45 protein-coding genes, 1 tRNA gene and 2 rRNA genes (2 of these 48 cut by a window edge) are annotated in these 57,671 nt (G+C 64.2%); 32 read left to right on the top strand and 16 right to left on the bottom strand.

Annotated features, from left to right (window positions below; translation table 11 throughout):
- The 5 genes in view from FJ430_RS08560 to FJ430_RS08540 are tightly spaced (each overlapping or abutting the next) and all read left to right on the top strand, a layout consistent with a single transcriptional unit that may run on beyond the window.
- Positions 1–214, top strand: the end of a protein-coding gene (locus tag FJ430_RS08560) for an ABC transporter permease (protein ID WP_140709519.1). It extends 773 nt beyond the left edge of the window; only the last 214 of its 987 coding nucleotides appear in the window; its start codon lies beyond the left edge, outside the window; its stop codon occupies positions 212–214.
- Positions 211–1,041: an ABC transporter permease gene (locus FJ430_RS08555; protein WP_140709517.1), complete on the top strand. Its 831-nt coding sequence runs from the start codon at positions 211–213 to the stop codon at positions 1,039–1,041. The genes FJ430_RS08560 and FJ430_RS08555 overlap by 4 nt, the downstream gene beginning before the upstream one ends.
- Complete coding sequence (locus FJ430_RS08550; RefSeq protein ID WP_181175546.1) at positions 1,038–2,045, top strand: ABC transporter ATP-binding protein; 1,008 nt, start codon at positions 1,038–1,040, stop codon at positions 2,043–2,045. Before FJ430_RS08555 ends, FJ430_RS08550 begins: the two co-directional genes overlap by 4 nt.
- Entirely contained in the window at positions 2,042–2,827 is a 786-nt protein-coding gene (locus FJ430_RS08545) for an ABC transporter ATP-binding protein (protein ID WP_140709515.1), read from the top strand. Before FJ430_RS08550 ends, FJ430_RS08545 begins: the two co-directional genes overlap by 4 nt.
- On the top strand, positions 2,824–3,330 hold the full coding sequence (locus FJ430_RS08540) for an L-2-amino-thiazoline-4-carboxylic acid hydrolase (protein ID WP_140709513.1): 507 nt from the start codon (positions 2,824–2,826) through the stop codon (positions 3,328–3,330). The genes FJ430_RS08545 and FJ430_RS08540 overlap by 4 nt, the downstream gene beginning before the upstream one ends.
- A 111-nt stretch (positions 3,331–3,441) precedes the next feature.
- On the opposite strand, the gene FJ430_RS08535 is transcribed toward FJ430_RS08540, so the two are convergent.
- The 8 genes from FJ430_RS08535 to FJ430_RS08500 all read right to left on the bottom strand — a co-directional run bounded on the left by FJ430_RS08535 (position 3,442) and on the right by FJ430_RS08500 (position 12,160).
- On the bottom strand, positions 3,442–4,230 hold the full coding sequence (locus tag FJ430_RS08535) for a DeoR/GlpR family DNA-binding transcription regulator (protein ID WP_226892118.1): 789 nt from the start codon (positions 4,228–4,230) through the stop codon (positions 3,442–3,444).
- A 65-nt stretch (positions 4,231–4,295) separates the two neighbouring features.
- Positions 4,296–5,594 (bottom strand): NAD(P)/FAD-dependent oxidoreductase, encoded by a 1,299-nt coding sequence (locus FJ430_RS08530; RefSeq protein ID WP_140709511.1) that lies wholly within the window; start codon positions 5,592–5,594, stop codon positions 4,296–4,298.
- Between the two features lie 2 nt (positions 5,595–5,596).
- Positions 5,597–6,967, bottom strand: a complete 1,371-nt coding sequence (locus FJ430_RS08525) for a glutamine synthetase family protein (protein WP_140709509.1) — start codon at positions 6,965–6,967, stop codon at positions 5,597–5,599.
- Positions 6,968–7,353: 386 nt separating this feature from the next.
- A complete protein-coding gene (locus FJ430_RS08520) occupies positions 7,354–8,115 on the bottom strand; it encodes an SDR family NAD(P)-dependent oxidoreductase (RefSeq protein WP_140709507.1) in 762 nt (253 codons plus the stop codon).
- Between the two features lie 11 nt (positions 8,116–8,126).
- The gene (locus FJ430_RS08515; protein WP_140709505.1) at positions 8,127–8,939 is read right to left on the bottom strand and encodes an ABC transporter permease; all 813 of its coding nucleotides are present in this window, start codon (positions 8,937–8,939) and stop codon (positions 8,127–8,129) included.
- A complete protein-coding gene (locus FJ430_RS08510; protein WP_181175545.1) occupies positions 8,939–9,832 on the bottom strand; it encodes an ABC transporter permease in 894 nt (297 codons plus the stop codon). The genes FJ430_RS08515 and FJ430_RS08510 overlap by 1 nt, the downstream gene beginning before the upstream one ends.
- Positions 9,833–9,879: 47 nt before the next feature.
- Positions 9,880–11,043 carry an ABC transporter substrate-binding protein gene (locus tag FJ430_RS08505; RefSeq protein ID WP_140644660.1) on the bottom strand — a complete coding sequence of 388 codons (1,164 nt, stop codon included), beginning with the start codon at positions 11,041–11,043 and terminating at the stop codon, positions 9,880–9,882.
- Complete coding sequence (locus tag FJ430_RS08500) at positions 11,024–12,160, bottom strand: ABC transporter ATP-binding protein (RefSeq protein WP_140709500.1); 1,137 nt, start codon at positions 12,158–12,160, stop codon at positions 11,024–11,026. The genes FJ430_RS08505 and FJ430_RS08500 overlap by 20 nt, the downstream gene beginning before the upstream one ends.
- Before the next feature lie 118 nt (positions 12,161–12,278).
- On the opposite strand from FJ430_RS08500, the gene FJ430_RS08495 reads away from it, so the two are divergent.
- From FJ430_RS08495 to FJ430_RS08485, 3 genes are all read left to right on the top strand, one after another.
- On the top strand, positions 12,279–13,091 hold the full coding sequence (locus FJ430_RS08495; RefSeq protein ID WP_226892117.1) for a helix-turn-helix transcriptional regulator: 813 nt from the start codon (positions 12,279–12,281) through the stop codon (positions 13,089–13,091).
- Positions 13,092–13,220: 129 nt separating this feature from the next.
- The gene (locus FJ430_RS08490) at positions 13,221–13,919 is read left to right on the top strand and encodes a GntR family transcriptional regulator (protein ID WP_140709496.1); all 699 of its coding nucleotides are present in this window, start codon (positions 13,221–13,223) and stop codon (positions 13,917–13,919) included.
- Between the two features lie 233 nt (positions 13,920–14,152).
- On the top strand, positions 14,153–15,508 hold the full coding sequence (locus FJ430_RS08485; protein WP_140709494.1) for a glutamine synthetase family protein: 1,356 nt from the start codon (positions 14,153–14,155) through the stop codon (positions 15,506–15,508).
- Between the two features lie 180 nt (positions 15,509–15,688).
- On the opposite strand, the gene FJ430_RS08480 is transcribed toward FJ430_RS08485, so the two are convergent.
- Entirely contained in the window at positions 15,689–16,906 is a 1,218-nt protein-coding gene (locus FJ430_RS08480; RefSeq protein ID WP_140709492.1) for an NAD(P)/FAD-dependent oxidoreductase, read from the bottom strand.
- A gap of 8 nt (positions 16,907–16,914) precedes the next feature.
- Entirely contained in the window at positions 16,915–17,679 is a 765-nt protein-coding gene (locus tag FJ430_RS08475) for an HpcH/HpaI aldolase family protein (RefSeq protein ID WP_140709490.1), read from the bottom strand.
- A 110-nt stretch (positions 17,680–17,789) separates the two neighbouring features.
- On the opposite strand from FJ430_RS08475, the gene FJ430_RS08470 reads away from it, so the two are divergent.
- The 18 genes from FJ430_RS08470 to FJ430_RS08385 all read left to right on the top strand — a co-directional run bounded on the left by FJ430_RS08470 (position 17,790) and on the right by FJ430_RS08385 (position 37,597).
- Positions 17,790–18,680: a 2-hydroxy-3-oxopropionate reductase gene (locus FJ430_RS08470; RefSeq protein ID WP_140709488.1), complete on the top strand. Its 891-nt coding sequence runs from the start codon at positions 17,790–17,792 to the stop codon at positions 18,678–18,680.
- A 2-nt stretch (positions 18,681–18,682) separates the two neighbouring features.
- Entirely contained in the window at positions 18,683–19,495 is an 813-nt protein-coding gene (locus tag FJ430_RS08465; RefSeq protein WP_140709486.1) for a shikimate dehydrogenase family protein, read from the top strand.
- Positions 19,488–20,294, top strand: coding sequence for an SDR family NAD(P)-dependent oxidoreductase (locus FJ430_RS08460; protein ID WP_140709484.1), 807 nt, complete (start codon positions 19,488–19,490; stop codon positions 20,292–20,294). The genes FJ430_RS08465 and FJ430_RS08460 overlap by 8 nt, the downstream gene beginning before the upstream one ends.
- A gap of 10 nt (positions 20,295–20,304) precedes the next feature.
- Positions 20,305–20,652, top strand: coding sequence for a RidA family protein (locus FJ430_RS08455; protein WP_140696701.1), 348 nt, complete (start codon positions 20,305–20,307; stop codon positions 20,650–20,652).
- Between the two features lie 151 nt (positions 20,653–20,803).
- Positions 20,804–21,592: a FadR/GntR family transcriptional regulator gene (locus FJ430_RS08450; protein WP_140709482.1), complete on the top strand. Its 789-nt coding sequence runs from the start codon at positions 20,804–20,806 to the stop codon at positions 21,590–21,592.
- A 295-nt stretch (positions 21,593–21,887) separates the two neighbouring features.
- On the top strand, positions 21,888–22,598 hold the full coding sequence (locus tag FJ430_RS08445) for an SDR family oxidoreductase (RefSeq protein WP_140654351.1): 711 nt from the start codon (positions 21,888–21,890) through the stop codon (positions 22,596–22,598).
- 11 nt (positions 22,599–22,609) lie between these two features.
- Entirely contained in the window at positions 22,610–23,359 is a 750-nt protein-coding gene (locus FJ430_RS08440) for an SDR family NAD(P)-dependent oxidoreductase (RefSeq protein WP_140654349.1), read from the top strand.
- A gap of 78 nt (positions 23,360–23,437) precedes the next feature.
- On the top strand, positions 23,438–24,385 hold the full coding sequence (locus FJ430_RS08435) for a LysR substrate-binding domain-containing protein (RefSeq protein WP_140644673.1): 948 nt from the start codon (positions 23,438–23,440) through the stop codon (positions 24,383–24,385).
- Between the two features lie 88 nt (positions 24,386–24,473).
- Positions 24,474–25,508, top strand: coding sequence for an amino acid ABC transporter substrate-binding protein (locus FJ430_RS08430; protein ID WP_140654345.1), 1,035 nt, complete (start codon positions 24,474–24,476; stop codon positions 25,506–25,508).
- Between the two features lie 102 nt (positions 25,509–25,610).
- Positions 25,611–26,774 (top strand): ABC transporter permease subunit, encoded by a 1,164-nt coding sequence (locus FJ430_RS08425; RefSeq protein WP_140709480.1) that lies wholly within the window; start codon positions 25,611–25,613, stop codon positions 26,772–26,774.
- Between the two features lie 9 nt (positions 26,775–26,783).
- Positions 26,784–27,857 (top strand): amino acid ABC transporter permease, encoded by a 1,074-nt coding sequence (locus tag FJ430_RS08420; RefSeq protein ID WP_226892116.1) that lies wholly within the window; start codon positions 26,784–26,786, stop codon positions 27,855–27,857.
- Between the two features lie 13 nt (positions 27,858–27,870).
- Complete coding sequence (locus FJ430_RS08415) at positions 27,871–28,626, top strand: amino acid ABC transporter ATP-binding protein (RefSeq protein WP_140709475.1); 756 nt, start codon at positions 27,871–27,873, stop codon at positions 28,624–28,626.
- Positions 28,627–28,678: 52 nt separating this feature from the next.
- Positions 28,679–30,082: an FAD-binding oxidoreductase gene (locus FJ430_RS08410; RefSeq protein ID WP_140709473.1), complete on the top strand. Its 1,404-nt coding sequence runs from the start codon at positions 28,679–28,681 to the stop codon at positions 30,080–30,082.
- Positions 30,083–30,202: 120 nt separating this feature from the next.
- Positions 30,203–31,873, top strand: a complete 1,671-nt coding sequence (locus FJ430_RS08405) for a thiamine pyrophosphate-binding protein (protein ID WP_140709471.1) — start codon at positions 30,203–30,205, stop codon at positions 31,871–31,873.
- Entirely contained in the window at positions 31,870–33,966 is a 2,097-nt protein-coding gene (locus tag FJ430_RS08400) for a hydantoinase/oxoprolinase family protein (protein ID WP_140709469.1), read from the top strand. Before FJ430_RS08405 ends, FJ430_RS08400 begins: the two co-directional genes overlap by 4 nt.
- Positions 33,963–35,579: a hydantoinase B/oxoprolinase family protein gene (locus FJ430_RS08395; protein ID WP_140709467.1), complete on the top strand. Its 1,617-nt coding sequence runs from the start codon at positions 33,963–33,965 to the stop codon at positions 35,577–35,579. The genes FJ430_RS08400 and FJ430_RS08395 overlap by 4 nt, the downstream gene beginning before the upstream one ends.
- Positions 35,579–36,781: a pyridoxal phosphate-dependent aminotransferase gene (locus tag FJ430_RS08390; RefSeq protein ID WP_140709465.1), complete on the top strand. Its 1,203-nt coding sequence runs from the start codon at positions 35,579–35,581 to the stop codon at positions 36,779–36,781. The genes FJ430_RS08395 and FJ430_RS08390 overlap by 1 nt, the downstream gene beginning before the upstream one ends.
- Before the next feature lie 3 nt (positions 36,782–36,784).
- Positions 36,785–37,597: an NAD-dependent epimerase/dehydratase family protein gene (locus FJ430_RS08385; protein ID WP_140709463.1), complete on the top strand. Its 813-nt coding sequence runs from the start codon at positions 36,785–36,787 to the stop codon at positions 37,595–37,597.
- Positions 37,598–38,261: 664 nt separating this feature from the next.
- Here the strand turns inward: FJ430_RS08385 and FJ430_RS08380 are convergent.
- The gene (locus FJ430_RS08380; protein WP_226892115.1) at positions 38,262–38,798 is read right to left on the bottom strand and encodes an invasion associated locus B family protein; all 537 of its coding nucleotides are present in this window, start codon (positions 38,796–38,798) and stop codon (positions 38,262–38,264) included.
- A gap of 286 nt (positions 38,799–39,084) precedes the next feature.
- Here FJ430_RS08380 and FJ430_RS08375 point away from each other — a divergent pair, with 286 nt between their 5' ends.
- The 5 genes from FJ430_RS08375 (at position 39,085) to FJ430_RS08355 (ending at position 52,738) form a co-directional block, all read left to right on the top strand.
- Positions 39,085–50,514 (top strand): hypothetical protein, encoded by an 11,430-nt coding sequence (locus tag FJ430_RS08375; RefSeq protein WP_226892114.1) that lies wholly within the window; start codon positions 39,085–39,087, stop codon positions 50,512–50,514.
- Between the two features lie 155 nt (positions 50,515–50,669).
- Entirely contained in the window at positions 50,670–51,170 is a 501-nt protein-coding gene (locus tag FJ430_RS08370) for a phage tail protein (protein ID WP_140644684.1), read from the top strand.
- Positions 51,171–51,182: 12 nt separating this feature from the next.
- The gene (locus FJ430_RS08365) at positions 51,183–51,686 is read left to right on the top strand and encodes a phage tail protein (RefSeq protein ID WP_140644685.1); all 504 of its coding nucleotides are present in this window, start codon (positions 51,183–51,185) and stop codon (positions 51,684–51,686) included.
- 10 nt (positions 51,687–51,696) lie between these two features.
- On the top strand, positions 51,697–52,218 hold the full coding sequence (locus FJ430_RS08360) for a phage tail protein (RefSeq protein ID WP_140644686.1): 522 nt from the start codon (positions 51,697–51,699) through the stop codon (positions 52,216–52,218).
- A 7-nt stretch (positions 52,219–52,225) separates the two neighbouring features.
- The gene (locus FJ430_RS08355; protein WP_140709459.1) at positions 52,226–52,738 is read left to right on the top strand and encodes a GNAT family N-acetyltransferase; all 513 of its coding nucleotides are present in this window, start codon (positions 52,226–52,228) and stop codon (positions 52,736–52,738) included.
- Between the two features lie 12 nt (positions 52,739–52,750).
- Here the strand turns inward: FJ430_RS08355 and FJ430_RS08350 are convergent, their stop codons facing one another.
- A complete protein-coding gene (locus FJ430_RS08350; RefSeq protein ID WP_140654320.1) occupies positions 52,751–53,329 on the bottom strand; it encodes a 2OG-Fe(II) oxygenase in 579 nt (192 codons plus the stop codon).
- A gap of 12 nt (positions 53,330–53,341) precedes the next feature.
- A complete protein-coding gene (locus tag FJ430_RS08345; protein WP_140644689.1) occupies positions 53,342–53,617 on the bottom strand; it encodes a DUF6916 family protein in 276 nt (91 codons plus the stop codon).
- 154 nt (positions 53,618–53,771) lie between these two features.
- On the opposite strand from FJ430_RS08345, the gene FJ430_RS08340 reads away from it, so the two are divergent.
- Positions 53,772–54,572 (top strand): SapC family protein, encoded by an 801-nt coding sequence (locus tag FJ430_RS08340; RefSeq protein ID WP_140709457.1) that lies wholly within the window; start codon positions 53,772–53,774, stop codon positions 54,570–54,572.
- A 398-nt stretch (positions 54,573–54,970) separates the two neighbouring features.
- Here the strand turns inward: FJ430_RS08340 and FJ430_RS08335 are convergent.
- From FJ430_RS08335 to FJ430_RS08325, 3 genes are all read right to left on the bottom strand, one after another.
- Positions 54,971–55,047, bottom strand: a tRNA-Met gene (locus tag FJ430_RS08335).
- 215 nt (positions 55,048–55,262) lie between these two features.
- A 5S ribosomal RNA gene (gene rrf / locus FJ430_RS08330) occupies positions 55,263–55,377 on the bottom strand.
- Between the two features lie 89 nt (positions 55,378–55,466).
- Positions 55,467–57,671 (bottom strand): 23S ribosomal RNA (locus FJ430_RS08325); it runs 595 nt beyond the window's last position.

Here is a 57,671-nt window from a genome sequence, read left to right as displayed (position 1 = left end):
ACAGATGCTCGGCGGCAGCGTCGTCATCGAAAGCGTCTTTGCCGTGCCGGGCCTCGGCCGCCTGGCGCAGGAAGCCGTCGCCGGGCGCGACACGCCGCTGCTGCTCGGCATCATCCTGGTCAGCGCCGTCCTCGTCATCGTCATCAATCTCCTGGTCGACCTCGCCTACGCTTTCCTCGATCCGCGCGTCGGCGCCGGCGAGGCCAGCGCATGAACCGCCTGCGTCGTTTCTTGCGCACGCCGGAAGCATTCGCCGGCGCAATCATCCTGGCCCTGCTCATCGTGATGGCGTTGGCGGCGCCGCTGCTGTTTCCCGGCGACCCGCAGGCGATCGCCGGGCCGGCACTGCTGCCGCCGTTCCAGGACTGGTCGCTGCCGCTCGGCACCGACCGGCTCGGTCGCGACGTGCTGGCCGAGCTGTTCCATGGCGCCCGCACCTCGCTGGCGGTCGGCCTGGCGGCGGCCGCCGCGGCGCTCCTGATCGGCGCGGTGATCGGCACTTTGGCCGGCTTTGCCGGAGGGCTCGTCGACGAAATGCTGATGCGCGTCACCGACGCCTTCCAGACAGTGCCGAGCTTCCTGCTGGCGCTCGCCTTCGTCAGCATTGTCGGCCCCTCGCTCGGCGTCGTCGTCGCGGCGATCGCGCTCGGCGCCTGGACCGGACCGGCGCGGGTGGCACGCGCGGAAGTCCTGTCGATCCGCGAGCGCGACTATGTCGCCGGCGCCCGCGTCATCGGCATGCATCCGCTCGAAATCGCCTTTCGCGAGGTGCTGCCCAATGCCCTGCCGCCGGTGCTGGCGCTGTCCTCGGTGATCGTCGCGGCGGCGATCCTCACCGAAGCGGCGCTCTCCTTCCTCGGCCTCGGCGACCCCAACCGCGTCACCTGGGGCGGCATGATCGCCGAGGGCCGCACGGTGCTGCGAACCGCGCCGTTTTTGTCGATCGTTCCCGGCGTGGCGCTCGTGCTGACGGTGCTCGGTGTCTACCTCGCCGGCGAAGGCGTGGTGGAAAGCACCGCCGTGCGCAGGAGCCTGTCGTGACCGCGCTGCTTTCGATACGCGATCTGGTGGTTGGTTACCGACGCGATGGTGTTGAGGTGGCAGCGTTGAAAGGCGTCAGCCTGGAGATCGCCGCCGGAGAGCGCCTGGCGATCATCGGCGAAAGCGGGTCCGGCAAGAGCACGCTGGCGCTGGCGATTGCGGGATTGCTGCCGAGGTCGGCCAAGATCGAAGGTTCGATTGAGTGGCAGAAACCTCGATCGTCCCGTTCCTTCGCGCCCCCCTCTGTCCTGCCGGACATCTCCCCCACAAGGGGGGAGATCAGCAGTTCCGTCGCCGGCTCTCCTTTTGCAACGCCGGCCATTGGCGAAAGCAGACGCGACAGTTCAATTTCCCCCCTTGTGGGGGAGATGTCCGGCAGGACAGAGGGGGGCGCGACAGAACGCGACCTATCCACGATTGGCGAAAACCAGGCACCCCACCTCGGCCGTGACATCGGCTTCGTCTTCCAGGACCCCTCCTCAAGCCTCGATCCGGTGATGCCGGTCGGCAGGCAGATCGCCGAGGTCGCCCGCACCCATCTCGACCTGACCTGGCCTGACGCCTTCGCCAAGGCCAAGACCCTGGTCGAACGCGTCCGTCTCCCCGATCCGGACTCGGCCCTCCACGCCTATCCCCACCAGCTTTCCGGCGGCCAGAAGCAGCGCGTGGCCATCGCCGCGGCAATTGCCGCCGGCCCCAGACTGTTGATCGCCGACGAAGCGACCAGCGCGCTCGACACCATCGTCCAGGCCGAGATCGTTACCCTGATCCGCCGCCTTGTCGCCGAGGACGGCATGACGCTGCTTTTCATCAGCCACGACATCGCGCTCGCCGCCTCGCTTGCCGATCGTATCGCGGTACTGCGCCACGGCGAACCGATCGAGCTCGGCGAGACGGACCAGATCATCAATGCGCCGCGCCATGCCTATACGCGGTCCCTGCTCGATGCCCATCTTGGCCTCGACGCCAAGCCTTTGCTTGGCCGGCAAGGCGCCTCGGCATGACCGTGCTTGCCGTCTCCAGTCTCGCCAAGCGCTACCATCGTGGCGGCAGGCCTTTCGCGGCGGTCGACGACGTGTCCTTCGAGATCGAGGCGGCGGAAACCCTGGCGCTGGCAGGTCCCTCCGGCAGCGGCAAATCGACGATCGCCAGGCTGGTGCTGCGTCTGATCGAGCCCGATGCCGGCCGCATCGACTTCGAAGGCCCGGATTTCCTCGCGCTGTCGGGCGCCGCGCTGCGCGCGCGCCGCGCCCGCCTGCAAATGGTGTTCCAGGATCCGCTCGCCGCCTTCAATCCGCGCGCCACGGTGGCGCGCGTGCTGGACGATCCCCTGCGCGTTCACAACATCGCCTCGCGCGCGGAACGCCCGCACCGGATCGCGGCGCTGCTCGAGCGCGTCGGCCTCGATTCAGGCCTTGCCCAACGCGCCATCCACGAGATTTCCGGCGGCCAGCGCCAGCGCGTGGCGATCGCCCGCGCCATCGCCACGCGACCGTCGCTGATCGTCCTCGATGAGGCGGTGTCGGCCCTCGACGTATCGGTGCGCGGGCAGATCCTGGAACTGCTGCTCGACCTGCAACGGCAGGAACGGATCGCCTATCTGTTCATTTCCCATGACCTCGGCGTCATCCGTGCCGTGGCGCACCGCGTCATCATCCTCGATGCCGGCAGGGTCGCCGAGAGCGGCGATGCCCGCGCCGTCATCGCCAACCCGCAATCGGCGATCGGCAAGGCGCTGGTGGCGGCGACGCCGAAGCTTGTAAGAACCAATCAGGACTCACCATGACCGATCCCGAATCCGCCAGAGCCGAAAAGTTGTCGGGCGAGCTCGACTCCGCCTTCCGCAACCGCGCCGACCTCTACCGCCTCTTCCTCGACGAACTGACCGCCGAGCTCGGCGCCGAGAGGGCCGAGGCGGTGATGATCCGCAGCATCGAGAAGCGCGGCCGGGAGGTCGCGGCGGCGGCCTTCGCCGGCTTCGGCCCCAATGACGCGCCGGCGATCGGCGAAGCGTTTCTCGCCGTCAGCCCGGATGGCGGGCGCATGTATCCCACCGATGTCGAGCGAGGGCAGGACCACATTGCCTTCAAGGTGAAGCGCTGCCCGCTGAAGGATGCCTGGGTCGAGGCCGGCGTCGGCGAGGAGAAACTCGCCACGCTCTGCCGCATCGCCGGCGCCTTCGACCGCGGCCTGTTCGAGGCGACCGGCGTGCGCTTCGCCAATGTCACCTGGACACCGGGCCATGGCCCCGGCTGCTGCCACATCGCGCTGACCAATCGAGACGCTTAGCCACGAAATTAAAGCATGTCTCCCGAAAGTGGGAACCGGTTTCGGAACAAAGACATGCGTAAAATCAAAGCCCTAGGCGCACGGAGCGGATCTGAAAGATCGCGACGCGCTTTAGCTCTCGGCAAAGACGTGCAGCTCGCCGCCTGCCTCGTCGATCGCGGCGCGCAGTGCCGCCGTCGGCTCGCTGTCGGTGACGACGTCGGAAATCTCGCTCAGCGCGCACACGCGTTCGAGGCCGCTGCGGCCGAACTTGTCGTTGGTGACGACCAGCATCGTCGACAACGATCGTCCTATCATCGCGCGCTTCACCGCCGCGGCGCCCGAAATCATGTCGCTCGGGCCTTCGGCATTCAGCGCCGAGGCGCCGATGATGGCGACGTCGGCATTGTAGCGGTGCACGAATTCGACCGTGTCCTCGCCGAGCACCGCGGCCTCGCGGCTGTCATAGGTGCCTGGGCAAAGGATGACGCGAAAGGTCGGATTGGCGCCGGCCACCGAGGCGGCGCCGACGGAGTTGGTGATGATCGTCAGATCCCTGCCGAGCTGCGACAGGCTGCGCGCGACCTCGTAGGTGGTCGATCCGCCATCGATCATCACGATGCGGCCTCGCTCGATCAGTCCGGCGGCGCCGCGTCCGACGCGAGCCCGCTCCTCGACCATGGTAAGGCCGCGTTCGGCGATCACCGGTTCCGACGTCACCAGCGAAATGGTGGCGCCGCCATAGGTGCGGTTGATGAGCCCCGCCTCGCCGAGCTCGATCAGGTCGCGGCGGATGGTTTCGCCGGCGACGCCGATCCGGCGCGCAAGCTTCGAGATGCGGATCGAGGCCGAGCGCCGCACCTCCGACAGGATCAGCTCATGTCGCTCTTTCTTCGTCAGCCGGCCCGGCTCGATATTCATCGCCCTTCCCTCTCAAGGCCCCCGGCGCGGAGACATTAGCCACGCCGGGGACAGGAAAGCCAGCGTCAGTGTCTGAGCCGATCGCGCATCGCATACCACAGCATGCCGAGCACATAGAGCGGACCGCGCAGCGCCGTTCCGCCCGGGAACGGCAGCGGCGTCAGCGTCGAGAACAGATCGAGCCGCGAGGCATCGCCCGTGATCGCTTCCGCCAGAAGCTTGCCCGACAGCGTCGACAGGATGACGCCCTTGCCGGAATAGCCATGCGCGAAATAGACCTCGCCATAATGCCCGACATGCGGCAGGCGCGAGGTCGTCACCGACACCAGCCCACCCCAGGCATGGTCGATGCGGCAGCCCTGGAGCTGCGGAAAGGTCTTTTCCATATGCGGCCGCACGAAGCCGGCGATGTCGGCCGGCGGCGACGGCGTGTAGCGCTCGCCACCGCCGAACAGCAGGCGGCCATCGGCCGACATGCGGTAGTAGTTGACGACGAACAGCGTATCCGAGACGGCGACATTCGCCGGGATGACATTGCGCTCGCCCAAGGGCTCGGTGGCGACGATATAGTTGCCGACCGGCATGATGCGGCCGTTGACGCGCGGCTCCAATCCCTTGAGCAGCGCATCGCCGGCCAGCACCACATGCCTGGCGCGAACCGAACCCTTGTTGGTGAACACCCGGATGGATGGTTCACGCTCCAGCCGGACGGCAACCGAGTTCTCGTGGATGACGACACCGGCAGTTGAAGCGGCGCGGGCAAGCCCCAGCGTGTAGTTCAGCGGATGCATATGGCCGCCGAGCCTTTCGTAGACCGCGCCCTGATAGGGCGTATCCACCATCTGACGCGCCTGCGAAGCCGACAGGATCTCGACATCGGTGAAGTTCATCACCTTGGCGAGGCATTCAGCCTCTTGCGCGAAGTCGCGCACATCCGAAGCGCTGACGGCGCCGACCAGATGGCCGGTCTGGCGCAGATCGCAGTCGATGCCGTGACGTTCGATGATGTCGAGCACCAGCCCGCGCGCCTCGAAGGCGAGGTCGAACAGCGCCTTTGCCCGTTCCGGCCCAAAGCTCTTGACCAGGCCCCTGGCGCCCTTGCGCAAGCCCGGGATCATCTGGCCGCCATTGCGGCCCGAGGCGCCCCAGCCGATCTTGCCGCCCTCGAGCAGCACCACTTTAAGACCACGCTCGGCCGCATGCAGCGCCGCCGAAAGGCCGGTGCAGCCGCCGCCGACCACCACCAGATCGGCCTCGACATCGCCGGCAAGTGCGGGATGGTCGGGCGCCGGATTGGCGGTGGCGACATAATAGGACTTGCCGATATCGAGACCGGAATTGAAACCTGTCGAACGCGAAGCCATGGTCACACCTTGAGCAGCAGATGGTCGCGTTCCCAGGACGTCACGACGCTCTGGAACAGGTCGAGCTCGACGCTCTTCACGCGCAGATAGGTCTGGAAGAAATCCTCGCCGAGCAGCGCCCGCACGGGCTCGCAGGCCGCGAAGCGGTCGAGCGCCTCCTCCATCGTCTTTGGCAGTGTGCTCTTGCTTTTATAGGCATTGCCAAAGGCCTCTTCCGAGCGCGTAAGCTTCTCCTCGATGCCGAGATAGCCGGCGATCAGCGAGCCGGCCATGGCGAGGTAGGGATTGGCGTCCGCCCCCGGCAGCCGGTTTTCGATCCGCCGCGCGGCGCGCCCGCCCATCGGCACGCGCAGACCGCAGGAGCGGTTGTCGTGCGACCATTCGATGTTGGCGGGAGCGCTGTGGTTCGGCCGGATGCGCCGGTAGGAGTTCACGTTGGGCGCGAACAGCGGCATGATTTCGGGGATGTATTTCTGCAGGCCGCCGATGAACTGCGCGAACATCCCGGTGTCCTCGCCGTCTTCGCCAGCGAACAAGGGCTCGCCCGCTTCGTCGACGATCGACATGTGCAGATGCATCGAGCTGCCGGCCTGCGCGGCGATCGGCTTGGCCATGAAGGTGGCGTGCATGCCATTCGCCTGCGCCGCCTGGCGCGCCAGGCGTTTGAACAACAGCACCTTGTCGGCAAGCACCAGCGGATCGCCATGCAGGAGATTGATCTCGAGCTGCGCCGTGCCGGATTCGTGGATCAGCGTGTCGAGCGGCAGACCTGCGACGGCGGCATGTTCGTAGATCCGTCGCGTCACCGCTTCGAACTCCTCCATCGCCTGCATGTCGTAAGGGTGCTGCACGCTTTCCGGCCGACCGTTGCGTCCCGTCGGCGCGGTGATCGGGCGATCCGGATCGGGGTTCGGCGCCGTGAGATAGAATTCGAGCTCCGGCGCCATCACCGCGCGCCAGCCACGCCGGCGGTAAAGGTCGAGCACGGACCTCAGCACATGGCGCGGCGAGGCCATCCACGGCCGGTCGTCCATATGGAAGGTGTCGGCAAAGACATAGGCCTTTCCAGCGCTGCCGGGCGCGACGCACAGCGTGGACGTGTCCGGCACCATGCGCATGTCGGGGTCCGAATAGGCAAAGCCCTCGTCGATGGAGCCGGAATAGCGGCCGTCGATGGCGACCAGGAAGGCGCTGCTCGGCAGATAGAGCGCGCGGTCCTCGAGCGATTTGAGGAATTTCGCGACCGGCAAGGTCTTGCCGCGCAGCACGCCGTTGACGTCGGGCACGAAGCATTCGACTTCGTTGATCGCATGCGTCTTCAGCCAGCCTTGCGTGTCCGCGCCGGGGAATGAGGTGTTCAGATTGTCAGGCATTGGTCATGTCCGTACGAAGGAGAGATCGCTTCGGCGGGCATGTCCGTTCCGGGTGGGGCGTTATCTGAGCTGCGTTATCCGAGAACGGACGCCCGCCTGATGACCGGCCGAAAGGCCGGGTGCGGAGCGCCCTGCACGCCCTCGGTCCAGCCGTCGCGAACGACATGCGAGCCGACCTTGGTCTCCTCCGCGCGCTGCAGGTTCTCGTGACGGCAGCAGCGCATGATCAGCGATACCCCGAGCGCGCAAACGAAATACCGCAGGCAAAAATCGGATGCCTTTCGCGGTATTGCTGTTTTGCAGCTTGCATGACCGGTCTCACTAAAGGTGGAATTATGGTTTGACCGATCATCGCCGCCCGCGCAAGCCCGCTTTGCTGGGCCAGATCAGCCGATGCTCTCGCCGCCATCGACGACCAGCGCCTGCCCGGTCATGAAAGACGAGCGGTCGGAGACGAGGAACAGGATCGCTTCGGCGATCTCCTCCGCGTTCGCCCAGCGCCCCATCGGGATCTTGGTGCGGACATAGTTTTCGATCGCGTCGCGGCCGCCCATCTGGGCGATAAACGGCTCGTTGAACGGCGTGTCGACCCAGCCCGGGCAGAGCGCGTTGATGCGCACATTGTGCCTGGCGTAGTCGAGCGACATCTGCCTGGTCATCGCCACCACGGCGTGCTTTGAGGTGGCATAGGCGATCATCTCGCGGTCGTAGAAGACACCGGAATTGGACGCCGTGTTGAGGATGACGCCGCCACCTTGGGCAATCATCGCCGGCATGACGGTCTTCGCCGCCAGGAATTGCGCCCGCACATTGATGCGCCATGAGGCGTCCATGCCGTCGGTGCCGACTTCCGTCAGCGTGCCGCCGACCTGGATGCCGGCATGGCTGTGCAGGATATCGATCCGGCCATGCTTGACGAGCGTTCCCTGGATGAGCTCTTCGACGGCCGTGTCGTTGCCGACATCGGTGGCGACAGCCTCGGCGCGGCCGCCGGCGTCGCGGATGCCGGAGGCGGTGGCTTCGCCCGCCGCCGGATCGCGGTCCGCGATCACCACGAGCGCCCCTTCCCTAGCCATGATCATCGCCCCGGCGCGCCCGATGCCCGACCCCGCGCCCGTCACCACGGCAATACGGTCTTTCAGGATCATGGATTGGTCTTTCAAGGCGATGGCTTTCGACGGCCAAGCTGCCATTGCGCAAGCAGCACGAGCAGGACGGATGCGCAGAGCACGATCGTCGCGATGGCGTTGATCTCCGGCGTCACGCCGCGCCGGATCGAGGCGAAGACATAGATCGGCAGCGTGGTCTGCGCGCCGGCGACGAAGAAGGCAATGATGAAGTCGTCGAAGGAGAAGGTGAAGGCGAGCAGGAAGCCGGCGATCACCGCCGGCATGATCTGCGGGAGCACGATCGATCGGAACGTCGTCAGCGGCGTGGCATAGAGATCGCTCGAGGCCTCGACCAGATTGCGGTCGAGGCTGCTGAGCCGCGTGCCGACGATCATCGTCACCAGCGCCATCGAGAACAATCCGTGCGCGGCGATGATCGAGCCGTAGCCGAGCGAGAGGCGCGGCGGCTGGTCGGTCGGCCACAGCGAAGCGAGGAACGGATTGAGGACGGCGAAGAGCTGCACCAGCGCCACCAGCGTCGAGATGCCGATGACGACGCCCGGAACGACGATCGCGGCGCCCAGCAGCGCGTCGAACAGCGCCCGCGTCCGCGCGCCGACGCGCTGCAGCCCGAGCGCCGCGGCCGTGCCGCAGAAGGCCGCGAGCAGCGCGCTCGTCGTGGCGATGAACAGGCTGTTCTTCAGCGCTTCGACCAGGAAGGGATTGGACAGCGCCTTGCCGTACCATTGCACCGAGAAGCCGGTGAACTCGCTGGCATGATGCCCGGCATTGAAGGAGAACAGCACGACCAGCGCGATCGGCAGATAGAGGAAGGCAAAGACGGCAAAGACGAAGGTGCGCATCAGATCAGGTCCACCCGGCGTGCGCCCGAGAGCCGGGTCGAGATGCGATTGGCGACGATCAGCACCACGACCGAGACCAGCACCAGCGTGATGGCGATAGCCGATCCGAACGGCCAGTTGCGCGATTGCAGGAAGAGATCGACCAGCGCGTTGCCGATGAAGAACACCTTGCCGCCGCCGAGCAGCGTCGGGATCAGGTACTCACCGAGCAGCAGGATCATCACCAGCGAGAAGCCGGTCATGACGCCGGGCAGCGACAGCCTCAGCGTCACACCGAGGAAGGTCGACAGCGGCGTCGCACCCAGATCGGCGGAAGCCTCCAGCAGCCGGCGGTCGAGCCGCTCCAGGCTGACATAGATCGGCAGGATCATCAGCGGCAGGTAGCCGTAGACGATGCCGAGCAGAACAGCACCCGGCGTGTTGATCAGCCGCAGGTCCTCGATGCCGACATAGGCGAGCAAAGCCGGGATACCGCGCCCGCCGAGGATGTACATCCAGGCATAGGTGCGCATCAGAAGGCTGGTCCAGAACGGGATGACGATCAGCGCGAGCAGGATCAATCGCCAGCGATCCGGTGCCCGCAGCGCCAGATAGTAGGCGACGGGATAGGCGACAAGCAGGCAGGCGAGCGCTCCGGCGGGGGCCAGCACCATCGTGTTCCAGAACGCGGTCGCCCGCGCCGGCAGGTTGGCGTATTGCGCGAAAGTCAGCGCTGCCTGGTAGCCGCCTTCGGGCGCTCGCTCGCCGACGCTGAAGATGGCGATGGCGACGAACGGCAGCACCAGGAAGACGACCAGCCACAGCGCCGCCGGAGCAAGCAGCAGCGCCGTCATGAGGTTTTTGCGAAAGAGACTGCCGCGCATCGATAAAGCCGGTTGGGAGCCGGCGGACATTCGTCCGCCGGTCGCATTGTCTGGTTCGGGTTTGTGGCCGTTCCCGCTCAAGCCGACTTGAAGCGCGCCATCAGCTCGGCGCGGCCCGGATCGGTGAGCGTCGCGGCGGCGCCGAACTCCAGTGGCTTCAACAGGTCGGCGGCCGGATAGAGGATCGGGTTGTCCAGCACTTCCTTCGGCAGCAGCGCGTTGACGCGCGCGTCGGTCGAGGGCGCGCCATTGGCCAGATGCTCCTTCACCGCGACCTTCGGGTTCATCAGGTAGTTGAGCAGCGCGTAGCCGGCCGGCTTGTTCGGCGCATCCTTCGGAATCGCGTAGAAATCGGTCCAGATCTCGCCGCCTTCCTTGCCGAGCACATAGGCGATTTCGGGGATGTCGCGATGGAGCTGCGCCCCGTCATTGGTCCAGCACATCGTCATCCAGGCATCGCCGGCGCGCATTCCCGGCTGATAGTCACTCGACACCGCGAACAGATGCGGCTTGACCTTGAGCAGCAGTTCCTCCGCCTTGGCGAGCTCGTCCTGCTTCAGCGAATTGAAGGAATAGCCGTAATATTTCAGCGCATTGCCGATCGTGGTCAGCTGATAGTCGTGCACCATCGTGCGGCCGTCGCCTTCGGCCATCGCCGTGTCCCAGAATTCCTTCCAGCTCGACATCGGCTTGGTGAGCTTCTTGGTGTTCACGGCAAAACCGGTCGTGCCCCAGTTCTTCGGCACGGCGTAGGTCGTCCCGTCGATCGTGCCCTCGGCGGTGAAGCGTGCATCTTCCGACTTGCCATCGAAATTGCCGAGCTTGGCCATGTCGAGGGCTTCGATGATGCCGAGCTTCTTGTAGGTCGAGATGGTGTAGTTGGTCGGCACGAACAGGCTCCAGCCCGAGCCGCCGGCCTGCAGCTTGGCCAGCATCTCCTCATTGGAGCCGAAGACGTTGACCTCGACGGCGACGCCCGTATCGGCCTTGAAATTCTCGAAGGTCTGCGGGTCGTGGTAGTTCGGCCAAGTGGCGATCGACATGCGGTCGCCGAGGTCCTCAGCGGCAAAAGCTGGCGTCGGCATGATGCCGAGCTCGCGCGCCATCACCGCGGTCGCGACGCCGAGGCCGGTGAGGCCGAGGAAATCGCGCCGGCTGATCGAGCCGCGCTTCAGGCGCATCAACTGGTCGACGAATTTATCGGGGCTTATCGGCAGTCCGTCACGATAGGATTTCGGCATGTTGGTCTTCCCTCTGGTTGGTCCCGTTATTGTTGGCGTGCGGAAACGCCAGCGGCGCTCCGGCGGCAAAGCCGATGGCGACGGGTTCGCCCGGCTTGAAGAGATTGCCCTGGCCGATCACGTGATCGGCCTTGGCGAGCAGCGATCCGATACCCTGGACCTCGATCGCGTATTCCGCCGTCGAACCCAGGAATATGCGGTTGCGGACGATGCCTTTCAGGCTGCCGCCTCCGGGCGCTGAGAGGCTGAGCGATTCCGGCCGCAGGCTGACGGATACGGCCTCGCCCCGGCTGAGCGGCAACCGCTTGCGCGCCGAAATCACAGTGCCGTCGGCGAGCGCGACATCGACGAGATCGCCGGAGAGACCGGCCACCTTGCCGCTCAAGAGATTGGTCTTGCCGACGAAATCCGCCACGAACAGATCCGCCGGCTCATCATAGATTTCGCTTGGCTGTCCGATCTGGACGACGCGGCCGCCATTCATGACGCAGACGAAGTCGCTCATCGACAGCGCTTCCTCCTGGTCGTGGGTGACCAGCACGAAAGTGATGCCGATCTCGCGCTGCAGGTTTTGCAGCTCGATCTGCATGTCGGTGCGCAGCTTCTTGTCGAGCGCCGCCAGCGGCTCGTCGAGCAGCAGCACCGCCGGCTTGTTGACCAGGGCGCGGGCGAGCGCCACGCGCTGCTGCTGGCCGCCGGAAAGCTCGTGGATCTTGCGGCGTCCGTAGCCGGCGAGCTGCACCATGGCCAGTGCCTCGCCGGCCCTGGAGGAGATATCGCGCGACGACAGCCTGGGTCTCGCCTGGTGCAGCCCGTAGGAAATGTTCTCCTCGACATCGAGATGCGGGAACAGCGCATATTGCTGGAACACCATGTTGACCGGCCGCCGGTAGGGCGGCGTGCCGGCCATGTCGCGGCCGCGGATCAGCACCTGGCCTTCGCTCGGCTGCTCGAAGCCGCCGATCATGCGAAGGCAGGTCGTCTTGCCGCAGCCTGAGGGGCCGAGCAGCGCGACGAAGGCGGAAGGCGGGATGGCAAGGTCGATGCCGCTGACCGCGGTGACCGCGCCATAGCGCTTGGTGACCGCGCGAAATTCGATATCGGGCACTGCAGTCAAGCCACGGGCTCCAGCGACAGCGTGAGGCAATGCCCTGACGCTAGCAGAGGCAATGCCGCCTAGTATATACCTCGCAGGTGGTATATTTAGCCAATTTTATCGTTTAGAGGGGTATGAATTGGCCGCTTCCCGCAGTGACGACTACAACGCCTTGGCCACAGTCATCGCCGCGTCGCGCGAGACCGGCGGCGACCATTTCGGCAAGGCTATCGTCGGCTGGCTGCGCGGGCACGTCCGTTTCGACCACTGCGTGATCTTCGGCTATCGCGGCGCCGCGAGGCCGCCGCTCCTGTTCGAGACCTTCTCGCCGGCCGAAAGCCACATCTTCGTCGCGCTCTATCAGGAAGGACCCTATCTGCTCGACCCCTTCCATCACGCCGCCGTCGAGCGCAAGGAAGGCTTTTGGCGCATGCGCGAGCTTGCGCCCGACCGCTTCTATGCCAGCGAATATTACCGGTCCTATTACAGCCAGACCCGCCTTGCCGAGGAAGTCGGCTTCTTCGTGCCGCTGGCCGGCAAGGACGCGCTGGTGCTGTCGCTGATGCGGCTGCGCGCCACCGGGCCGTTCGGAACGGCGGATGCCAGGCTGCTGCGTGACATGGCGCCGGCGGTGATCGGCTTCTGCAGGCAGCACTGGCCGTCCCTGCCTGCCGAAGAGGTCTCGACCCAGCCCTCCGGCGAGACCATCGCAACGGCCAACGAACTCGATCGCGCGCATATCTGGAAGAGCCTGTCGCTGACCTCACGTGAAAAACAGGTCGTCGATCTGGTGCTTCAGGGCCATTCCACGGAATCGATCGCCAGGGCGCTCAGGATCGTGCCGGGGACCGTCAAGGTCCACCGCCGCAACATCTATCGCAAGCTCAAGATCAAGTCGCAGGCGGGTCTCTTCGCGCGCTTCGTCGAGATCATCGACGCGCGGATCGGATAGCAACGCCGGCCGCCCTTGCCGCGGTTCGCGTTGAGCGTCTATCGTGCGGCCGAAACGACCGGCCAGCTATCCCGGCGGCGGATCAGCTGACGAAACAGATCTCAGGACGGATGAAGCAGCGTATCGCCAATGGCCGACAAATCGCAATTCGGACTGACCGCTGTCGATACCGTTCCCCTGCATGAGAAAGTCTATCTGGAGCTCGTGCGCGCCTTGATGTCGGGGCAACTCCAGCCTGGCCAGAAGCTGACCTCGCGCAAGCTCGCCAAGGAGCTCGGCACCAGCGACATGCCGGTGCGCAGCGCCTTCATGCGGCTGCAGGCGCTGAGAGCCCTGAGCCCGATGCCGAACGGCAGCGTCGAGGTGCCGCTGATTTCGGCCGACCGCTTCCAGCAACTGACCGCGGTGCGCACGATCCTGGAAGGCACGGCCACCGAGCTCGCGACGAAACTCATCAACGGCAACAATCTGCGCGCGATCCGGCGCCACTGCGCCGAGCTTACCGAAGCCGCCCGCGGCGGCGGGATCGATAACTATCTGCGCAAGAACTATGACTTCAAATTCTCGATCTACCGCCATTGCGGCAACGAGCAGATGCTCTTCCTGATCGAGACGGTATGGATGCAGGTCGGCCCCTTCCTGCGAAACCTGCACATCGGCTTCGAGGATGACCTGGCCGGCATTCTCGGCATCGACCATCACGAGGAGGTCGTGGCGGCGATCGAGGCCGGCGACGGCGAAAGGGCGCGCGCCGCGATCGTGCGCGATATCGCCGAGGGCGCGGCCCACATCCTCGGCCAGGTGAAATTTCCGGAACTGCGCCACTGACGGGCAAGCCGGTCTCGAATTCGGCTTGGCTTTCGTCAATCGGGTCGCTATGTTGCGATCGCAGATCGCACAATTTGGACCCGAAATGCCGCCCGATATCCCAGCTAGTGACTTGAAAAAATGAAGGGAAACCACTCGGCAGCAGCCGTGTTGGCCTTCACGAACTCACAAGCTGAAAATTGGATATCGTAGCCGACAGGGCTACAGCACCCAGAGAAAAAAGGGGCTGGAAATTGAGCGATGCGATTGCGGACGTTTTGAAGTGGCTGGACGGCAGGAAGGACATCCAGAGCCTGCGGGCGGCGGTGTGCGACCTGAACGGCATCATGCGCGGCAAGCGCATTCCGGTCGAGCAGGCGCGCAAGGCGCTCGAAGGCAAGCTGCGCATGCCCTATTCGGCCATCGGGCTCGACATATGGGGAGAGGACATCGAAGGCAACGCCCAGGTGTTCTCGACCGGCGACGCCGACGGGCTTTGCCATTGGACGGGACGCGGCATACTGCCCGTCAACTGGACGGCGCACCCGACGGCGCTGTTGCCGGTCTGGCTGGCGGACGACAGCGGCGCACCCTACCTCGGCGATCCGCGCCGCGCGCTGGCACGCATCCTCGACCGCTACGCCGCCCTCGGCCTGACGCCCGTTACCGCGACCGAACTCGAATTCTACCTTGTCGATCCGACGTCGCAGCGGCCTGTCGGACCGGTTTCGCCGGTAACCGGGCGGCGTCTCGATTCCGACGCGGCGCTTTCGATCGACGAGGTCGACGATTTCGAAGCCTTCATCCACGATATCTACGAAGCCTGCCGCATGCAGGACATTCCGGTCGACACCGCGATCGCCGAGAACGGCGTCGGCCAGTTCGAGATCAATCTCAACCACGTGCCCGACGCCCTGCGCGCCGCGGACGACGCCGTGCTCTTCAAGCGCACCGTCAAGGGCATTGCCCGCAAACATGGCTTCGCCGCCTGCTTCATGGCCAAGCCCTATGGCGAACGCGCCGGAAACGGCTTCCATGTCCATTTCAGCGTCCTCGACAGGCAAGGCCGCAACATCTTCGACGACGGCTCGGATCAGGGCTCCGACACCATGCGCCACGCGGTTGGCGGCCTGCTTGCCGCGATGGCTCAAAGCACGCTGGTGTTCGCGCCGCATTTCAATTCCTACCGCCGGCTGCGGCCGCGTTCCTATGCGCCGACCGCCGTCGCCTGGGGTTATGAAAACCGCATGGTGGCGATCCGCATTCCGGGCGGCCCGTCGGCCGCGCGGCGCATCGAGCATCGCGTCTCCGGCGCCGACGCCAATCCCTATCTGGTGCTGGCGGCAATCCTCGGCGCGGCGTTGATCGGCATCGAGCGCCAGCTCTCGCCCGGCGAGCCGACCGGCGGCGAGGGCCAGGGGCTGACACTCGCCAAGCTGCCGCCCGACTGGGCCTCGGCGATCGCCGCCTTCGAGACCGGTCCGCGCGTTGCCGAGATCTTCCCGGATGTGCTGCGCGACGCCTTCATCGCCTGCAAGCGCCAGGAGCTGAACACTTTCGCGCTCAACGTCAGCGACTTCGAGATAGAGACCTATCTCGAAAGTGTTTGAGGTGCGTGGGTCACCGCCGCAATCCTGAACTACCGGGCCAGGCGCCTGGCCGCGCGGATTATCTGATGGCGTCCCTCTGTAACGACCTTGCATTGGCAGCGAACGCCTCGCTCAGGCGTGCTGCAATTCGTTCCCTGTCTGTCTGCCCGTAGATTTGCGATATCCGGCAATCTGATGGTTCTAGATCACCGCTTCCTCGAGGAACGGTTCGTTGCGCGCGATCCTTTCGTAGCAGAATGACGAAAGGTCCAGCGTCTGGAACGCGCCGTGGACGATCAGCTCCGACACCGCACGGCCGACCGCCGGCGACTGCTGCAGCCCGTGCCCCGAAAAGCCGTTGGCGAACATGAAGTTCTTCACTTGCGGGTGGAAGCCGACAATGCCGTTGTGGTCGAGCATGTTGTATTCGTAATGGCCGGTCCAGCTCGTCTGCACCTTCAGCGCGTCGAAGGCCGGGATGCGGTGCCAGAGCGCCGGCCAGATATGGTCGTCGAACTCCTCGAAATGCATTTCGAAGTCGTCGTAGCTGGCCGGCCCGTCGCCCTGCGGCGTGTTGCCGGTGAGGAAAAGCTCGCCCTCCGGCCGCACGAATGTGCCTGAAAGGTCGATGACATTGGGCATGCGGCCCGGGATCGCATTGGCGCTGGCGAACACGAAGCTGTAGCGCTTGTAAGGCGCGACCGGAATGGACAGCCCGGCCATGGCGGCGACCTGCTGGGCTCGCGGACCTGCCGCGTTGACCAGCGTTCCGCAAGCGACCGTCTCGCCCGTCGAGAGCCGCACCGAGACGACCCGCCCGTCAACGACGTCCAGCGCCGTCACGGCATTGTCGATATATTCGACACCGCTGCCCCGAGCGGCGCGGCGAAAGCCGTTCAACATGCCCATGGAGTCGAACCAGCCCTCTTCGCGAGCGCCCCACGAACCGCCGCCGAGATCGTCGACATTCAGCCATGGAAAACGTTCCTTCAAGGCGCCCGGTTCGAGGAAGACGGTATGGGCGCCGAGGCTGCGCTGCAGTTCGACCCGTTCACGCGCCGCCTCCACACCCTCGGGCGAGCAGCAATAGAGATACCCGTGCTCCTTGAAGCCGAGATCGGGCGCCGGCTCGTTCGTGTAGAACGGGGCCATCCGCTCCTGGAAACCACGGATGATCTCGATGCCGAACTGGCTGATCTTCACATTGATCGGATTGGAATATTGCTGGCGGATCGCGCTGGTGGAAAGCGCGGTCGAGGAGAATTCGTAGCTTGAGTCGCGCTCGACCACGAGGATCGAAGCGCCGCTGCCCAGCGCCTGGCTCAGCCAATAGGCCGTCGACGAGCCGACGACCGCGCCGCCGACGATGACGATGTCATAGGCGTTGCGCGACGGTGCTTTGTAAGGGGGGATTGCCATGATTATTCCTACCGATTGAACGAGGCGACCAGGGCGTCCGAACCCCGCGCCAGCAGGCCGAGATCGGAACCGACCGCCACCATGGTGAAGCCGTCGGCGAGGTAGCGGTCCGCATCGGCCTTCACGGGAGCCAGGATGCCGCTGGCCTTGTCTGCCGAGGCGGCGGCCTTGCGTACCGACGATATCGCCTCCTGCACAGGCCCGGCGCCAGGATTGCCCATCGCGCCCATATTGGTGGAGAGGTCGCCCGGCCCGACGAACAGAACGTCCACACCGTCCACCGCCGCGATTTCGGCGGCGTTCGCCACACCGGCCTCGTCCTCGATCTGCACGGCAAGCAATTGCTGCTCGCGCGCCTTGGCGTGGTAGCCGGCGATGCGACCGAAAGCATTGGCGCGGTGGCCGACCGAGAAACCGCGGAAGCCGCCCGGCGCATAGGTCATCGCCGCGACGATTGCGCGTGCCTGGTCCGCCGTCCGCACATTCGGGATCATCAGGCTGCGGGCGCCGACATCTAGCACCTGTTTCATCAGATTGGGATCGTCGGATGGCAGGCGCACCACGGCTTCGCAAGGAAACGCCGCCACGACCTGCAGCTGCGCCATGATGCCGCGCAGGTCGTTCGGGCTGTGCTCGCCGTCGATCAGCAGCCAGCCCGCCCCGGAGCCCGCGACGACTTCGGTGGTGAGCGCCGAGGCCAGGGAGCACCAGATGCCGATATGAGCCCGGCCGGCCTGTACGGCCGCCTTCAGCGAATTAATGCGCTCCTGCATGTGCGATCGGTCTCCAGTCGTGAAGAAGGTGCATTGAAATTTGTATGATGTCCTATATCATATGCCTAGCTTGAGCTGCAAGGCGCTCCGGCGCCGCATGGGAGTTGCGTATGAAAATCGGCTTCATCGGACTTGGCGTCATGGGCGCGCCGATGGCCCGGCATCTCGCCGATGCCGGGCATGAGATCGTCACCGTCCTCAATCGCTCTCCCCTGCCGGAGGCCCTCGACGCATCGGTGGTTGCCTCTCCCGCCGAGGTGGCGCGGGCGTCCGAGTTCGTCATCACCATGTTGCCCGACACGCCCGACGTCGAGCGCGTCCTGTTCGGGCAGAACGGCGTGCTGGAAGGAATTTCGGCCGGCAAGCTGGTCATCGACATGAGCTCGATCAGTCCAATCGCCACGGCCGGCTTCGCCGCGAAGATAAGGCAGGCAGGCGCAGGCTATCTCGATGCGCCGGTCTCCGGCGGCGAGGTCGGTGCCAAGGCGGCCAGCCTCACCATCATGGTCGGCGGGCCGGCCGCCGAGTTCGAGCGCGCGCTGCCGATCTTCGAGAGGCTCGGCAAGAACATCACCTTGATCGGGCAAAACAACGGCGCCGGCCAGACCTGCAAGATCGCCAACCAGATCATCGTCGCGCTCAACATCGAGGCGGTCGCCGAGGCGCTGGTCTTCGCCAGCAAGGCCGGTTGCGATCCGGCCAAGGTGCGCGGCGCGCTGATGGGTGGCTTCGCCTCGTCACGGGTCCTGGAGGTACATGGCGAACGCATGATCGCCCGCAGCTTCGCGCCGGGTTTTCGTATCCGGCTGCATCAGAAGGATCTCAATCTTGCGCTGGAAAGCGCCCGCGCGCTCGGCGTTGCCTTGCCGGGCACCGCAACGGCACAACAGCTGATGAATGCCTGTTCGGCCCGGCCGGGCGGCGCGGAGGCTGACCATTCTTCACTCGTTCGAGCCCTCGAAATCCTCAGTCATCACGAACTCTCAAACGGAAAGGAATAACGATGCGCGGAACCGGCAAGGCCGATGTCTTCGTCATGCTGGCCCATCCCGTAGGCCATGCGAAAAGCCCCGGCATCTTCAACGATATCTTCGAGCAGAAGGGGCTCGACAGCCTGATGGTGCCGCTGAGTTGCCGCCCGGAGGATTTCGACACGTTCTGGGCCGGCATCACGGCGGCCGAGAACATCCGGGGCGTGATCATCTCGGTGCCGTACAAGGTTCCGGTCTTCCACAAATGCGCCGCCGCCCATGATCGCGCTTCGCGCGTGCAGAGCGCGAATTCCGTGCGCCGGCAGGCGGACGGCACCTGGTATGCCGACAATTTCGACGGCGTCGGCTTCATCGAAGGACTGAAGGCCGGCGGACACCGGATCGCAGGCAAGCGCATCCTGCAGGTCGGCGCCGGCGGCGCGGGCGCCTCGCTGACTTACTGCCTTGCCGAAGAAGGCGCTGCGGAAATCCGTCTGGCCGACATCGACAAGGAACGCGCGCAAAAACTCGCTTTGCTGGTCGGCAAGGCTTTCCCCAACTGCCGCATCGAGGTCGGAGGACCCGATCCGTCCGGCATGGATATGGCGATCAACGCCACGCCGTCCGGGCTGAAGGCCAGTGATCCATTGCCGATGGACGTCAGCAGGCTGACGCCGCAGATGACGGTCGTCGACATCATCATGGAGCCAGCCGAAACGGCGCTACTGAAGGCGGCGAAGGAGATCGGCTGCCGCATCCAGCCGGGACGCCCGATGATGGATTTCCAGGTCGAGGCCATGGCCGAATTCTTCGACATCGAGCGCAAGGATCGCCGCAATGGCTGACGCACCGACCGCCGTCGTCATTGGCGGCACGTCCGGCATAGGCCGCGCGATCGCCGAGCGCTTCGCCGGGGCCGGCTATCAGGTTGTCGTCGCCGGCCGCGATGCTGTTCGAGGCAAGGAAGCCGCCGACGCTTGCGAGAGTGCCGGCGCGCTGCGCGCTCTTTTCGTGCAAACCGATGTCGGCGACTCGGCCTCGGTCGAAGCCCTGGCCGCGGGTGTCGCAAGCGCCTTCGGCACGCCGCATGTCGTGGTCAACTGCGCCGGTATCCTGCAGAGCGGCAAGCACGTCCTCGACCAGGATCTCGACGAAGACGAGCGGATGTGGCGCATCAACTATCGCGGCACGCTGCTCGGCTGCCAGGTGTTCGGCCGGTTGATGTCGGCCGCCGGGCGCGGCGCGATCCTCAATGTCGGCTCACTTGCCTCTTTCGCGCCACTGTCGCTGCCGGCCTACACGCCGGGCAAGCATGCTGTCCTGGCGCTGACGCAAATGCTGGCCGCCGAGCTCGGCCCGCATGGTGTTCGCGTCAATGCCGTGGCGCCCGGCTACACGCTGTCGGACGGGCTGAAGGCAAAGATCGCCAAGGGCGAGCGCAACCCGCAAGCCATCCAGGCTACGACTGCGCTGCGCCGCTTCGTCGAGCCGCGCGACGTCGCCGAGGCTGCCTTGTTCCTCTGCTCCGACCGCGCCGCGTCGATCACCGGCGTCACGCTTCCGGTCGATGCCGGCTGGCTCGTGCAGGCGCCATACGCGCAGTACCTGCAAGGCAACCCCATCCGGCAGACGCCGGCAATCTGAGAGAGAACAAGTGAGCGACATTCAGCGCTTCGACTTCGACACCCGCATCCATCACGGCGTCATCCACAATGGGACGCTCTACCTCACCGGCCAGGTCGCTCGGCCCGGCCAATCGGCGGCCGACCAGATGCGCGAGGTGCTCGGCAAGATCGACGCGCTGCTTGCCAAGGCAGGCACGGACAAGACGCGCATCCTCCACGTCCAGATGTGGCTGGACGACGTGCGCGATTTCGACGAGGTCAACACGGTCTGGGACGCCTGGATGCCGAAGGAGCATGCGCCGGCGCGATCCTCCGGCGAAGGCCGGATGGCCAAGCCCGGCATGCTGGTCGAACTGATCGTCACCGCGGCGGTTTGAATGGTCCTGCCGGTTCGGGCATCATCCCCGAATCTGGGTCGAGCGTTTCAGCTTTTCACGGAAACGCCGAACCGCTCTATCTCTTTGTTTCTACGCAATCCGGACGGAAAACCGCTACACGCTTTTCCTGGAATTGCTCTAGGGGAGACTGATGACGAAGCGCAAGCCGCTGTCCACCGTCGTGGCGGAGAGCCTGTCCGAAAAGATCCGCTCCGGATCGCTGCTTCCCGGCGCCCAACTGCCGACGGAGGCGGAACTTTGCGCCGAATACGACGTCAGTCGCACCGTCGTGCGCGAGGCGGTAGCGCGGCTGCGCTCAGAGGGCATGGTTGTGCCGCAACAGGGACGCGGCATGTTCGTCAGCGACACGCCCGCGCCGCGCAATTTCTCGATTCCGGAGGAGGCGCTGCGGACATTACCGGAGACCATCGCCTTGCTTGAGCTCAGATTGAGCGTCGAAGTGGAATCCGCCGGGCTCTGCGCGGAACGGCGGACCGACAAGGAGGCAAGCGACATCCGCGCCATGATGGATGAGATCGACGCGCGGCATGCGGACCCCGCCGCCGTCCAGATCCACTACGACTATGATTTCCACCTCGCGATCGCCAAGTCTGCGCGCAATGAATTCATCCATGGCTTCTTGAGCTATCTCGGGCCGATGATCGTGCCGCGATTCCAGCTCGGCTACGTGGTCGAGCCCGCGCTCAAGGACAGCTACTACGCGCGCATCCACAGCGAGCACAAGGCGATCGTCGATGCCATCGAAAGCCAGGACGCAAGCAAGGCCCGCCAGGCGATGCGCAAGCATCTGCAGAACAGCCTGGGACGTGTGCGCGCGCTGGCGAAAGCTTCGGGCATCGAGGCCACCGAAGCAGAACAGAAAGCCGCCGCCGTCTCGCTTTTCACCGACCTGAGAAAGCCCTTGCCGACAGCCGGATAGTTTGGCCGGCTTCGATGTCGTTCGCCCCCGCCGCCGCGCGCCAAGCCAGTCGTTCGCGAAAGCCGTGTTTTTTCTCGGTTTGCGGCCAATGGCCCGCTCCCGCGCGCTGAAAACGTTGTTTTCCTTGGGCTGTCTGCATTTTCCGCCGCACCGGAAGGTTGGAATATTCCGGTCGGCAGCAAGGCTTTCGAAAGTTTATCTTTCCTTTTTGCTGGTTTTCTTGGTTTCGCGGCGTCGGCCCGCGCCGCACACTGAAAACTAGGCAAATGGGGAAGCCGCAAATGGGGAAGCCCAAGTGACGACAGCCTTCATCACCGGAGCGACGAGCGGCATGGGACGGGCGATGGCGATCGCGCTGAGCGACGCCGGCTACGACGTCTATGCGGCCGGCCGCAGCCAGGCGGCGCTGAAAGACCTGCAGGCCGAGCGCCCGGGCATCGTGCCCATCGCCGTCGACGTCACCGATCGTGAGGCGCTGGAAGCGGTGCTGGCGGATCTCACCATCGATGTGCTGATCAACAATGCCGGCATCATGCCGCCGCTCGGCAATTTCGCCGACATGAAGATCGCCGACATCGACACCACGCTGGAGGTGAACCTCAGCGCGGCGATCCTGCTCACCCGCCTCGTCGTGCCGCAGATGCGGGAGCGGCAGTCGGGGCACATATTGTTCACCGGCTCCGTCGCGGGCCACGCCGCATTCTCCAACATTGCCGTCTATGCGGCCACCAAGGCTGCGATCTCCGGCTTTGCCGCCGCGCTGCGCGCCGACCTCTCCCCGTCCGGCGTGCGCGTCACCGAGATCGTCGCCGGCCGTGTCGAGACGCAGCTCTACCAGGACATCCTCGACGCCAAGGCGCGCGCCGCCATGTACGCCAGCAAGGTGGTGCAGCCCGACGACGTGGCCCGGATGGTCGTCGCGGTGCTCGCGCTGCCGGCATGGGCCGACGTCACCCGTTTCGACATCATGCCGACCTGGCCGACCTCGCCCAGCGGCACCAAGTAGGGAAAACTGCAATGAAGGATCTTTCCGTTCTGATCGTTGGTGGCGGCGCCGGCCTCGGCGCGCTCCTGGCCAAGATGGCTGTCGAGGCCGGGGCGGCAAAGATCGGCATCATCGACATCAACCAGCAGGCTGCGGAGGGCGCGCTCGAACCGGCGAAGGCTAAGGGCCTGCCGACCGCGGCCGCGACTGGCGACATCCAGGTCGGTCCGCAATGCCACGCCGCCTTCGACGCCATCGTGGCCAAGCTCGGGCGCGTCGACACGCTGATCAACTGCGCCGCCATCTATCCGCGTCGGCCGCTGCTCGAGATCACCGACGCCGAGTGGGACGCCTCAAACGGCATCAACATCAAGGGCACCTACCATATGATGGTGGCGGCAGTCCGCCATATGCAGGCGCAAGAGCCGAAGGATCATGTGCGCGGGCGGATCGTGAACCTGACCTCGGTCGACGCCTTCAAGGCGCATCCGCAGAACGCCCACTATGCTGCAACGAAGGCAGCCGTCGTCAGCCTGACGCGGTCCTTCGCGCACTATGCCGCCAAGGACGGCATCCTGGTGAACTCCGTGGCGCCGGCCGGCATGGCCACCGAGAAGGCCAAGGCACTCGGCTTCCTCGAGGAACTGGCCAAGGCAAGTCCGCTCGGCCGTGGCGCCGAGCCCACCGAGATCGCCGAATGGGTACTGATGACCGGCGGCCCGAAGAACACCTACATGACCGGAGAAAACGTAATTGTTTCAGGCGGTTACATCTACGCATAGCGTCCCAGCGGCCTGGCGTCGCCGGACATATGGCAGTGCATGATTGACAGAGCTCGAACGAAAGGAGGCGGAATTACCATGACCGGCAAGCTTCGCCTTCCTTCGCTGAATGCGCTTCGCGTCTTCCACGCCGTCGCGCAGCACAAGAGCTTCCGGCAGGCGGCCGACGAGCTCCTGGTCACGCCGCAGGCGGTCGGGCAGCAGATCAAGCTCCTGGAAGACACGCTTCAGGTGACGCTGTTCGAGCGCAGGGGCCGGTCCATCGAATTGACCGAGTCGGCGATCCTGCTCTCGCACTACGTCAAGGCGGGCTTCGACGAGTTCTCCGAAGGCGTGCGCCGCGTCACCAAGTCGAACTACCGCGACCGCATCAACCTCAATGCGAGCCCGTATTTCGCGACGCATTACCTGCTGCCAAGGCTTTCGCTGTTCCGCGAGATGCTGCCGGGAGCGGACCTGCGCCTGACCACGATGGTCGACCTGCCCGACTTCGGCCGCGACGATATCGATATGACGGTACAGTGGGGCTACGGCAACTGGCCCGACTACGAGGTCACGCTGCTGGTGCCTGACCCCAAGATCATCTGCTGCACGCCGGCGATCGGCGAGAAGATCAAGTCGGCGCATGACCTGACGCGTTTCACGCTGCTCGACACGGTCAAGTCGAAGCGCCTGTGGCCGGACATATTGCGGCACCTCGGCGTGGAGCTGACCGACGGAGACCGCAGCATCAGCTTCGACGACGCGGCGACGATGCGCCGGGCGACCTTGCAAGGCATCGGCGTCGGCCTCGTCTCCGTCATCGACGCCGAGGAGGATTTTCGCTCCGGCGCGCTGGTCGCGCCGATCGGCCGCGACGCCATCGCCGATATGAAGCCGGAAGAAGTCCCCGGCTTCTACCTCGTCGTTCCGCGCGGGCATTTGCGCGTGAAGGCGGTGGCAGCGCTCCATCGATGGCTGGGCCAGGAAGATTGGCGCAGCGACCTCAAGATCTCCTTGCCGAAACCGACCCCGCTTTCCGACTGACAAGCGGCTTAGAGACCGAGCTCCGAAAGGCATCCTACGGGCTCCAACAACAAGAAACGGAACAACCTCAACAGTGGAGACAATCAAAATGAAAATGATCAAATGGGGGGCCGCCGCCATGGCCCTGGGCCTCGTTCATCTGGCCGCACCCGCTGAAGCCGCCGGCGGCAAGACGCTCGAAACCGTCAAGGCGCGCGGCGTGCTCAACTGCACCGGCCATGACGGCTCATATCTCGGCTTTGCCGAGGTGGACGACAAGGGCAACTGGAAGGGCATGGACATCGACCTCTGCAAGGCGGTGGCCACGGCCGTGTTCGGCGATCCGGCGAAGCTGAAGATCGTTCCGATCAGCTGGGCGCAGCGGTGGCCGTCGCTCCAGTCGGGCGATGTCGACATCATCATCAAGGCTTCGGGCGGCACGCTCAGCCGCGACACCGAGCTCGGCCTGCAATTCTCCATGTCCTATTACCTCGGAACCACCAAGGTGATGGCGCATAAGGAGCTGAACCTGAAGTCGCTCAAGGACGCCAATGGCGGCACGATCTGCATCCCCGCCGGCACCTCGCAGGAGCAGCAGGTCGCCGCCTACGCCCAGAAGCTCGGCATCAAGCTCGAGCCGGTGCTGATCGAAAAGACCGAAGAGCTGGAACAAGCCTATTTCTCCGGCCGCTGCGATCTCTATGCGCAGTGGGGTCCGACGCTGGCCATCGCCCGCATCGCCAAGAGCAAGGTCGAGGATCATGTGATCCTGCCCGACGTGCTCGCGGTCGAGCCCGAAGTGATGATCATGCGCCAAGGCGATGACAACTGGGTGGACATCGCCAACTGGACGCTGAGCACCCTGATCTTCGCCGAGCAGGAAGGCATCACCTCCAAGAATGTCGACGAGATCAAGGCCAAGCCGACCTCGCCGCAGGTGGCCAAATTCCTCGGCGTCACGCCGGGCATGGGCAAGGGTCTCGGGCTTTCCGACGACTGGGCCTACAACGTCATCAAGAAGGTCGGCAATTACGGCGAGATCTTCGATCGCGATCTCGGCAAGGATTCGCCCTACAAGATGGATCGCGAGCTGACCAACCTGTGGAACAATGGCGGCGTCCTGTTCCCGCTGGTGATCGATTGATCCCCTTGGTGATCGACTGATCCGCGTCTGAAGTTATCCTGCTCTGGGCTCCGCCTGGCTTGCGCCGGGCGGAGCCGACAGCAATTCGAGAAAGCTAGGTCGATGGTCAGCCTGCTGAGAAATCAGAAGGTCCGCAACACGCTGTTGCAGGTTCTCTATGTCGGCGCGCTTGCGGCGCTTGTGCTCGCCGGCGTGGTCATCGCCCGGCGCAACCTTGCCGAGCAAGGGATCACCTCCGGCTTCGACTTCCTCTACAAGTCGACCGGCTGGGACGTGAACTTCTCGCTGCTGCCCGCCACGGCCAACGATCCCTATTGGTGGTTCTTCCTCATCGGCATCATCAACACGCTGTTCCTCGGCACCGTCGGGCTGATGCTGGCGACGCTGGTCGGAACGATCGTCGGCCTGGCACGAACGTCCTCGAACGAATTGGCGCGGCTGCTCGGCCGCACCTATGTCGATATTTTCCGCAACATCCCGCTGATCCTCCAGGTCTTCTTCTGGTACGCCGTCATCACGCACCTGCCGACGCCGCGCGCTGCGCATGAGGCATTCGGCATGCTGCTGACCAGCCGCGGCCTCTACTTGCCGATCCCCAATGTCGGGGCCATCGCGTTTGCGGCGGCGATACTTGCCGTGATCGCGGCAATCGCGCTGCCCGTCTGGCTGGGCAGAACGTCGCGCCTTGGCCGACCATTCGGCGAGCGGCTCGGCATTCAACTGGCCGCGGCGGCGACGGCGTTGGCCACCGCCGCCGTGATCCTGGCGCTCGGTCGCTTGCCGGACCTGCCACTTCTCGACTTCCCCGCCTTGCAAGGCCTGAATCTCAAGGGAGGCCTGCGCATTCCGCCGGAGTTTTCCGCGCTGGCGATCGCCATCGCCATCTATGGTGGTTCCTACATCGCCGAGATCGTGCGCGGCGGCTTCAAGGCGGTGGGCAAAGGCCAGATGGAAGCGGCGCTTTCGCTGGGCTTGAGCCCGTGGCGCGTGTTCACGCTTGTGCGGTTGCCGCTGGCGCTGCGCGCCATGCTGCCGATCCTCGCCAACCAGTATGTCTGGCTGATGAAGGCGACGACCATGGGCATCGCCGTCGGCTTCACCGATTTCTTCATGATCGTGGCGCTGACCATCAACCATTCCGGCCAGACGCTGGAAACCATCGGCATCCTGATGGCGGGTTTCCTCGCCATCAACCTCAGCCTTGCCGCCATCTTCAACCACATCAACAAAGCCATTGCCCTGAAGGGCAATCAACTGAGGGCGTGAGAGATGGAGATGGTCGTTGTCGCTCCCCCTGCCCCGGGAAAGGTCGAAGACCTGAAGCGCCGCTTCTTCGCGACGCCGCTTCAGGCGCTGCTATCGCTGATCTCGCTGGCGATCATGGCGTTCGTCGTCTGGAAGCTGCTCGACTGGGCAGTCTTCTCGGCTGTATTCACAACGAGCGGCGGACCCGAGGCCTGCCAGGCGGCGGCCGGCGCCTGCTGGTCGGTCATCGCGGCAAGGTGGCGCATCATCCTCTTCGGCCTCTATCCCTTCGAGGAGCAATGGCGCTCCGCACTTGCCTGTGTGGCCGTCGTGGTGATGACGGTGCTGAGCTGCATCCCGGCCTTCTGGACGGGCCGCCGCATCGCGTTCGTCTGGGGAGCAGGCACGGCCCTCTATTATGTGCTGATGAAGGGCGGCGTGCTTGGACTGCCTTATGTCGGCGAGGAAGCCTGGGGCGGCCTGGCGCTGACCCTCTTCATCTTCGTCACCACCTGCCTGATCGGCTTCCCGCTGGCGATCTGCCTGGCTCTGCTGCGGCGCTCGGAGCTTCCCTGGATATCGCGGACCACCGCCCTCATCATCGACGGGGTTCGATCGCTGCCGTTGATCTCGATCCTGTTCACCTTCGCCATCGTCCTGCCCTTCGCGCTGCCGCAATGGCTGGTGGGCGACAAGCTCTATCGGGTCATCCTCGGCTCCGCCCTGTTCTTCTCGGCCTACCAGGCCGAGATCGTGCGGGGCGGCATGCAAGGGGTGCCGGCGGGACAGGAAGAAGCCGCCATGGCTCTCGGCATGAGCTACTGGCAGCGCATCGGCCGCATCCTTCTGCCGCAGGCGATGCGCAACGCGCTGCCGGCGACGATCAACCAGTTCGTGATCTCGTTCAAGGAAACCTCACTGGTGGTCATCGTCGGCTTCTTCGAGATCCTGGCCTCCGGCAACGCCGCCTACGGCACCGGCGAATGGCGCTTCGCCTATGTCGAGGTCTACGCCTTCATCGCCTTCATCTACTTCGTCTTCGTCTTCAGCCTGTCCCGCTACGGCGCTTTCCTCGAGCGCCGCATGTCGGTCGGCGAACGGTGAGGAGGCGGTAGACATGAATCCGGGCAAAGCTTCCGGACCGGCGGTCCGCATCGAAAACCTCGACAAACACTACGGGACATTCCATGCGCTGCGGAAGGTGAACCTGTCCGTCGGGCGGGGCGAAAGGATCGTCGTCTGCGGTCCTTCCGGCTCCGGCAAGTCCACCATGATCCGCTGCATCAACCGGCTCGAGCAGCACGATGGCGGCCGCATCACCGTGCTCGGCACCGAGCTCAACGACGATGTCGCCAACATCGACGGGATCAGGCGCGAAGTCGGCATGGTGTTCCAGCACTTCAACCTGTTCCCGCATATGACGGTGCTGGAGAACTGCATGATCGCGCCGATGATCGTGCGCAAGCTGCCGCGCGCGGAAGCGGAGACAACTGCCCGGCGCTATCTTGAGAAGGTCCGCATCCCCGAGCAGGCGATGAAGTTTCCCGGCCAGCTCTCCGGCGGCCAGCAGCAGCGTGTGGCGATTGCGCGGGCGCTTTGCATGCAGCCGCAGATCATGCTTTTCGACGAGCCGACCTCGGCGCTCGATCCGGAAATGATATCGGAGGTGCTGGACGTGATGGTGACGCTCGCCTCCGACGGCATGACGATGATCTGCGTCACGCATGAGATGGGCTTTGCGCGGCGTGTCGCCGACCGGGTGGTCTTCATGGACGGCGGAGAGATCGTCGAGGAGGCGCCGCCGGAGGAGTTCTTCACCTCTTGCCGGAACGAGCGCACGCGACAATTCCTGTCGCAGGTCCTGGGTCATTGAGCCGTACGGCCTTACTGTCTATACGCGGCTCATCCACATCTCAGGTACCCAGATGGCTGATCTCGTTATCGCATTGCAGGCAATCCTCGGGCCGAAAGGCTGGCTTTCCGGTGGTGATGCCGAGCCCTACCACCGCGATTGGCTCAACCGCTATGGCGTAGCGCCTCTTGGGATTGCCAGGCCTGCCAGCGCCGCGGAGGTGGCGGCAGTCGTAAACATATGCAGGGAGGCAGGCGTGGCGGTGATCCCGCAAGGCGGGAACACCGGCCTGTGCGGCGGCGCCGTCGCCGATCGGGCGAACGCGGCGATCGTCTCGCTCTCACGCATGACGGCGATCGGCGAACCGGAGCCGGAGAGCGGATCGATCATCGTCGACGCGGGCGTCGTGCTTGCCGCGCTGCATGAGGCGCTGGAACCGCATGGCCTGATGTTTCCGATGCATCTCGGGGCCGAAGGCAGCGCCAGGATCGGCGGCCTGATCGGCACCAATGCCGGCGGCAGCCAGGCGTTTCGCTTCGGCATGATGCAGGATCTGGTGCTCGGCCTCGAGGTCGTGATGCCGGACGGCACGGTGTGGGACGGTCTTCGCGCCGTGCAGAAGGACAATGCCGGCTATCAGCTGCGCAAGCTGTTCTGCGGTTCGGAAGGCACGCTCGGCATCGTGACGCGCGCCGTGCTTCGGCTCTATCCCACGCCAAAGCAGCAGGCGAGCGCGCTCTTGGTGATGTCCGACTTCGCCGCCGCCGTGTCCTTCGGCGCCTTCCTGCGCGGCGAGGCCGGAGAATTCCTGGCCGGCCTCGAGTTCTTTTCGGATGTCGGCCTGACGCTCGCGCTCAAGCATCTGCCGGATCTTGCCTATCAGCTGGAGACGAGGGGCGACGTCTATCTGCTCGTCGAAGTGGCGTCGGGCTCGACGCGCGTCCCTCTCGACGAGATCCTGGCTTCGGCGCTGGAATGGGGCATGGAGCAAGGCCTGGTCGTGGATGGCGCGCTGGCCAATTCGGGCGCGCAACGGGCGCAGTTCTGGCGGCTGCGCGAGGAGCAGCCGGAGGGCCAGCGGCTGGAGGGCGAGCAGCTCAAGCACGACATCTCCGTGCCGCCGGGCGCGATCGCGCGCTTCATCGAGGCCGGCGCGAAACTATGCCACGACATTCTTCCCGGCGTGCGGATCAACCCGTTCGGCCATCTCGGCGACGGCAACATCCACTACAATCTGTCGCCGCCGGAAGGCCGCGCCGATTTCGACGGCAAGGCTGGGGCATTCGCCGAGGCGCTGGCTGCCTTAGCCACCGACATGGGCGGCAGCTTTGCCGCCGAGCATGGGCTCGGCCGCGCCAAGATCGCCATGGCCGACCGTAACCGCGGCTCCACCGAGCGTAGCCTCATGGCGCGGCTCAAGCGCGCATTCGATCCGCAGGCTACGATGAACCCCGGTGTTCTGGTTCGGATTCCATAGCAAAGAAAAACTTTCGTATGGATCGCATTTCTTGATTTCGCGCCGGCCCGCCGCGGTGCAGGTATAGTTGCAAGGGCAGGCCCGGTCCGCTTGCCGCCAGCTTTAAGAGGATGTCGAAGCATGGTCCGCAATGGCGGTCGCCTTCTTGTCGAGTGCCTCATCGCCTTGGGTGTCACCAAGAGCTTTGGCGTTCCCGGCGAGAGCTATCTGGCCGTCCTCGACGCGCTGCACGATACCCATGGCAAGCTCGACTACGTGCTTTGCCGCAACGAAGGCGGCGCGGCCTTCATGGCTTCCGCCTATGGCAAGCTGACGGGCACACCGGGCATCTGCTTCGTGACGCGTGGCCCGGGCGTGACCAATGCCAGCATCGGCGTCCACACCGCCATGCAGGACTCCTCGCCCATGATCCTCTTCGTCGGCCAGGTCGGCACCGACATGAAAGGCCGCGAAGCCTTCCAGGAGATCGATTACCGGGCGGTCTATGGGACCGTCGCAAAATGGGCGGTCGAGATCGACGACGTCGCGCGACTTCCCGAGATCGTAGCGCGCGCCTGGACCACCGCCTTGACCGGCCGGCCCGGCCCCGTCGTCGTCGCGCTGCCCGAAGACATGCTGACGACCATGACCGAGGCCGCGCCGCTCAGCGGCCCTGCTTCGATTTTCGAAGCCGCTCCGTCGCGGGATGCCGTCGCGGCGGCGCTTGAGATGCTGGCTGTGGCAGAGAAGCCAGCGCTGCTCATGGGTGGCGCCAACTGGACGACCGATGGACGCGCCGCGCTCCAGGCCTTCGCCGAGGCTTCAGACATCCCTGTGGTTGCCGCCTTCCGCTACCAGGACCAGTTCGACAACCATTCGCCGGTGTTCGTCGGCGAAGCCGGCGTCGGCATGGTGGCGCATGTCAAGACGCTGATCCGCGATGCGGACGTGATTCTGGCCGTCAATGTCCGCTTCGGCGAGATGACGACGGACGGCTACACGCTGCTCGACGTTCCGGTGCCGCGCCAGAAGCTGATCCATGCGCACGGCTCCGACCGCGAGATCGGCAAGATCTATGTGCCCGCGATCGGTATCCACGCCGGCCCGAACACTTTCGCCAAGGCCCTGACGCCGGTGAAGGGTGGCTGGGCCGACTGGCGCGCGGCGGCGCGCAAGGCCTATGAAGGCGCCTTCGCGGCACCCGTACAGCCCGGCCCGGTCGACATGGTCGCGGTCAGCGCCTGGCTGCGCGAGACCTTGCCGACCGACGTCATCGTCACCAACGGCGCCGGCAATTTCACCGTATGGCCGAACAAGTTCTTCAAATTCGGACCGCAGGCGCGGCTGCTCGCGCCGCAATCCGGCGCCATGGGCTACGGCCTGCCGGCGGCAGTCGCCGCGAAGGTCGCCTATCCGGACCGCACTGTCGTCTGCTTTGCCGGCGACGGCGACTTTCAGATGAATTGCCAGGAGCTCGGCACTGCCATGCAGGCAGGCGCGCAGCCGATCGTGCTCATCATCAACAACGGCATTTACGGTACGATCCGCGCGCATCAGGAACGCAACTATCCGGCCCGCGTCTCCGGCACCTCGCTGGAAAACCCGGACTTCGTGGCGCTGGCAAAGGCCTATGGTTTTCACGCCGAGCGCGTCGAATCGACCGGGGATTTCGCCGCCGCCTTCGATCGGGCGCTCGCCTCGACAACGGGCGCGGTCCTCGACATCGCCATCTCGCCCGAAGCGCTCACGCCCCGGCAAACCCTTTCCCAGATGCGCGACGCCGCGCTTGCTTCGCAGAAGGCCAAGGCATGACCTCCAGATCAGACGACATCCGTCTCGGCGCCGACATTGGCGGCACCTTCACCGACATCGCGCTCGATGTCAGGGGGACGATGTTTTCGACCAAGGTGCTGACCAATTATGCGGCGCCCGAGCAGGCGATCCTCGACGGTATCGACGTGGTGATCCGCGATGCCGGAATTTCTGCAACCGAGATCGGCATCATCATCCACGGCACGACGCTCGCCACCAACGCGCTGATCGAGCGGCGCGGCGCCCGGACCGCGCTGGTCACGACCGAAGGTTTTCGCGACGTGATCGAGATGCGGACGGAGAACCGCTTCGAGCAGTATGACTTGAACCTGCAACTGCCGACGCCGCTGATCCCGCGCGAGGACCGCTTCACAGTCAGGGGCCGCATCGGCGCCGAGGGACAGGAGCTGCAGCCGCTCGACGAAGCCGCGCTCGAGGAGATCGCCGACCGGATCGCTGCCGGCAATTTCGGCTCGGTGGCGATCGGCTTCATCCACGCCTACGCCAACCCCGACCACGAGCGTCGCGCCCGCGAGATCCTCTCCAGGAAACTCACCATCCCGATTTCGATCAGCGCCGAGGTGTCGCCGCAGATGCGCGAGTTCGAGCGCTTCAACACGGTCTGCGCCAACGCCTATGTGCGGCCGCAGATGGCTGACTACCTCGCCCGCCTGCAGACGCGGCTGAAGGACATGGGCGCCGACTGCCCGGTCTTCATGATCCATTCGGGCGGCGGCCTGATCTCGGTCGAAACCGCTTCGGAATTCCCGGTTCGCCTGGTCGAATCCGGTCCTGCGGGAGGCGCCATTTTCGCCGCCGACATCGCCCGGCGCTTCGGGCTCGAAAAGGTCGTCTCCTATGACATGGGCGGCACCACCGCCAAGATCTGCCTGATCGAGGATTTTGCGCCGCGCACGGCGCGGACCTTCGAAGTAGCCCGCACCTACCGCTTTTCGAAGGGCTCGGGCATGCCGATCTCCATCCCGGTGATCGAGATGATCGAGATCGGCGCCGGCGGCGGCTCGATCGCCTGGGTCGACGCCATGGGCCGCATTCAGACCGGACCGGAAAGCGCCGGCTCTGAACCCGGCCCCGCCTGCTACGGCCGCGGCGGCAAGCGTCCGGCGATCACCGACGCCGACCTCGTGCTCGGCAAGCTGGACCCCGACAATTTTGCCGGGGGCGCGATCAAGCTCGACACCGCCGCGTCCGAGCAGGCGATCCTGCGCGACGTCGGCGAGCGCCTGTCGCTGAATGCCATGGCGACCGCCTTCGGCATCTGCGAGGTGGTGGACGAGAACATGGCGAATGCTGCCCGCGTCCACGCCGTCGAAAACGGCAAGAACATCTCCGACAATCTGATGATCGCCTTTGGTGGCGCAGCACCCCTCCACGCCGCAAGGCTTTGCGAAAAGCTCGGGATCGACCAATGCATCGTGCCGCGCGGCGCCGGCGTCGGGTCGGCGATCGGCTTCCTCAAGGCGCCGTTCGGCTACGAAGCCCTGGCGTCGAAGCTGACGCGCCTGTCGCGCTTCAAGCCGGCCGAAGTCAACGCACTCCTCGCCGACCTCAAAGCCTCCGCCGAGGGTTTCGTGCGCACCGGCGCCAGCGGAAAAGTCGTCTGCGAGATCACCGCCTTCATGCGCTATGCCGGCCAAGGCTGGGAAATCCCCGTGCCGCTGGCGGACGAACCGTTCGGCGACGATGCCGTGGCAAAGCTCAAGGAGCTGTTCGAGCAGAACTACCAGCGCTTCTTCGGCCGCGCCATCGAAGGCCTCGACGGTTTGGAGATCGAGATCGTCACCTGGTCGGTCAAGGCGACGGACGTTCGGCCCCCAGGCGCAAGACATGAGCTCATCATCGGCAAGAAGACCAGCGAGCCGACAACGGCGCGCGCGGTGTTCGATCCGGTCAGCGGCGCGCCGCGCAGCTATGGCATTGTCGAGCGTGACACGCTCTGCGCCGGCGATCGCGTCGCCGGTCCGGCAGTCATCGTGGAGCGCGAGACGTCCACCGTCGTCACCACCAGCTTCGACGCCGTCATCCAGAGCGAAGGCGCGATACTCCTGATCCGCAAAGGCAGCCAGGCATGAGCGATATTGGCGAAATCCGCATGCAGGTCATGTGGAACCGGTTGATCTCGGTGGTCGAGGAGCAGGCGCTCACTTTGCTGCGCACCGCCTTCTCGACCTCCGTGCGCGAATCCGGCGACCTGTCGGCCGGCGTGTTCGATCCGCGCGGCCAGATGCTGGCGCAGGCGGTGACCGGCACGCCGGGCCACGTCAACACCATGGCCGAGGCGGTGCTGCATTTCATGCACGCAATCCCGCGCGAGGAGATGTTCGAAGGCGACACCTATGTCACCAACGACCCTTGGCTCGGCACCGGCCACCTGCACGACATCACCATGGTGTCGCCGTCCTTCCTCAACGGCGAGCTCGTGGCCTTCTTCGCCTGCACGGCGCATGTCGTCGATGTCGGCGGCCGCGGCTTCGGCGCCGACGGCAAGTCGGTCTATGAGGAAGGCATCCAGATCCCGATCATGAAGTTCGCGGAAAAGGGCAAAGTCAATCTCGATCTCGTCCGCATCCTGCGCGCCAATGTCCGCGAGCCCAACCAGGTGGTTGGTGATTTCTATTCCTTGGCCGCCTGCAACGAGGTCGGCCACCGGCGCCTGGTCGACATGATGAAGGAGATCGGCCTGGCCTCGCTCGGCGGGCTCGGCGACTTCATCTTCTCGCGCACCCGCGACGCGATGCTCGAGCGCATCGAGGCGCTGCCGAAGGGAAGCTGGTCGAACGAGCTGGTGACCGACGGCTACGACGAGCCGGTCAAGCTTGCAGCCACGGTCTCGGTCCGCGACGACCATGTCGAAGTCGATTTCACCGGCACCGATCCGATGAGCCGGTGGGGCATCAACTGCCCGATCATCTACAGCAAGGCCTATGCCTGCTATGCGCTGAAATGCATGGTGGCGCCCGACATTCCCAACAACGCCGCTTCGCTCGCCTTTTTCACCGTGTCGTCGCCGGTCAACATCCTGAACGCGGTGCGGCCGGCGCCGGTGGCGCTCAGGCATATTTTCGGCCACATGGTTCCCGATCTGGTGCTCGGCGCCTTCTCCAAGGCGTTGCCCGGAAAAATCCTTGCCGAAGGCGCCGGCGCGCTCTGGAACATCCATATTTCGGCGCGCCCCGTTGCCGGCGCATCCGGCCGGCGCGCCGAGGTGCTGATGTTCAACTCCGGCGGCATGGGCGCCCGCCCCGAGCTCGACGGATTGTCGGCCACGGCCTTTCCGTCGGGCGTCCACACCATGCCGATCGAGGCGACCGAGCATACCGGGCCGATCGTCATCTGGCGCAAGGAGCTACGGCCCAACTCCGGCGGCGACGGCGAATTCCGCGGCGGCTTGGGGCAGGTTATCGAGATCGCCGCCACCGACGGCCATGAATTCGACTTCTCGGCCATGTTCGACCGCGTCAATCATCCGGCCCACGGACGCAACGGCGGCAAGCCGGGCGTCGCTGGTGTCGTCAAGCTCGACGACGGCACAAAGATGCGCCCGAAAGGCTGGCAGCATGTGCCGGCAGGGCGGCGGCTGATCCTCGAACTGCCGGGCGGCGGCGGCTATGGCGATCCGGCCAAACGCAATGCGGCCGCGCGAGCCAATGACCGGTCCAAGGGTTACATCACGGAGAACGACTGATGAGCTATGTTGCCTCTCGCCTGTCGGCGGTGAAGCCTTCGGCTTCGATGGCGGCTTCGCAGGCCGCCAAGGCGCTGCGCGCCAAGGGCGTCGACGTGATCGATCTCGGCCTGGGCGAACCCGATTTTCCGACACCGCATCACATCGTCGATGCCGCTCATTTCGCCGCCAAGGCCGGCCAGACACTCTACACGGCCGCCGCCGGCACAGTCGAAGTGCGCGAAGCCATAGCCGGCAAATTCCGCCGCGAGAACGGGCTGGACTACACCGCCGATGATATCGTCGTCGCCAACGGCGCCAAGCAGATCATCTTCAACGCGCTTATGGCGACGCTCGAGACCGGCGACGAGGCGATCCTGCCGGCGCCCTATTTCGTCTCCTACCCGGAAATGGTGAAGCTGCTCGGCGGCACGCCGGTCGTCGTCGAATGCCCGGAGACCACCGGCTTCCGGCTGACGCCGGCGCTCTTGGAAAAGGCGATCACGCCAAGGACGAAGTGGCTCTTCCTCAACATGCCGGGCAACCCGTCCGGCGCGGTTTATTCGCAATCCGATCTCAAGGCGCTGGGCGCGGTGCTGGCGAAGCATCCTCAGGTGCTCATCCTTTCCGACGAGATCTACGAGCACATCCTGTTCGACGGACGCGAGTTCGTTTCCTTCGGCAAGGCCTGCCCCGAGCTCAAGGACCGCACGCTGATCGTCAACGGCGTTTCGAAATCCTATGCGATGACCGGCTGGCGCGTCGGCTACGCGGCCGGGCCGACACCACTTCTCAAGGCGATGTCGACCATCCAGAGCCAATCCTGCACCTCGGTTTGCTCGATCGCGCAGGCAGCGACTGTCGCCGCGCTCAACGGCCCGCAGCATGAAGTCGCCCGCTTCCGCCAGGCTTTCGAGGCGCGCCGCGACCTGGTGGTGGACGGCATCCGGAAGATCAACGGCCTGACGCTGCCGCCGCCGGGTGGCGCTTTCTACGCCTATATCGGCTGCGCCAGCCTGATCGGCCGCAAGACACCCAAGGGCGTCGTGCTGGAGGACGATGCGGCTGTGGCAAACTATCTCCTGAACGAAGGCCGGGTGGCGTCGGTGCCTGGCGTCGCCTATGGACTGTCGCCCTATTTCCGCATCTCGACCGCGACCAGCGAAGAGGTGCTGACCGAGGCGATCGCGCGGATCAACGCCGCCGTCGCGCAAGTGGAGTAAGTGATGCCGCATTACGAACGTATCCTGATCACCGGCGCCGCCGGCCGGCTCGGCTCGCAGCTGCGCAAGGGGCTGGCGCCGTTGGCCAAGACGATCCGCCTGGCGGGCCGCGAACCCTTCGGCGACCTTGCGCCGCACGAGGAGGAAGCGGTCTTCGACCTCGCCGACATGGAAGCCACGATCGCCGCGACCAAGGATTGCGACGCGATCGTCCATTTCGGCGGCGCGCCGCTCGAATGCGAATGGCAGACCATCCTCGATTCCAGCATCCGCGGCTCCTACCACATCTATGAAGGCGCCCGTAAACACAGCGTGAAGCGCATCATCTATGCCTCGTCCGTGCATGCCATCGGCTATCACGAGATCGAGGCGCATATCGGCGTCGACGCGCCGGTGCGCCCCGACAGCCTCTATGGCGTTTCGAAGAACTTCGTCGAGAGCCTCAGTCGGCTCTATTGGGACAAGTTCGGCATCGAGACGGCGTGCCTGCGCATCTTCTCGTCCTTCCCCGAACCGGCCGACCGGCGCATGCTGTGGTCATATCTCTCCTTCGCCGATTGCGTGCGCCTGGTCGAAGCGTCGCTTACCGCGCCGCGCGTCGGCCACACGATCTCCTTCGGCATTTCCAACAACAAGCTGAAGATGGTCGACAACAGCGGCGCGGACCACCTTGGGTTCATCCCGCAGGACAGCGCCGAGCCATTTCGCGCCGCGGTCGAGGCCAAAACCCCTGTTCCCGATCCGAACAAGCCGTCGGTGAAATATCTCGGCGGCTGGTTCTGCGAGCTTGGCCATCCCGACGACAAGCCCGCCTGACGATTCCGTCTGAGCGGAGCTGCGCCACGAAGCAAAACGCCGGCAACTCCTTGAGTTGCCGGCGTTTTTCAATCGAAGCTGGTTGCAGGGCCAGGATTTGGCTTCTCTGCCCCGGGGGCGTCAGCTTTACCTTCTTGCAGGCCATGACGAGAGTTCAAATCCACCGGCCCTCAGAAACGCAAAACGGCCCGCGTTGAGCGGGCCGTTTTGAGTTTGGTTGCGGGGACTGGATTCAAGCGCGCCGGCGATCCTTAAGGAAGATCCTTCAACAAACGAATTCCGTGACAGCGCTGTATGGCAACCTGCCCAGAGCGCGCCCCCCATAGTGAGTTCACGAGGTAGCGGTCCTCTGCTATCATAAGTATCCGCGCCTGGCTCCGCACCGTTGTCCCGCGACTCCCATTAACTCAATCCGATTGCCAAACGGATCGGACACGTACGTCCGGTAAAAACCATCAATCGGCTCGTCGTCTTTGCACGCAAACCCCGCCGTGTTGAGACGCGCGCGAAGCTTTGGAGCTCGTCAACCACAAACGCCGGGTGCACCTTCTTGGCAGGGCAAAAGGCGGCCTCCACACCAGATGCACACGGGCGCGGCCAGCCTCGAACCAGCAGCCGCCCCCCGGCCGGCTTCGAGCTCGCAACCGGGCAATTTTGCGCCGCCTTACTTGGTCGCTTCGAGCTTGTCGACCGCCGCGCCGAACCCCTTGAGCGAAACCGGAATGGTCACCGGTTTGCGCGTTACCGATTCCATGCCGACGTTCAACGTCGCTCCGGATCGCATCGCCTTGAGCAGATCCGGCGCCAGCGGCGTCGCGGCATAGGCGCCGTTCTGGTCACTGGTCTGGATAGCGATCGTGACCTTCTTGCCGCTGTCGATCTGGTAGGAAGTTCCCGATGGCAGGAACAGGCCATGCGGCAGGGCCAAAAGCATGGCAAAGCCTGGGGTACCCTGCTGGCGGCGCACCGTCACAGTCAGAACCCGCTGGCCGGTCTTCGCTTCGGTGAGATTCTGCGAAACTTGGCATTGCAATTCGGTGCCCGTTGGTCCCGACGAGCAATTGACCACCCAGGGATTGGCGTCCGCGGGTTTCGTCTCTGCCGGCTTGGTATCTTCGGCCATGGCAAGGCCGGTCGCCAGCAAAAGCGCGCCGAGGCCGACGGGCAGGTATCTTTGCCTTCCAAGTACATTAAATCTCACTAATATACTCCAATTGTCACATCTCTCGGTTTATAGCCGGCTTAATCGAGTCCGAGTCGTTGGACGCAAAGTCAATGTTGCCCTACTGCAACAGGACTCTAATTTCTGTGTTAATACCGTATCGCAACCGTGAATTGCCGTGCAATACTATGCAATACATTAGCTATCCGCTATCCCAGTGGAAGAGCATGGCGGCAGCCGGGACGGGTAGATGCGCTCGCGCACAGGGCTGATTGAACGTCGGGGGAAGACCGCTGAGCGCCAAATGCGGCGACGCGGCGGAGCATTGGCTGCATCCCGCCGCTCAGGCATTTTGCTGCGCACCTCCGCGCTGACCACTGTCGCTCTCGCATTGTCGGGCATGGCCGCGCATGCCGAGGATGCCGGGCTATGGCAGCCGCAGGTCCGTGCCATCATCGGCGCCAACAGCAACAGTGGCTATTCGGCGCTCGAAGGCTTCCTGCCGATCAAGCAGAACCTCGAATCGGTCCTCTTCCTCGACGTCCGCTCGAAATATGATTTCGACAACGGCTTCGGCCAGGATGTCGGCCTCGGCGTGCGCCGCATCGTCAATCCGGATCTGATGATCGGCGGCTACGTCTATCTCAACATCCAGAACGACGACAGCCACCAGTTCGTCGCCACCACGCTCGGCCTCGAGGCGATCACCTCGAAATATGACGCGCATGTCAATGTCTACCTGCCGATCAGCAAGGACCGCGGCTCGACCGGTATCGATTCGACGCTGTCGCTCGTCGGCAACCAACTGCTCGAACAGATTTCGACGATCGACCATCGCACCTATGCGGCCTGGGGCATCGAGGGCGAGGTCGGCGTCCAGGCGCCGATCGACCTGCCGGAAAACCAGTCGCTGCGCTTCGACGTCGGCGCCTACCATTTTGCCGATCCCAACGGCGACGACCATTCGATCACCGGGGCCAAGGCGGGGATCGAGTACACCTTCGGCGACGTCGTCGGCAAGGGCACGTCGCTGACCTTCACCGGCGAGGTGCGCAACGATAACCGCGACGACACCCAGTTCGCCGGCAGCGTCCGGCTGACGGTGCCGTTCAACGTGTCGGGCAAGGGCAGTTCCGTCGATGACGATCCCGATCTCGTCTCCACGGTCAGCCCGGGCCTGCGCAAGCGTCTCAATGAGCGCGTGCGCGGCGACATCGGCGTCAGGCTGGAGAACCAGGACAGGGTCAACGGCACGACGACGCGGGTGGCCATCAACGCTGCCACCAATGCGGCCTTCGGCAATTTCTTCTTCGCCGACGGCGGCAATTCGCTCGGCCTCGGCACCATCGGCGATCCGACCACGCTGGATGATGCCGTCACCAAGGCCGGCGGCAACGGCTTCATCGTCGCGCTCGGCGGCAGCGGCAACATCACCACCGGCGGTGTCAATCTCACCGCCGGCCAGACCGTCATTGGCGGCGGCGGCAGCGTCCAGGCGAAGTTCGCCGACGGCAGCGTCGGCACATACAATTTCGGCGGCAGCAACGGCACCATCCAAGGCACCAACGCCGCCAGCCCCGTGATTACTCTGGCCAGCAACAACACGCTGAGCAACATCACCATCACCGGCGGCGGCGACGGCATCTTCGGCAACAATGCCGCAGGCACGAAGCTGACCGATGTCACTGTCAGCGGCGCCGGCGGCAACGGCGCCGACTTCACCGGTAATTCCACCAGCGTCAGCGCGTCCAATTTCACCGCGACCGGCAACGGCCTCGACGGCCTGCACATCGAGGATAACGGCACCTACAACCTCACCGGCACGACGACGCTCAACGGCAATTCCGATGACGGCCTCGATATAACCGGACAGGGCACCTACACCTTCGCCACCGTCAATGCCCAGAACAACACCGACCGCGGCATAACGGTGCAGGGCACGTCGAGCGGCGGCAGCTTCACCACCACCGGCGGCACGATCTCCGGCAATGGCGGCACCGCCGTCTTCATCGATCCGATCACCGCCCATGTCGTGCTTGATTCCATCACCCAGAGCGGCGGCGTGTCGGGCGTCATCCTCGACCAGGTGTCGGGCAGCTTCGCCGTCAATGGCGCGACGAATATTTCGAACACCACCGGCCCGGCCGTCGCGATCACCAACTCGCCGGCATCGATCCGCTTCGGTGACATCGCCATCAGCAATCCCGGCGCCGACGGCATGTCGTTCAGCGGCGTCAACGCCGCTGTGGTCGCCGGCAACATCGTCATTTCCGGGCTCGGAGCCGGCACCGGCCTGGACTTCTCCGGAAGCCAGACCAATTTCACCGCGCAGTCGCTCAATCTTACCGGTACCGGCGCGGCCGGCTCCACCGGCATCGACCTCACCTCGCCCAGCGCCGGCGGTGCGGTCATCACCATCACCAATGGCGGTATCATCGCCAATGTCGACACCGGCGTTCGCCTCGGCATTGCCGGTACGCCGGCCGATTCGGCTAATGCCAATTTCACCTTCGGCGGCGGTTCGATCGCCGGCATCACCGCCTCGCTCGACGCGCGCGGCCTCAATCAGACGCTCGGCACCTATGCCTTCGGTTCGACCACCTTCAGCGGGCCGCAGCTTTTCGACACGCAGAATGTGATCTTTGTCGGCGCTGCCGCGACAGGAACAGGCGACGGCTCCTCGCTTCTCGATCTGGCCTCGATCGCGACGGCCGATGCCAACACCGACGGCACCGCCATCTTCGTGCTGGTCAACGACGCCAGCAACACGCCGATCGATGCCGGCGGCGGCTTCACGCTGAGCGCCGGCCAGACGCTCGCTTCCTTCGGCAATGGCCGCAGCTTCTCGCTCGGCGGCGTCCCGATCAACGTCACCGGCGACAATGTCCAGCACGACCAGGTTGTCTCGGATGTCAACGGCGCCGCGACGCTTACCAGCACCGGCGCCGGCGACGTTGTAACGCTGGCCAACAACAGCTCGCTGCTCGATTTCAACATTTCGGGTGGCAGCGCCAATGGCATCCATGGCAGCGGCGTCACCGGCGTTACGCTGACCGGCATGTCGGTCAGCGGCGCCGGCCTTGCCGGTGTGCTGTTCGACGGCACCGGTAGCGCCACTGCCACCGACCTGACCTCGACCGGCAATACTGGTGCGGGCCTGTCCCTGCAGGGGGCCGGCACCTACAATTTCAACGGCACCACGACGCTAAACAGCAACGGCGCCGATGGCTTGTCGATCACCGGCGATGGAACCTATAATTTCCAGACGGTCAATTCGCAGAACAATGCCGGCAGCGGCGTCGATGCAAGCTCCACCGGCACCGGCAAACTGACGACGACCGGCGGGACGATTTCCGGCAATTCCGGCCAAGGGTTCAGTGCCTCGCAGATCGGACTGGACGTCACGCTGACCAGCCTCACCCATACTGCCGGCGGCACCGGGATAGCTCTCTCGAACGTTACCGGCAGCTTCGATATCACCGGCCCGACGACGATCTCTGGCGTGCCGAACGGGATTGTCATTCAGAACAGTTCGGCAACGGTGGGCTTCGGCGGAAAGGTCACCGTCACCGCCCTCACTGGCTCGGGCATCATTCTCGATACCACTTCCGGCGCCGTCACTTTCGGCGACGTCGCCATCGACCAGCCAGGCCAGAACGCGATCGATGTTTTCGGCACCAACGGCACAATCGCCTTCGGCAACATCGACATCACCAACCTCCCGACCGGCAAGACCGGCCTAGATCTGTCCGGCAGTTCCTCGACCTTCACCGCCACGACGCTCGACATCGCGGGCGCCGGCACCTCGACCGGCATCGACCTCTCCGGCACCACCGGCGGCTCTGTCACCATCGGCAGCGGGATCATAACGGCCGGCACCGGCGTGCAGATGGGCACGCATGGTGCTGCCGGCACCAGCGCCAACACCACCTTCTCCTTCGGTGCCGCCGGTGGCGCCTCGATCACCGGCACGGTCGCCTCGCTCGACATGCGTGGCCTTATGGCCGGCAACGGCACCTATGCCTTCAACGACACGACGCTCACTGGGCCGCAGTTGTTCGACAGCGCCAACATCGTCTTCGTCGGCGCGGCCGACACCGGGACCGGCAGCGGCGCGGACGTCAGCGATCTCATCAACGCGGCCGCCGCCGACGACCTGACCACCGACGCAAACACGATTTTCGTCCTCGTCAACAACGGCGCTAGAAACATCAACACCGACGCCGACGGCTTCACCCTTGCCGCCGGTCAGTCGCTGGTTTCCTTCGCCAATGGCGCGACGGTCAATCTCGGCGCGCCGCCGGCCAATGTCGCCGGCACCGATGTCGTCACCGGAGCCACGCAGGCTGATCCGTTCGGCAACGGCGCAGCGACGCTCGTCAATTCGGCCGGCAGCGCCATCGATCTCGACAGCGGCAACCTCGTCCAGAATTTGGGTGTCAGCAATGCCGGCTCCGGCGCGGCGATCAACGGCGCGGGCATCAGCGCGGCGACCATCACCGGCGTGACGATCACCAGCGCCGTCACCGGCATCGATCTGACCGGCGCATCGGGCGCTATCAACGTCACCAACACCACGATGGGCGGCGTCAGCGGCACCGGCCTCCTGGCTAGCAATTTCAGCGGCACCGGCACCTTCAACAATTTCGACATCACCGGCGCCGGCACCGGCGTCAGCGTCACCGGCGGTTCCACCGGCGCGCTCACCTTCGACAATGCGAGCTCGATCGCCGGCACGTCCGGTGTGGCCTTCAACATCGACACGGCAACTTCCACCGTTACCTATAACGGCACGATCAACCAGACGAGCGCGGCAAGCGCGGTCAAGATCAACGCCATGACCGGCGGCGGTGCCACCTTCGGCGGCAAGATCACAGCCAGCACCGGCGCGGCCAACGCCATCGATCTCACCGGCAATGCCGGCGGCACGATCAATTTCAACGGCGGGCTCGACCTCACCACCGACGGCGGCTTCGCCTTCAGCGCCATCAATGGCGGCACGCTCAACGTCACCGGCACCAACACCATCGCCACGGGCGGCGGCGTCACCGAAAAGGGTATCCAACTCGGCGGCGCCAGCGGCCTCACCATCGGCGCCAGCGGGGTGACCTTCGACAGCGTCACCGTCGACGGCTCCGGCGGTACTGTGCCGACCGGTATCGTCATCGAGAACACCAGCGGTGGCAACGTCACCTTTGGCGGCGTCGACATCAGCCGCGTCAATGGCGACGCCATCCGCCTCACCAATGTCGCCAGCGGCACCTATACCTTCAACGGCACGACCACGATCGCAACCGTCGTCGGCAATGGCCCGGGTTTCGTCGTTCAGGGCAGCGCTGCCACCGTCAACGTCGGCAACCTCTTCACCACCGGCGTTTCCGGCGACGACGTCAACCTGACCAACAACACCGGCACCATCTCGATCGGCGGCACCATCACCAATTCCGGCACCGGCAACGGCGTCGTGGTGTCCGGCGGCAGCGCGGCGATCACCGTTTCGGCCAACATTTCCAGCTCGGCAAGCGCGCCGGGCACGGCGATCAAGGTCGACGGCACCACCGGCGGCTCTGTCGCGTTCACGGGTAACGTCACCTCGACCGGCACCGGCAATATCTTCGCCATCGGCACGACGACGGCGCCGACGGGCGGGGCGATCGCCTTCGGCCTCGGCAAGACGCTGACGGCAACCGGCGGCGGCGGCGCGGTGATCGGCGGGCTTGCCGGCAACGCCACATTCAACGACATGGCGCTGTTGTCGATCACCAATGCAACCGGCAACGGCCTTTCGGTCTCGAACGTGGCAAGCGGCGCCAACCTGGGCTTCGGCAGCGTCACAATCTCGGGCGCGGGCGGCAACGGTATCGAGATCGCCAACAATGACGGCCTGGTGATGTTCTCGGGCGGCACCACTGTGACGATGGGCTCGGCCGCCAACACGGCCGGCATCGATTTCACCGGCACCAATGCCAACGTCACCTTCGGCGCCACGACGGTCAGCAACATCGGCGCCAACCAGACCGGCATCGATTTCAGCGGCTCGTCCACTGCGGCCGATTTCAGCCTCGCCGCCACCATCACAGGCCTCGGCGACCTCACCTCGCGCGGCATCGATCTGTCCTCGACGACCGGCAACAAGGTCATCACCTTCTCCCAAGGGTCCTCGATCGCCAATGTCGGCATCGGCGTCGACCTTTCGTCCGGTCAGACCACCGCCACCTCGGCCAACGCTACTTTCACCTTCGGCGACGGCGATTCGACCGATGGGCTGGAATCCTCGATCGCCGCGGCGACCAACGGCTACACCGTCAACGCGGTCGGCCTCGATCCGACTCTAGGCGATTACGATTTCGACGACGTGTTCTTCACCGGCAGCGCCAATCTGGCCTCGGCGCCTGGCGCGGTCACGCTGGTTTCGCAGTCGGGCGGCTTCATCAACGCCGGCACGACCGGCAACCTTAGCATGGGCGTCGGCACCATTTCGCTTGCCGCCGCCGATGCGCTGACCGGCGCCCAGAACTTCGCCTTCGTCGGTCCGATCGATGTCGGCACCAGCGCCTTTACGCTCGATTCGGGCCAGACGATCACCGGCTTCGGCAATGGCAACGTCGTCTCGATCGGCACCGTCCAGCCGGTGAACGTCCATGGCAGCCTCGGGGCCACCGGCGGCAACATCACCGGCGACGAGGCCGTGGTCACTGGCACCGGCGACTTCATGCATCTGCTCGGCGACAACGCCGTCCGCCACACCGCCTTCGATTTCAGCGGCGCCAGCGGCTCCGCTTTGCTGATCGACCAGAGTGCGCCGGGCTTCAGCAATGCCAGCGGCATCACCATCGAAGGCGTCACCATCAGCAATGTGGCGGCGGGCCAGACGGCCATCAAGGTCGCGGGATTGACCGGCAATCTCTCGGTCATCAACAACGACATCGACGTTTTAGGCACGCTGCTCGACGTGAACGGCGGCTCCGGCACCATCCAGGTGTCGCGCGGCATCCTGACGAACAGCGCGACGCCCGGCACGCTGATCGGCGGCGGCATCAACATCGCCAACCGCACCGGCGGCGCGGTGACCTTCACCGACCAGGTGACGATCACCGGCGGCAACGGCGTGTCGATCTCGGGCGGCACCGCCGCCGGCGCCGTCAATTTCAATGGCGGCCTCGACATCACCACCTCGGCCGATACCGGCCTCGATTTCTCGGGCCTGAACCTGCTCACGGTCGCCAATGCGGGCTCGACGACGATCAACGCGACCGGCCAGACGGCGCTGTCGCTGCAGGGCGCGATCGGCGCTGGCGGCGTCCATTTCAACAGCGTCACCTCGACCAATGCGGCCGCCCAGGGCGTGCTGATCAGCGGCGCCAGCGGCGGCAATGTCGATCTCGACGCCGTCAACGTCGCCGGTTCAGGCGGCGCCGGCATCGAGGTTCTCAATTCGAGCGGCACTTACATCTTCGGCAATACCACGATCGACAATTCGGCCTCGGCCGGCCGTGGCGTGAACATCGAGAACGCCGCGAGCGCCACCACCATCACCTTCGACGGCACGCTGGGCATCACCACATCCACGGGCAGCGGCTTCCGCGTCGCAAGCAGCGCCCCGCCGGCCGCCACCACGGTCAATGTGACGGGCGCCGGCACGCGCAGCGTCAGTACCTCGAACGGAACCGCCGTCGACATCACTTCGGCCACCCTCGGCGGCGGCTTCACCTCGGTCAACGCCAGTTTCTCGGGCGCGGCCAACGGCATCAACCTGCAGCAGGCGGCGGGCTCGCTCGATCTCGGCAACGGCACGCTGACCAACACCGGCTCGGGCGCCGCCTTCAATGTCGGCTCGGCCACCGACCAGAGCGGCGGGAATGCGACGATCTCTTATGCCGGCAATATCGCCTCCAACGGCAACGGCGCGGCGGTCTCGGTCCAGGAACTGACCGGCGGTTCGGTGACGCTGTCGGGCAATCTGACGGACGGTTCCGCCACCAATGGCGGCCACATCGTCGTTGCCAACATCAACAACGGCACGGCGGCCACCATCACCTTCTCCGGCGCCAGCAAGCAGATCAGCTCCGGCACCAACGACGCGGTCAGCCTGACCGGCAACACCAACGGCACGGTCAACTTCACCAATGGCGGGCTGGCGATCACCGCCACAAGCGGCGCCGGCTTCACGGCCACGGGCGGCGGCACGGTCAATGTCGGCACCGGCGGTAGCGCCAACACCATCGCCACGACCTCGGGAACCGCGCTGAACCTCAGCGGCGTGACGGTGGGCGCCACGTCGCTGAATTTCTCGACCGTCTCGGCCAACGGCGCCGCGACCGGCGTTTCGCTTGCCAACATAGCCTCGTCGGGCGGCGGCACGATCGCGCTCGGCACGGTCAACCTGCAGGGCATCACGTCGCGTGGTGTCGATGTATCCGGCACGTTGGGCGCGGCGCTGTCCTTCAACGATCTCGATATCGGCTTGAACAACAGCGCCGCCGTGGCCTTCGATCTCAACGGCGCAACGATCAATGCCGCCGTTACCGCCAACGATTTCGACGTCACCAATGCGGCCGCGGCCGGGACCTCGATCGGCGTCGATCTGCGCGGCGCCACCGGCGGCCAGACCGTGCGTCTCGGCGACACCGACCCGAACGGCGCGAGTTCGAGCATCGCCGGTGTCAACACTGGCGTCTTCCTCAGTTCGGCGAGCAACCTCAACTTCATCTATGGCGACGGCGAGCAGGCGATCGACCAAGGCTCGACCATCAGCGCCAATGTCGGCATCGACGCCTCCAGCGCGCCGGTCTCCGGCACCTACGACTTCCAGGATGTCAACTTCGCGGCCAGCCCCGGCCTCGGCTTCGGCGTCGGCAGGATCTACTTCGTCGGCGCCAGCGCCACGGGCGACGGCAGCGGCAAGGACCAGAACAATCTCGCGACGCTGACCACGGCGGAAGCGGCGGCGGTTTCAACCGACATCATCGTGCTGGTCAATGACGGCGGCGTTATAACGGCGGCGGGCAGCAACGGCAACGACACGCTGGCGCTCGCAACCAGCGAACAAGTGCGCGGCTTCGGCAACGGCAACATCGATCTGGCGCTGACGGTGCCGTCGACGATCCAGCTGGCCAGCAACAACATCTCGATCGTAGACCAGACGCCAAACGGCGCGGCGACGCTGACGAGCGCGGATGGCAGCAGCATCGTCACCCTGGCCGGCAACGGCAACATCATCGACGGCTTTACGATAAATGGCAACGACGGCACAGGCGCCAATGCCGCGATCGGCATCAGCGGCTCCGGCACGGCGAACGCCACGATCAGCAACATGACGATCAGGAACGTCACGGCCGCCAACATCGACTTCGGCACCGGCGCCACGGGCACGACGACGCTGACCAATCTCTCCCTCATCTCGGCGTCGGCCGGGACAGCCATCAAATTCGGCGCTGCGTCTGGAACGGTCACAGGCACCAATGTCGACACAACGGCTGGAAGCGGCCTGTCCGTCGTCGGTGGCAGTGCGGCCTTCACCTTCGACAGCGCGAGCTCGATCGCCAACGTCGCCGGCACAGCCGTCAGCATCACCAACCGCACCGGCGGCAGCTTCGGCTTTGCCGGCACGGTTACGTCCACCATTGGCGGCAGTGGCATCGCCATCTCCGGCGCGACCGGAGCAAACACGGTCAACTTCAGCGGCGCGGTCAATTTCAACGCCGCGGGCACAGGTGTGTCGATCAACAATGGCGGCCTGGCCTCGACCGTCGGTTTCGCCAACCTCGCCCTCACGACGGGCAGCGCCAACACGGCCTTTACGGCGACCAACGGCGGCACGGTCAATGTCACCACCGGCTCGATCAGCACGACTGCCGCCCAAGCGGTCAACCTCAACGGCATCGCGGCCGGCATCAATTTCACCTCGACCACCTCCGGCGGCGGCACCAACAACGTCGCGCTTACCAATGTCACCGGCACGGTGAACCTGGGCACCGGTTCGCTGACCGGCGCGTCGGGCGTCGCCTTCCTGGGCTCCGGCGGCACGGCAGCCGTCACCTATGGCGGCTCGATCACCAAGACCAGCGACGGCCGCACGATCGATATCCAGAACCGCACTGGCGGCACGGTGACACTCAGCGGCGCGGTTTCCTCGACCGGCTCGAGCGACGGCATTTTCCTCAACGCCAACACCGGCTCGACCATCAGCTTCACCGGCGCCCTGACCATCGACACCTCGAGCAGCAACTCGATCGGCTTCAACGCGACCGGCGGCGGCACGGTCAGCGCGACCGCCTCCGGCAGCACCATCAATTCGGGCCAGGCGACCGCGCTCAATGTCGTCAGCACGACGATTGGCGCCTCCGGCCTGAAGTTCCAGAGCATCTCCTCGAGCGGCGGCACCGCCGCCGGCATCGTGCTCGACGGCACCGGCTCTAGCGGCGGGCTGACCGTAACCGGCACCGGCTCGGCCGGCTCGGGCGGCACGATTTCCAGCAAGACCGGCGCCGATATCCTGACCGGCACAGACGCCGGCGGTCAGACCGTGAGCGGAAGTGCCGGCACCGGCATCTTCCTGAGGAATACCTCCGGAGTATCGTTCGCCAACATGCAGCTGAACGACTTCTCGAACTTCGCCGTCTACGGCAACACCGTCACCAACTTCACGATGACCGGCATGACCATCAACGGCGTCAACGGCAACAACAATGCCGGCGACCGCGAAGAAGGCTCGATCCGCTTCGACAACCTGCTCGGCACCTCTTCGATCACCAACTCCAGCATATCGGGCGGCTACAACCAGAACGTCGACCTCTACAACACCAGCGGCACGCTGACCCGGCTGACCATGGACAACATCCAGTTCGGCCTGATCGATGCGACGGGAGGCAACGACAATGTTCGCGGACAGGTCTACAACAGCGCGACCGCCAACTACACGCTGACCAACAGCACCTTCGCCGGCACGCGCGCCGACTTCATCGCGTTCCTTGCCAACAACAATTCCACCATGGATGCCGTGGTGCGCAGCAACACGTTCCACAACGGCCAGGCGATCATCCCCGGCGGCGGCACGGCGGTCGATATCCGCAGCGGCTCGGGCGGCCTTGCCTCCGCTGCGACGACCACCTTCGATATCTCGCACAACGTTCTGACCGACGGTGGCGCCAATGCCTTCGATACCGTCGGCATCTTCGTCGCCAAGGGTCAGGACAACGGCACCATGGCCGGCACGATCGCCAGCAACCAGATCGGCCCGGCCAAGGTGAACTCCAATTCGGATGGCATTTTCGTGCGCGTGGCCGGCGCTGGCACGATGACGACCCTGATCCAAAACAACACCATCACCGGCGTCGGCAACAACGGCATCCATCTCCAGAACAACGATGGCAGCGCCACGTTGAATGCCACGATCTACGGCAACAGCGTGACGTCGCCAACGAGCTCATTCCCGTTTGCCGCGCTGCTGGTCGACAATGGCGCCACAGCCACCGACACCAGCACGACCAATGTCGTCATCGGTTCGGGCACCGGCGGCGCGGGCAGCAAGAACACGCTGACCCATTCACCCAACTATGCGGTCGATGTTTCGTTGAGCAATTTCAACGCCAGCACGCACCTCAACCTGTCGCGGAATGGTTCGGGCCAGAGCACGGCGCTCGGCGTCATCCAGGATGACAACACCGGCGTGCAAACGGTCGATACGACGGGTGGCAGCGGGACCATCACCTTCGTCAACAGCTTGCCGACGCTTCCGCCGGTAGTGGCGCCCTAAGTCTTGCCTTGCATGTGCCTTGGTGGTGGCATTTTCGCCGCTGGGCGTAACTTTAGTAAAAGTGAAGTTAAAAGATTTTTTGATTACACGCATTATTGCCGTTGTGTAATGTAATCGCATTGCGCTAATGTATGCTTACAGCAAGGATGGGTGCGATGGCGGAACCATTTCTTTCCGAAATCAGAATCATGTCTTTTGCCTTCCCTCCGAAAGGCTGGGCGCTGTGCAATGGGCAATTGCTCCCGATCAACCAGAACCAGCCGCTGTTCTCATTGCTGGGCACCACTTTCGGCGGCGACGGCCGGGTGAATTTCGCCCTGCCCGACTATCGCGGGCGCGTCCCCATCCATGTCGGCGGCAGTCATGTGCTGGGCGAACGGGGCGGCGAGCAGGCGCACACGCTTTCGATCTCGGAACTGCCGGTCCATAGCCATGCCGAGATGGCCACCACGGCCAATGCCGATGTGCCGGCTCCCGCCGGCAACCTGCTGGCAACGGTCGCCAACGTCTATACGCCGCCAGCGAACCCGACTACGACGATGGACCCCGGTACGCTGGCCCTGGTCGGCGGCAGCCAGGCGCATATCAATATGCAGCCGTTCCTGACACTGAGCTTCTGCATCGCCCTGCAGGGCATTTTCCCGTCGCCGACCTGAGGAAACGCAATTATGGCACAACCCTATGTTGGCGAAGTGAGAATGTTTGCCGGCAATTTCAATCCTGCCGGCTGGATGTTCTGCGAAGGACAGCTCTTGCCGATCTCGGAGTATGAAACCCTGTTCAACCTGATCGGCACCACTTATGGCGGCGACGGCGAGAGCACCTTCGCATTGCCCGACCTGAGGGGCCGGCTGCCGCTGCATCAGGGCGACAGTTTCATCCTTGCCGAGACCGGGGGCGTGGAGGAAGTCACGCTGACGACCCAACAGATCCCCTCACACACGCACCCGTTTGTCGCCTCGTTGAACAACGCAGCGGCGAATACGCCCACCGGCAATGTGACCGGGCAGGTTGGCGCCTCGCAGATCTACCGTGAAGCGCCGGCGACGACGCCGATGTCCCCGCAGACCGCCGGGCAGACCGGCGGCGGTCTGCCGCATACCAACTTCCAGCCGTATCTTTGCATCAATTTCATCATCTCGCTGTTCGGTATCTTCCCGTCGCCGACTTGAAGAGGACGTCATGGCCGATCCGTTCGTCGCCGAAATCCGCATCTTTCCGTTCAACTTCGCGCCCAAGGGCTGGGCATGGTGCGACGGTCAACTGCTGCCAATATCGCAGAACACTGCGCTGTTCTCATTGCTCGGTACGACCTATGGCGGCAATGGCAAGTCCAACTTTGGCTTGCCCGATTTGCAGGGCCGCGCGCCGATGCATCCGGGGCAGGGACCGGGGCTGTCGCTGCACGATCTCGGTGAGCAGGGCGGATCGGAGACGGTGCAGTTGCTGATATCGGAGATGCCGCAGCACGGGCACACGCTGATGGGGAATATCAACCCAGCCAATCTGGCGGCTCCAAGTGCGACACGATCCTATGCGCGCACCAATCCAGGGCAATCTTACTCGGCGACAGCCACGTTGACGCCGCTCAACGATCAGGCGGTGCGACCGGTCGGCGGCGACCAGCCGCACAACAACATGCAACCCTATCTCACCTGCTATTTCTGCATCGCGCTTCAGGGCGTCTTCCCACCACGCCCCTGATTTGCCGATGAACCATTTTCGCGGGGCGGCCGGCTGGATGCGCGCGGCGGGTGCTGGGCTCACATTCCGCGGGTCAACGGATGCCGATCTGCCGTTTCTGTTGCACCTCTATGCCTCGACCCGCCTCGAAGAGCTGGCCGTGACATCCTGGGCCGAGGCGCAGAAGGCCGCGTTCCTCGACATGCAGTTCCAGGCGCAGCACGCGCATTACCGCAAATACTACCCCGATGCCGACTGGTTGGTGGTCACGCGTGCCGGCAGCGATATCGGACGGCTCTATATCGAGCGCTGGCCAGGCGAGCACCGCATCATCGACATCGCCTTCCTGCCGGCGTTTCGCGGCAAGGGCTTCGGCTCGGCCTTGCTCAGCGATCTCATCGACGAAGCCGCAGCCATCGGCAAAGCGGTCTCGATCCATGTCGAGAAGCACAACCCGGCCATGCGGCTCTACCTGCGGCTGGGCTTCACCGTGGCCGAAGACAAGGGTGTTTACGACCTGATGCTGCGTCCGGCCCCGTGAGCGCCGCAACCATCACGCACCGCGATACCAGGAGACGATGGTGAAGCGTTCGTTGCGCGTAACCGGCGTCACTTCGTGCGTCGTTTCCGAGCGAAACGCGACCACCGACCCCGGCAATGCCAGCATCGCGACGCGCAGCTCCGGACCGCTGTAAGGTCCGTGCAGGACCAGCGAACCGCCGGAATAGTCCTCCGGCGAAGGCTCGTCGGACTGGCCGTTAAGAAAGATCACCATCGAAATCTTCCGGAAGCGCGACTCGTCGCGAATGATCGGCGTGTTGCCGTCCTGGTGCGGCACGAAGAAATCGCCCTCTTGGTAGTGGAGGAACTGCGGTTTCTCAAACGCGCCCAGCGCGATTGCGAAATGCCGTTCGAGCACCGTTTTTTGCTGCTCCAGCAGACGCTCTATCAGCGCCTGCGCGGCAAGCGAAACTTCGGCACGTCTGGTCCGACGCACCTGCGACCATTGCGGCTTCTGATCGGAACGGCCGAGCAGGCCGGCAGCCTCGCCGGTGGCTGCGCGAATTTCCGAGCACAACGCGCGACAGGTCGCTTTGTCCAGCACTTTGGGGATTGTGACATAGTCGACCACGCCCGGCCGATCTCAGTTGAAGACCGCTTCGTAGATATAGCCCGCCTGGTCGCCGGAGATGGGCACGATGAAGATGTCATGCGTGATCTCGCTGCCGACAAAGCGATAGGTCGCCTGGGGCAAAAGCATTTCGCGCGGCCCTTTGAACAGCGCCGAGAAGCCGCCGCCGGCGCGCGGACTGTTGGCGACGCGTTTTACTGAAGCGAGCTCCAGCGCGACCATCTGCCCGCCTGCCTCGACGACGAATGTCTGCCCGACCGCCTGCTCGAATTGCGTAGCCGATGCCATTCCCGTCCACCTTCAATCACTACCGGTTGCCGCCAATACCGGCGGTCCGCGCCATGCTGTTCATAGCGTGCCGGGAAGCCGTTGCGCCAGCCCTTGTGCTGGCCTAAACCCTTTATAGCTGCGCTATTGCATGGCTTTTTGGAGGAGGCTGAACATGGCTGAAGCGAAGACCGAGAAGGCGCCGGCGCTAGCCGGCTCCGGCAATGCGCTGCCGCTGTTTTATAGCAATCCCGAAGCGCTCAACCCGATACGCCATGGCTCGCTCGGGCTGATCGCGCGCGCCGATTTCGGCTTTGCCCGCGCGGCGCATTCCATCCCCGTGGCGGCCTCAGAAATGCCGGGCGCCATGCGCTCCTATCCGATCGTCTTCATAGGCCCGGCCAAGGCGCCGGTGATCATCACTGGCCTGCGCCAGAACGAGAACCTGTTCGTCGATCACGACGGCCGCTGGACCGAACCCCACTACATCCCGGCCTATGTGCGGCGCTATCCCTTCATCCTGGCGGATGAGTCGGCGACAACGGGCCGGCTGACAGTCTGCATCGACCGAGCCAGCGACCGCGTCGTCGATCAACTCGCCGCTCCCTTCCGAGACGATGGCGGCAAGCTCGCTTTGTTCTTCAACGGCACCGAGCCGACCGAAGCGACCAAGCAGGCGCTCGCCTTTTGCAGCCAGTTCCAGAACGATTTCAACGCCACCCGCGCCATGGTCGAGAAGATCGACGCGCACGGCCTGTTCGCGGCGCGGCAGAGCAAGGTGACGCTGGAAGGCGGCGAGACCCTGAATCTCACCGATTTCCAAATCATCGACGAGGTTGCGCTGAACAAGCTTGGCGACGAGGCTTTCCTCGACCTCCGCAGATCCGGCGCGCTGGCGATGATCTATTGCCACCTCGCCTCCTCCAACAGCTGGTCGTCGCTGGTCCACCAGGCGTCGATGCGCAAGCGGGCTTAGAAAATGAGCGGCGACAATTTGATCGTGTGACGGTACGCCGATGATCGCTGATCGGCTACGCTTGCCCGATGCTTTGGGACAGCCAGACGAGGATTCTTGTCAACTCTTGACGGATCACGACGCCACAGAACTCACAAAGGCGAGGCATTCGCCGTCGACATCGAAGTCGTTGGTTGAGGGCTAGTAAATGGCATTTCGGTGTCTTGGCACCGGCAGGAAAGTACGTTGGCGTTATCGCTTACTTACAGCCGGGACAGATCCAGCGCTCGATGACAACAGCGCGCAAATACCTCGTTTGTCAGCGGCAAGCAGGAATGTGCCTCACAACGAGTGCCGAATCGGTGACTACGTGCCAGTCCAACGCAAAACGGCCCGCGTTGAGCGGGCCGTTTTGAGTTTGGTTGCGGGGACAGGATTTGAACCTGTGACCTTCAGGTTATGAGCCTGACGAGCTACCGGGCTGCTCCACCCCGCGTCAACCACGAGCAAGCGTTTGCTTGCGATTACGAGCAAGCGTTTGCTTGCGTCCTTGAGGTAAGGTTTAACTTACCGGAATCAAGAGACCACCAAATGAAAGGGCCGCTTGCGCGGCCCATGATCCCGTTTGGCGGGCCTAAATATCGTAGGGAGAAGATTTGTCTCGATCCGGCTCTGTTTGGCCCGGATGTGAGCTGAACGTGCGCTTGGCAGACCTGGCAGCGACCTACTCTCCCGCGTCTTGAGACGAAGTACCATCAGCGCTGGAGCGTTTCACGGCCGAGTTCGGAATGGGATCGGGTGCAGCCGCTCCGCCATAACCACCAGGTCGGCAAAACGCACGTTCAAATCGAGAAGCTGTTTTCTGTGCCGGCGACAATCCTTCGGATTGCGCCTTGATGGATATAAGTAATGAGAACGATCAAGCCTATCGAACTATTAGTACCGGTAAGCTTCAAGCGTTGCCGCTCTTCCACACCCGGCCTATCAACGTGGTCGTCTTCCACGGTTCTCAGGGAATACTCGTTTCAAGGTGGGTTTCCCGCTTAGATGCCTTCAGCGGTTATCCCGTCCGGATATAGCTACCCTGCAATGCGGCTGGCGCCACAACAGGTCCACCAGAGATCCGTCCATCCCGGTCCTCTCGTACTAGGGACAGATCCTTTCAATATTCCTACACCCACGGCAGATAGGGACCGAACTGTCTCACGACGTTCTGAACCCAACTCACGTACCGCTTTAAATGGCGAACAGCCATACCCTTGGGACCTGCTCCAGCCCCAGGATGCGATGAGTCGACATCGAGGTGCCAAACAACCCCGTCGATATGGACTCTTGGGGGTCATCAGCCTGTTATCCCCGGCGTACCTTTTATCCGTTGAGCGATGGCCCTTCCACGCGGGACCACCGGATCACTATGACCGACTTTCGTCTCTGCTCGACTTGTCAGTCTCGCAGTCAGGCAGGCTTATGCCATTGCACTCAGCGAACGATTTCCGACCGTTCTGAGCCCACCATCGCGCGCCTCCGTTACTCTTTAGGAGGCGACCGCCCCAGTCAAACTACCCACCATACATTGTCCCGGACCCGGATAACGGGCCGCGGTTAGACATCCATAGTAATAAGGGTGGTATTTCAAGGGTGGCTCCACCTGAGCTGGCGCCCAGGTTTCAAAGCCTACCACCTATCCTACACATGCCACTACGAATGCCAATGTAAAGCTATAGTAAAGGTGCACGGGGTCTTTCCGTCTAACCGCAGGAACCCCGCATCTTCACGGGGAATTCAATTTCACTGAGTCTATGCTGGAGACAGCGGGGAAGTCGTTACGCCATTCGTGCAGGTCGGAACTTACCCGACAAGGAATTTCGCTACCTTAGGACCGTTATAGTTACGGCCGCCGTTTACTGGGGCTTCGATTCAGAGCTTGCACCCCTCCTCTTAACCTTCCAGCACCGGGCAGGCGTCAGACCCTATACGTCGCCTTGCGGCTTCGCAGAGCCCTGTGTTTTTGATAAACAGTCGCTACCCCCTGGTCTGTGCCACCCTCCTCTGCTTGCGCAGAAAAGGGTCACGCTTCTTCCGAAGTTACGCGTGCAATTTGCCGAGTTCCTTCAGCATAGTTCTCTCAAGCGCCTTGGTATACTCTACCTGACCACCAGTGTCGGTTTCGGGTACGGTCTATAAGGAGGAGCTATTTCCTGGAACCGCTCCGCTGCCCGTTCAATCCGATAAGATTGGACAACTTGTGCGATCCGTCACTACCTCCAGGCCCACGAATATTAACGTGGTTCCCATCGACTACGCGTTTCCGCCTCGTCTTAGGGGCCGGCTAACCCTGCTCAGATTAACTTTAAGCAGGAACCCTTGGTCTTTCGGCGGGGGAGTCTCTCACTCCCCTTACGTTACTCATGTCAGCATTCGCACTTCTGATACCTCCACCGCCCCTCACGGGTACGGCTTCATCAGCTTACAGAACGCTCCGCTACCGCTCGTGATTGCTCACGAACCCTAAGCTTCGGTGTATGGCTTTAGCCCCGTTACATTTTCGGCGCAAAGACCCTTATTTAGACCAGTGAGCTGTTACGCTTTCTTTAAATGATGGCTGCTTCTAAGCCAACATCCTGGTTGTTTTGGGATCCTCACATCCTTTCCCACTTAGCCATAACTTGGGGACCTTAGCTGTAGGTCAGGGTTGTTTCCCTTTTCACGACGGACGTTAGCACCCGCCGTGTGTCTGCCGACTAGTACTCCCAGGTATTCGGAGTTTGGTTAGGTTTGGTAATCCGGTGAGGACCCCTAGCCCATCCAGTGCTCTACCCCCTGGGGTATTCGGTCGACGCTCTACCTAAATAGATTTCGCGGAGAACCAGCTATTTCCGAGTTTGATTGGCCTTTCACCCCTAGCCACAAGTCATCCCGAACTATTGCAACAGTTATGGGTTCGGTCCTCCAGTAAGTGTTACCTTACCTTCAACCTGCTCATGGCTAGATCACTCGGTTTCGGGTCTAATGCGACGAACTGAACGCCCTGTTCAGACTCGCTTTCGCTGCGCCTACACCTATCGGTTTAAGCTTGCTCGTCACACTAAGTCGCTGACCCATTATACAAAAGGTACGTGG

This window comes from Mesorhizobium sp. B2-8-5 (assembly GCF_006440675.2).
In the GTDB taxonomy this organism is placed as follows: domain Bacteria; phylum Pseudomonadota; class Alphaproteobacteria; order Rhizobiales; family Rhizobiaceae; genus Mesorhizobium.
The sequence above is the reverse complement of the archived record's forward strand: the minus strand, read 5'-3'. Positions and strand labels throughout refer to the sequence as shown.

Bases quoted from the DNA above. Each gene is read 5' to 3' on its own strand.
- FJ430_RS08425 (WP_140709480.1), top strand. From the start codon at position 25,611: ATGGTCAGCCTGCTGAGAAATCAGAAGGTCCGCAACACGCTGTTGCAG.
- FJ430_RS08490 (WP_140709496.1), top strand. From the start codon at position 13,221: ATGGCCGACAAATCGCAATTCGGACTGACCGCTGTCGATACCGTTCCC.
- FJ430_RS08450 (WP_140709482.1), top strand. From the start codon at position 20,804: ATGACGAAGCGCAAGCCGCTGTCCACCGTCGTGGCGGAGAGCCTGTCC.
- FJ430_RS08480 (WP_140709492.1), bottom strand. From the start codon at position 16,906: ATGGCAATCCCCCCTTACAAAGCACCGTCGCGCAACGCCTATGACATC.
- FJ430_RS08410 (WP_140709473.1), top strand. From the start codon at position 28,679: ATGGCTGATCTCGTTATCGCATTGCAGGCAATCCTCGGGCCGAAAGGC.
- FJ430_RS08370 (WP_140644684.1), top strand. From the start codon at position 50,670: ATGGCGGAACCATTTCTTTCCGAAATCAGAATCATGTCTTTTGCCTTC.
- FJ430_RS08365 (WP_140644685.1), top strand. From the start codon at position 51,183: ATGGCACAACCCTATGTTGGCGAAGTGAGAATGTTTGCCGGCAATTTC.
- FJ430_RS08475 (WP_140709490.1), bottom strand. From the start codon at position 17,679: ATGCAGGAGCGCATTAATTCGCTGAAGGCGGCCGTACAGGCCGGCCGG.
- FJ430_RS08470 (WP_140709488.1), top strand. From the start codon at position 17,790: ATGAAAATCGGCTTCATCGGACTTGGCGTCATGGGCGCGCCGATGGCC.
- FJ430_RS08520 (WP_140709507.1), bottom strand. From the start codon at position 8,115: ATGATCCTGAAAGACCGTATTGCCGTGGTGACGGGCGCGGGGTCGGGC.
- FJ430_RS08390 (WP_140709465.1), top strand. From the start codon at position 35,579: ATGAGCTATGTTGCCTCTCGCCTGTCGGCGGTGAAGCCTTCGGCTTCG.
- FJ430_RS08420 (WP_226892116.1), top strand. From the start codon at position 26,784: ATGGTCGTTGTCGCTCCCCCTGCCCCGGGAAAGGTCGAAGACCTGAAG.
- FJ430_RS08530 (WP_140709511.1), bottom strand. From the start codon at position 5,594: ATGGCTTCGCGTTCGACAGGTTTCAATTCCGGTCTCGATATCGGCAAG.
- FJ430_RS08465 (WP_140709486.1), top strand. From the start codon at position 18,683: ATGCGCGGAACCGGCAAGGCCGATGTCTTCGTCATGCTGGCCCATCCC.
- FJ430_RS08395 (WP_140709467.1), top strand. From the start codon at position 33,963: ATGAGCGATATTGGCGAAATCCGCATGCAGGTCATGTGGAACCGGTTG.
- FJ430_RS08505 (WP_140644660.1), bottom strand. From the start codon at position 11,043: ATGCCGAAATCCTATCGTGACGGACTGCCGATAAGCCCCGATAAATTC.
- FJ430_RS08435 (WP_140644673.1), top strand. From the start codon at position 23,438: ATGACCGGCAAGCTTCGCCTTCCTTCGCTGAATGCGCTTCGCGTCTTC.
- FJ430_RS08545 (WP_140709515.1), top strand. From the start codon at position 2,042: ATGACCGTGCTTGCCGTCTCCAGTCTCGCCAAGCGCTACCATCGTGGC.
- FJ430_RS08535 (WP_226892118.1), bottom strand. From the start codon at position 4,230: ATGAATATCGAGCCGGGCCGGCTGACGAAGAAAGAGCGACATGAGCTG.
- FJ430_RS08340 (WP_140709457.1), top strand. From the start codon at position 53,772: ATGGCTGAAGCGAAGACCGAGAAGGCGCCGGCGCTAGCCGGCTCCGGC.
- FJ430_RS08385 (WP_140709463.1), top strand. From the start codon at position 36,785: ATGCCGCATTACGAACGTATCCTGATCACCGGCGCCGCCGGCCGGCTC.
- FJ430_RS08355 (WP_140709459.1), top strand. From the start codon at position 52,226: ATGAACCATTTTCGCGGGGCGGCCGGCTGGATGCGCGCGGCGGGTGCT.
- FJ430_RS08525 (WP_140709509.1), bottom strand. From the start codon at position 6,967: ATGCCTGACAATCTGAACACCTCATTCCCCGGCGCGGACACGCAAGGC.
- FJ430_RS08405 (WP_140709471.1), top strand. From the start codon at position 30,203: ATGGTCCGCAATGGCGGTCGCCTTCTTGTCGAGTGCCTCATCGCCTTG.
- FJ430_RS08345 (WP_140644689.1), bottom strand. From the start codon at position 53,617: ATGGCATCGGCTACGCAATTCGAGCAGGCGGTCGGGCAGACATTCGTC.
- FJ430_RS08360 (WP_140644686.1), top strand. From the start codon at position 51,697: ATGGCCGATCCGTTCGTCGCCGAAATCCGCATCTTTCCGTTCAACTTC.
- FJ430_RS08460 (WP_140709484.1), top strand. From the start codon at position 19,488: ATGGCTGACGCACCGACCGCCGTCGTCATTGGCGGCACGTCCGGCATA.
- FJ430_RS08440 (WP_140654349.1), top strand. From the start codon at position 22,610: ATGAAGGATCTTTCCGTTCTGATCGTTGGTGGCGGCGCCGGCCTCGGC.
- FJ430_RS08515 (WP_140709505.1), bottom strand. From the start codon at position 8,939: ATGCGCACCTTCGTCTTTGCCGTCTTTGCCTTCCTCTATCTGCCGATC.
- FJ430_RS08400 (WP_140709469.1), top strand. From the start codon at position 31,870: ATGACCTCCAGATCAGACGACATCCGTCTCGGCGCCGACATTGGCGGC.
- FJ430_RS08510 (WP_181175545.1), bottom strand. From the start codon at position 9,832: ATGTCCGCCGGCTCCCAACCGGCTTTATCGATGCGCGGCAGTCTCTTT.
- FJ430_RS08555 (WP_140709517.1), top strand. From the start codon at position 211: ATGAACCGCCTGCGTCGTTTCTTGCGCACGCCGGAAGCATTCGCCGGC.
- FJ430_RS08415 (WP_140709475.1), top strand. From the start codon at position 27,871: ATGAATCCGGGCAAAGCTTCCGGACCGGCGGTCCGCATCGAAAACCTC.
- FJ430_RS08540 (WP_140709513.1), top strand. From the start codon at position 2,824: ATGACCGATCCCGAATCCGCCAGAGCCGAAAAGTTGTCGGGCGAGCTC.
- FJ430_RS08430 (WP_140654345.1), top strand. From the start codon at position 24,474: ATGAAAATGATCAAATGGGGGGCCGCCGCCATGGCCCTGGGCCTCGTT.